The organism is Pseudomonas sp. GW460-LB5 (genome assembly GCF_059423245.1).
Genome location: NZ_JBWKXT010000045.1, coordinates 1 through 54,206 on the forward strand (window position 1 = coordinate 1; position 54,206 = coordinate 54,206).

At 57.6% G+C, this 54,206-nt stretch carries 44 protein-coding genes; 22 read left to right on the top strand and 22 right to left on the bottom strand.

Annotated elements, in window-relative coordinates:
• The first annotated feature begins 326 nt into the window (after positions 1-326).
• Positions 327-596 (top strand): DUF3077 domain-containing protein, encoded by a 270-nt coding sequence (locus AC07XM_RS22905; RefSeq protein ID WP_023048730.1) that lies wholly within the window; start codon positions 327-329, stop codon positions 594-596.
• A gap of 84 nt (positions 597-680) precedes the next feature.
• On the opposite strand, the gene AC07XM_RS22910 is transcribed toward AC07XM_RS22905, so the two are convergent.
• Positions 681-1,322, bottom strand: coding sequence for a YuaM family protein (locus tag AC07XM_RS22910; protein WP_495045527.1), 642 nt, complete (start codon positions 1,320-1,322; stop codon positions 681-683).
• A 191-nt stretch (positions 1,323-1,513) separates the two neighbouring features.
• Positions 1,514-2,656 carry a protein NO VEIN domain-containing protein gene (locus AC07XM_RS22915; protein ID WP_172455945.1) on the bottom strand — a complete coding sequence of 381 codons (1,143 nt, stop codon included), beginning with the start codon at positions 2,654-2,656 and terminating at the stop codon, positions 1,514-1,516.
• Between the two features lie 692 nt (positions 2,657-3,348).
• On the opposite strand from AC07XM_RS22915, the gene AC07XM_RS22920 reads away from it, so the two are divergent.
• The 5 genes from AC07XM_RS22920 to AC07XM_RS22940 all read left to right on the top strand — a co-directional run bounded on the left by AC07XM_RS22920 (position 3,349) and on the right by AC07XM_RS22940 (position 10,107).
• Positions 3,349-4,746 (top strand): tyrosine-type recombinase/integrase, encoded by a 1,398-nt coding sequence (locus tag AC07XM_RS22920; protein ID WP_102689120.1) that lies wholly within the window; start codon positions 3,349-3,351, stop codon positions 4,744-4,746.
• Positions 4,747-5,344: 598 nt separating this feature from the next.
• Positions 5,345-6,751: an NAD(P)/FAD-dependent oxidoreductase gene (locus AC07XM_RS22925; protein ID WP_102689121.1), complete on the top strand. Its 1,407-nt coding sequence runs from the start codon at positions 5,345-5,347 to the stop codon at positions 6,749-6,751.
• Positions 6,752-6,760: 9 nt separating this feature from the next.
• Positions 6,761-7,105: a cupin domain-containing protein gene (locus AC07XM_RS22930; RefSeq protein ID WP_102689122.1), complete on the top strand. Its 345-nt coding sequence runs from the start codon at positions 6,761-6,763 to the stop codon at positions 7,103-7,105.
• Between the two features lie 104 nt (positions 7,106-7,209).
• The gene (locus AC07XM_RS22935) at positions 7,210-8,382 is read left to right on the top strand and encodes an aromatic amino acid transport family protein (RefSeq protein ID WP_219735990.1); all 1,173 of its coding nucleotides are present in this window, start codon (positions 7,210-7,212) and stop codon (positions 8,380-8,382) included.
• A 243-nt stretch (positions 8,383-8,625) separates the two neighbouring features.
• A complete protein-coding gene (locus AC07XM_RS22940; RefSeq protein ID WP_102689124.1) occupies positions 8,626-10,107 on the top strand; it encodes an FAD-dependent oxidoreductase in 1,482 nt (493 codons plus the stop codon).
• A gap of 112 nt (positions 10,108-10,219) precedes the next feature.
• Here AC07XM_RS22940 and AC07XM_RS22945 read toward each other — a convergent pair whose 3' ends face one another.
• From AC07XM_RS22945 to AC07XM_RS22970, 6 genes are all read right to left on the bottom strand, one after another.
• Entirely contained in the window at positions 10,220-10,747 is a 528-nt protein-coding gene (locus AC07XM_RS22945) for a hypothetical protein (RefSeq protein WP_102689125.1), read from the bottom strand.
• Positions 10,748-10,919: 172 nt separating this feature from the next.
• The gene (locus tag AC07XM_RS22950) at positions 10,920-11,651 is read right to left on the bottom strand and encodes an SDR family NAD(P)-dependent oxidoreductase (RefSeq protein ID WP_102689126.1); all 732 of its coding nucleotides are present in this window, start codon (positions 11,649-11,651) and stop codon (positions 10,920-10,922) included.
• 102 nt (positions 11,652-11,753) lie between these two features.
• Positions 11,754-12,965 carry a serine hydrolase domain-containing protein gene (locus AC07XM_RS22955; RefSeq protein WP_102689127.1) on the bottom strand — a complete coding sequence of 404 codons (1,212 nt, stop codon included), beginning with the start codon at positions 12,963-12,965 and terminating at the stop codon, positions 11,754-11,756.
• 67 nt (positions 12,966-13,032) lie between these two features.
• The gene (locus AC07XM_RS22960; RefSeq protein WP_102689128.1) at positions 13,033-14,055 is read right to left on the bottom strand and encodes a CobW family GTP-binding protein; all 1,023 of its coding nucleotides are present in this window, start codon (positions 14,053-14,055) and stop codon (positions 13,033-13,035) included.
• A gap of 310 nt (positions 14,056-14,365) precedes the next feature.
• On the bottom strand, positions 14,366-15,280 hold the full coding sequence (locus AC07XM_RS22965; protein ID WP_102689130.1) for a polysaccharide deacetylase family protein: 915 nt from the start codon (positions 15,278-15,280) through the stop codon (positions 14,366-14,368).
• 327 nt (positions 15,281-15,607) lie between these two features.
• On the bottom strand, positions 15,608-17,377 hold the full coding sequence (locus tag AC07XM_RS22970) for an ABC transporter substrate-binding protein (protein WP_102689131.1): 1,770 nt from the start codon (positions 17,375-17,377) through the stop codon (positions 15,608-15,610).
• 205 nt (positions 17,378-17,582) lie between these two features.
• Here AC07XM_RS22970 and AC07XM_RS22975 point away from each other — a divergent pair, with 205 nt between their 5' ends.
• The 4 genes from AC07XM_RS22975 to AC07XM_RS22990 all read left to right on the top strand — a co-directional run bounded on the left by AC07XM_RS22975 (position 17,583) and on the right by AC07XM_RS22990 (position 24,469).
• Complete coding sequence (locus tag AC07XM_RS22975; RefSeq protein ID WP_102689132.1) at positions 17,583-19,055, top strand: PucR family transcriptional regulator; 1,473 nt, start codon at positions 17,583-17,585, stop codon at positions 19,053-19,055.
• A 251-nt stretch (positions 19,056-19,306) separates the two neighbouring features.
• The gene (locus AC07XM_RS22980) at positions 19,307-21,334 is read left to right on the top strand and encodes a hydantoinase/oxoprolinase family protein (protein ID WP_102689133.1); all 2,028 of its coding nucleotides are present in this window, start codon (positions 19,307-19,309) and stop codon (positions 21,332-21,334) included.
• 16 nt (positions 21,335-21,350) lie between these two features.
• Positions 21,351-23,126: a hydantoinase B/oxoprolinase family protein gene (locus tag AC07XM_RS22985; protein ID WP_102689134.1), complete on the top strand. Its 1,776-nt coding sequence runs from the start codon at positions 21,351-21,353 to the stop codon at positions 23,124-23,126.
• A 173-nt stretch (positions 23,127-23,299) separates the two neighbouring features.
• A complete protein-coding gene (locus AC07XM_RS22990) occupies positions 23,300-24,469 on the top strand; it encodes a putative porin (RefSeq protein WP_102689135.1) in 1,170 nt (389 codons plus the stop codon).
• Between the two features lie 395 nt (positions 24,470-24,864).
• On the opposite strand, the gene AC07XM_RS22995 is transcribed toward AC07XM_RS22990, so the two are convergent.
• Both AC07XM_RS22995 and AC07XM_RS23000 read right to left on the bottom strand, forming a co-directional pair.
• Entirely contained in the window at positions 24,865-26,598 is a 1,734-nt protein-coding gene (locus tag AC07XM_RS22995; RefSeq protein ID WP_102689136.1) for an FUSC family protein, read from the bottom strand.
• Positions 26,595-27,476, bottom strand: coding sequence for an efflux RND transporter periplasmic adaptor subunit (locus AC07XM_RS23000; RefSeq protein WP_078459387.1), 882 nt, complete (start codon positions 27,474-27,476; stop codon positions 26,595-26,597). The genes AC07XM_RS22995 and AC07XM_RS23000 overlap by 4 nt, the downstream gene beginning before the upstream one ends.
• A 301-nt stretch (positions 27,477-27,777) precedes the next feature.
• Between AC07XM_RS23000 and AC07XM_RS23005 the strand changes: the two genes are divergently transcribed.
• A complete protein-coding gene (locus AC07XM_RS23005; protein WP_078459385.1) occupies positions 27,778-28,545 on the top strand; it encodes an IclR family transcriptional regulator in 768 nt (255 codons plus the stop codon).
• 97 nt (positions 28,546-28,642) lie between these two features.
• On the opposite strand, the gene AC07XM_RS23010 is transcribed toward AC07XM_RS23005, so the two are convergent.
• From AC07XM_RS23010 to AC07XM_RS23030, 5 genes are all read right to left on the bottom strand, one after another.
• A complete protein-coding gene (locus AC07XM_RS23010; RefSeq protein ID WP_158248156.1) occupies positions 28,643-29,125 on the bottom strand; it encodes a prolyl-tRNA synthetase associated domain-containing protein in 483 nt (160 codons plus the stop codon).
• Between the two features lie 62 nt (positions 29,126-29,187).
• Complete coding sequence (locus AC07XM_RS23015) at positions 29,188-30,600, bottom strand: aspartate ammonia-lyase (protein ID WP_078459383.1); 1,413 nt, start codon at positions 30,598-30,600, stop codon at positions 29,188-29,190.
• Positions 30,601-30,602: 2 nt separating this feature from the next.
• On the bottom strand, positions 30,603-31,574 hold the full coding sequence (locus tag AC07XM_RS23020) for a LysR family transcriptional regulator (protein WP_102689137.1): 972 nt from the start codon (positions 31,572-31,574) through the stop codon (positions 30,603-30,605).
• 41 nt (positions 31,575-31,615) lie between these two features.
• Positions 31,616-32,986 carry an MFS transporter gene (locus AC07XM_RS23025; RefSeq protein WP_102689138.1) on the bottom strand — a complete coding sequence of 457 codons (1,371 nt, stop codon included), beginning with the start codon at positions 32,984-32,986 and terminating at the stop codon, positions 31,616-31,618.
• Between the two features lie 210 nt (positions 32,987-33,196).
• On the bottom strand, positions 33,197-34,054 hold the full coding sequence (locus tag AC07XM_RS23030; RefSeq protein ID WP_102689139.1) for a LysR family transcriptional regulator: 858 nt from the start codon (positions 34,052-34,054) through the stop codon (positions 33,197-33,199).
• 94 nt (positions 34,055-34,148) lie between these two features.
• Here AC07XM_RS23030 and AC07XM_RS23035 point away from each other — a divergent pair, with 94 nt between their 5' ends.
• Positions 34,149-35,063 (top strand): DMT family transporter, encoded by a 915-nt coding sequence (locus tag AC07XM_RS23035; RefSeq protein ID WP_102689140.1) that lies wholly within the window; start codon positions 34,149-34,151, stop codon positions 35,061-35,063.
• A 35-nt stretch (positions 35,064-35,098) separates the two neighbouring features.
• Here the strand turns inward: AC07XM_RS23035 and AC07XM_RS23040 are convergent, their stop codons facing one another.
• From AC07XM_RS23040 to AC07XM_RS23065, 6 genes are all read right to left on the bottom strand, one after another.
• Positions 35,099-36,016, bottom strand: coding sequence for an ornithine cyclodeaminase family protein (locus AC07XM_RS23040; protein WP_102689141.1), 918 nt, complete (start codon positions 36,014-36,016; stop codon positions 35,099-35,101).
• 162 nt (positions 36,017-36,178) lie between these two features.
• Positions 36,179-37,381, bottom strand: a complete 1,203-nt coding sequence (gene fdhA, locus AC07XM_RS23045) for a formaldehyde dehydrogenase, glutathione-independent (RefSeq protein WP_207268647.1) — start codon at positions 37,379-37,381, stop codon at positions 36,179-36,181.
• Positions 37,382-37,419: 38 nt separating this feature from the next.
• The gene (dddP, locus tag AC07XM_RS23050; protein ID WP_256596923.1) at positions 37,420-38,763 is read right to left on the bottom strand and encodes a dimethylsulfonioproprionate lyase DddP; all 1,344 of its coding nucleotides are present in this window, start codon (positions 38,761-38,763) and stop codon (positions 37,420-37,422) included.
• A gap of 85 nt (positions 38,764-38,848) precedes the next feature.
• Positions 38,849-39,874 carry a glycine betaine/L-proline ABC transporter substrate-binding protein ProX gene (proX, locus tag AC07XM_RS23055; protein WP_102689203.1) on the bottom strand — a complete coding sequence of 342 codons (1,026 nt, stop codon included), beginning with the start codon at positions 39,872-39,874 and terminating at the stop codon, positions 38,849-38,851.
• 55 nt (positions 39,875-39,929) lie between these two features.
• Positions 39,930-40,883, bottom strand: a complete 954-nt coding sequence (proW, locus tag AC07XM_RS23060; protein ID WP_102689144.1) for a glycine betaine/L-proline ABC transporter permease ProW — start codon at positions 40,881-40,883, stop codon at positions 39,930-39,932.
• A gap of 22 nt (positions 40,884-40,905) precedes the next feature.
• Complete coding sequence (locus AC07XM_RS23065; protein WP_102689145.1) at positions 40,906-42,066, bottom strand: quaternary amine ABC transporter ATP-binding protein; 1,161 nt, start codon at positions 42,064-42,066, stop codon at positions 40,906-40,908.
• Positions 42,067-42,549: 483 nt separating this feature from the next.
• On the opposite strand from AC07XM_RS23065, the gene AC07XM_RS23070 reads away from it, so the two are divergent.
• From AC07XM_RS23070 to AC07XM_RS23115, 10 genes are all read left to right on the top strand, one after another.
• Complete coding sequence (locus AC07XM_RS23070) at positions 42,550-43,506, top strand: LysR substrate-binding domain-containing protein (protein ID WP_102689146.1); 957 nt, start codon at positions 42,550-42,552, stop codon at positions 43,504-43,506.
• A gap of 109 nt (positions 43,507-43,615) precedes the next feature.
• Complete coding sequence (locus tag AC07XM_RS23075; protein WP_102689147.1) at positions 43,616-44,872, top strand: aromatic ring-hydroxylating oxygenase subunit alpha; 1,257 nt, start codon at positions 43,616-43,618, stop codon at positions 44,870-44,872.
• A gap of 5 nt (positions 44,873-44,877) precedes the next feature.
• Positions 44,878-46,011, top strand: a complete 1,134-nt coding sequence (locus AC07XM_RS23080; protein ID WP_102689204.1) for an FAD-binding oxidoreductase — start codon at positions 44,878-44,880, stop codon at positions 46,009-46,011.
• 188 nt (positions 46,012-46,199) lie between these two features.
• On the top strand, positions 46,200-47,828 hold the full coding sequence (locus tag AC07XM_RS23085) for a BCCT family transporter (protein WP_102689148.1): 1,629 nt from the start codon (positions 46,200-46,202) through the stop codon (positions 47,826-47,828).
• Between the two features lie 15 nt (positions 47,829-47,843).
• Entirely contained in the window at positions 47,844-48,896 is a 1,053-nt protein-coding gene (locus AC07XM_RS23090; protein ID WP_102689149.1) for a proline racemase family protein, read from the top strand.
• 170 nt (positions 48,897-49,066) lie between these two features.
• A complete protein-coding gene (locus AC07XM_RS23095; RefSeq protein ID WP_102689150.1) occupies positions 49,067-50,386 on the top strand; it encodes an NAD(P)/FAD-dependent oxidoreductase in 1,320 nt (439 codons plus the stop codon).
• A 9-nt stretch (positions 50,387-50,395) separates the two neighbouring features.
• On the top strand, positions 50,396-51,175 hold the full coding sequence (locus AC07XM_RS23100) for an NAD(P)-binding domain-containing protein (RefSeq protein ID WP_102689151.1): 780 nt from the start codon (positions 50,396-50,398) through the stop codon (positions 51,173-51,175).
• A 205-nt stretch (positions 51,176-51,380) separates the two neighbouring features.
• A complete protein-coding gene (locus tag AC07XM_RS23105; RefSeq protein ID WP_102689152.1) occupies positions 51,381-52,730 on the top strand; it encodes an MFS transporter in 1,350 nt (449 codons plus the stop codon).
• Positions 52,731-52,765: 35 nt separating this feature from the next.
• Complete coding sequence (locus tag AC07XM_RS23110; protein WP_102689153.1) at positions 52,766-53,116, top strand: cupin domain-containing protein; 351 nt, start codon at positions 52,766-52,768, stop codon at positions 53,114-53,116.
• Between the two features lie 9 nt (positions 53,117-53,125).
• Complete coding sequence (locus tag AC07XM_RS23115) at positions 53,126-53,470, top strand: RidA family protein (RefSeq protein ID WP_102689154.1); 345 nt, start codon at positions 53,126-53,128, stop codon at positions 53,468-53,470.
• Between the two features lie 120 nt (positions 53,471-53,590).
• On the opposite strand, the gene AC07XM_RS23120 is transcribed toward AC07XM_RS23115, so the two are convergent.
• A partial coding sequence (locus AC07XM_RS23120) for an ammonium transporter (protein ID WP_146026078.1) occupies positions 53,591-54,206 on the bottom strand: 616 nt, incomplete at its 5' end.

Genomic DNA, 54,206 nt, shown 5'->3' on the forward strand with positions numbered 1-54,206 from the left:
CATGGAACTGTTCGCCAGAGATGCCACGGTAACCTTGGCTTCCACCTTGTGGTAGGTGGGGTTCATGGATCGGTTACGATGCATGAACTGGAGACGCTGCGAGCTTTGCTTGAGTCCGCACTGATCCAGGTGCAGATGCCCACCGAGCCTAGGACTTTGCACTGAAGCCTAAATGATGTGTCGCTCAGAAACCAAACGCCTGCAAGCCGAGCCCCGACATTGATGTGTGCAAGGCCGCAGACCGTGAAGCCTATGCAGCACTTGTGGGAGCTGGCTTGCCGGCGAGAGGCCAGCCCAGGCACTAAAGATTTCGGGGAGATTGAACAATGTCCACAGAAGAAACCACATTCACCGTCGGCAAAACCACCTTCTATCAGGGTGAAAACCAGACCCATCCGCTGTTTCGCATTGAAGCCGGTATCCCTTGCCAGAGCGCGCGGGAACAAGCATCAGAGCTGATGGGCTACGCAAGGGATATGACCTTGGATGGCTTGATGGAAGACAAGCCACAGCTGATTTGGGCCTCCCACTACCTTTGCGCTTTGGCCAAAGCGCTGATGGATGATGCGGAGCTGGGGATGATGAAGGACCGCTGACAATTCACAGTAGATTTTCTCTATGTGGAAGCAGCCTTGCGTCGCAAGAGGGCCGCGCTGCGGCCCTGTTATCTATCAGGAATATTACTCACCCACTTTCGAATGTTCCAAACAAACATCCAGTTCTGGGCTTTCTTTACTAGCATCCTTCAAAGCCACATCAAGAATTTCGATTTGGTAGCGATAACGGGCCGCAAGACATCCCAACAAGATCGCCCCTATTGAAAAACCAAACAAAAAAGCCCCAACCCAAAGCAGCAGGGTATTACCAAGATTATCCAGCGCGAAGCCTGCTGAGAGTGTCTGCCCAACCCAGTTCAAACCACCAAATTCGCCGACAAACGAGTATGAGGTCGCCAGCAGACCAACGACTGCTGTTTTCTCACCAAAAAATCTTCCTGAAGTAGCATTTATTCGGCTGACTCGCCTTTCCAACCAAAATCGTGCGTCCTTCAGTACAGGAAGTCCATAAAACTCCAATTGACCAGCCAGCTTATGCTCATGGCGCACATCCTCACACAAGCTGTTAAGGGCTAGCGCTTTCCATTTCCGCAGCAATACTAATGAGGCGATCATTGGAATTATTAAAGCAGCCAGAGCCAGAATCGTAGTGAGTAGAAACATCACAACTACAAATATTTTGGCTGCCACGGATGGAGGCTTAACATTGTAAAAAAATACGAACAATACGTTTGCGAGTAAAAAATAAACGAAAAACCTAGGCACCCATTTGCGATTAACTGAGATCTAGCCTCTACATCGGTGCGACGGACTTTACGTGGTTCACAGCGGCTTAATACTTCTAAAACCTTGAGGGTGTGATCAATCGACACTGACATTGCTCCTCCATGATTTCCAACGCAGGCATGCTCTAAAGCCAACTGACGCTAAGCACATAAATTAAAAAATTTGCTTTACTAGCGGAAGTGCTCGCGGAAGCTCGCCCTGAAGTCCAACGGTTTTAGGTAGAGCTGGTTCGACAAGTCACCGCGCAGAATGAAGAGCTTTGGCTCACCGCTAAGCTGGAAAACCCGATAAAGATAAAACTGGCCCCCTGCTTCCACAGAGAACTCCAGCTCATTGTGGCTAACGATGAATGAGGATGCGATCCCTCCATTCGTCGCCTTCACCTCGATATAGCGATGGAGAGCAGGGCTTTCGAACGAGAGAATGTCGTAGCCGGCGCCATCACCTTGAGTTTCCGAGATCCACTCCAGCCTCTGGAACAACTCTGGATGACCAATTTCAGTCAGGCGATGCTGCTCGTAACCAATTACCCAATCCTCCCCCAATCGGCCCAATTTACGATTCGCTTCATCCCGAGCGGCGTGGTCAAGCTTGCGCGGTAGGCGTTGTCGTGGATGGGTAGGCACAACGAGTTTTTTCCTCTCCTCCATGACCGGAGACTCGATTAGCACAGCGGAGTAAGTTTTCTGTGCCGGAGTTTTTACCTCCTCCAATGCGTCAACGATCTTGCCCACATCTGTGGAATGTCGAAGCACATAATCCTGGACAGCCTTGCGCAACAATAATTGGCTGTTGCCACGCGGTTTGTAGCCCTGAATGAAAGGCAGGCCCATGCCTGCGAGAATGGCGCTAATGTTTTGATGTTTGAGCTCTACAGAAGCTTTGCTTCGCCCCCTGAGCTGCTTGCGCAAGACCTCGTTGTGGCCGGACTTGTTGAAGCCCACGCCATCAGCTTCCAAGCGCAGCATTTCAAAATAGTCCACGACTGTGGCGTGGACTTCATCCTCCGTCCAATCCTGCCCGGTTCGTGTAACCTCAAAACCCAAGCTCCGAAGCAGCGGAACTACGGTCATCTCACCGCCTGAGAAATCATCCGCCCCGAGCACGCCTTGAGTAGGAAACTGCTTTCCAAAGGCAACACCCACAATCGCCTTGGAATCACATGGCTCGCCAGTTCGAGGGTTGCGGACCATGTAGTCCCTAGACTTATCAAAGCCGTATCGCTTGAGAAACGCCACACGCCCCAAACGCGAAAACTCATCCATTGCAGCCTGTACAGCGGCGGGGCTTTTCAGAAGGGAAAGCTGAGTCACTAACTGTGCGTCCTTGCGGCAATTTTCTCCGCCACTCTCAGCTTTTTCCTACGCGAAATCAAGCCAGCAAGGCATCACGGCCTGTGAACTAAGGCTTTTGGGCCCATCGCGGACGCTCAGCCCACACCATCAGAAGGGCCCTGAGCGTGTTCCTACACGCTTTCTAACTTCCCTTGCGAACGTATGGTGCCCGGTGCCTGCAATAAGGCCGAAATGATAGCTCAAATGCAGTACGGCTCCTCCGCGACCACGGGATGCTCCCGGGAAAATCCCTGGTGCTGCGAGCCAGCTCGTCTAGTGCCACCCGCCTGCTAACGGGTCAAGCTAATTATTTGTGGCGATCCATCCAAAAGATCACCTCTGCAGCGTTCATAGATACAATGTTTCACATTCCGCATTAAGCACGGACACGCGAAAAAGCCCAGTCGTCACCGACTGGGCTTTTTCGTTTCAATAATGGTCGGGACGGAGTGATTCGAACACTCGACCCCTTGCACCCCATGCGCTTATACAAAGTATTTCCATGGAATGCTGTAGGCCGTCATGGATAGCCTACAGGCTAGTAAATACAAGGCCTATAGCCTATAGTTTGATCTATTCAGGTCCACCAGCGTCCACCTTTAGCCAAGCGATTCGGTGGGGCAAAAGTGGGGCAAAATTCCAAGGTGATCGACCTTGGCTAGGGGTAGAGATTGGCGAAGATCACATTGAAGCAACTCGAAGCACTTACCCCCGCCGATGATGGCAAAACGCTCCGTGAAGAGGGTGGCCTGACCGCCAAAGTTCGTGCAGGTGTGCGCGGCGTTACAGCGCTTTTCCGCTATGAGTTCAAAATGGGCGGAGCCAAACGCGATCAGCGCCTGGGCAGCTGGCCCAAAAAATCGCTAGCGCAGATTCGTGCTGAGCGAGACGAAGTGAGAGCAAGCGTTGCTAAAGGTATAGAACCCGCAATTGCACGAAAGGCAGCTAAGCTCGAGGCTCGAGCTGCGGTCGCCGCAACCATTGCTGAAGCGGAACGTCAGGCTGCAGAAAACAAAACGGTCACCGACCTTTTTGAAGAGTGGATGCGCGACGGGGTATCTCGCCAGGACGACAACGCAGAACTGCGCCGCAGCTTTTCCAAAGACGTGCTACCAGCTATTGGCGATAAACCACTGCGAACCATCACTGAAAAAGACCTGCTCGCCCTCCTGCGCTCGATCAAAGCCCGCGGTCTAAACCGTACCGTCGTTATTCGCAGCAAAGACATAGGTCAGATGCTGAGATGGGCCGAGAAACGCAAGCCGTGGCGCACCTTGATGGTCGACGGTAATCCCGCCGACCTGATTGACGTCAATAAGCTACTTGATCATGACTATCAGGAGCAGCGCGATCGCCTTCTATCCACTGACGAAATCCAAGAGCTGCAACAAATTTTCACTCGCCTGGTGTGTGAGTATGATGCCTTGCCCGCTGGTAAGAAATACTCCGGTATCCGACCTGTGAATTCCCGCGTGCAATGCGCAGTTTGGATCTGTCTTAGCACGCTCTGTCGCATTGGAGAGCTCCTAAAATCCGAATGGCGACATGTCGATCTAGAGAACGGCACCTGGTTCATTCCAGCAGAAGCCACCAAAGGCCATAAAGGTAAACGGCAGGCTCACCATGTATTCCTATCATCTTTCGCGCTGAACCAATTCAAACGCCTTAGAGAAGAAACAGGCCACACCCCATTCTGCTTTCCCAGCAATGACGAACGCAGTCATGTGGATACCAAAACAGTCAGCAAGCTGATCGGAGACCGGCAATGCCGCTTCAAAAATCGCAGCAAGCCTCTATCTGGCCGACATCACGACGACTCACTGGTACTAAGCCAAGGTAACAAAGGCGAATGGACTCCGCATGATTTGCGTCGCACAGGAGCGACCATGATGCAGGAGCTCGGAGTGACACTAGAAATCATTGATCGTTGCCAGAATCACCTGCTGGGAGGCTCAAAGGTACGCCGGCATTATCTGCATTATGACTATGCCAAGGAGAAGAATGAGGCATGGAACATACTGGGCGACCGTCTTGAAACAATCCTTCGAACTCCAACGGCCGAAATTTAATCAGAAACTGATTGGAGTGGGAAACGAGACTCGTATCGGGCCTGCGAGCCGTTGAAAGCTAAGGGCTTTCAGCAATCCCTGAAGCAGGGATTGCCTTGATTCTGGACTTAATTTTCATAACTAGCAAGCTTACCGCCGGCCAGCTGCTTGCAACCATGGTCTGCGTAGAAAGGTGGCAAAAAAGATGGCGAAGCGTTGTGGAGAGTAAACTCATCAGTCTCCCTAGAGTCACATGGTAGCGCTACTCAAGCTGCGACCATCGGCTAATGTCGGATAGCCTGAGATGACGGCGGGCTCACTGCCACCACTGGCCGGTGCAGCCGCCATCACCGCTTGATAGCCTCAATTTTGCTCCCGATCTTTCAGGTGAGTTGTACAGAAATTTTCAGTCATCCAGCCTATCAAGCTCGCAAGAGCAGTAATTGAGGCCTTCAGCACTCGCAACGTAACGATCCGCTCTTGTAATTATCAATGGGCAACCAGTTTGCTTACTTGTTCGATCGTATGAACAACATGTCTTAAATCCTAAGTGCGACTGATTGTCGCCCTTGGACCTTCCTCAGACACTAGCGTTACTTACTTGCCTGAGGGGACAACAATGAATCTGACACCTACCCCACCCTTGAAGCCCAGTCACTGGATGGCGGCGACGCGCTTGCTCGAGGATGCAACCTCGCCGCTGCAGGGCAGTCATGAAGCCGATGTCGTCATCGTGGGCGGTGGCTTCGTAGGCCTGTGGACCGCCCTCACCCTTAAAGAGCTAGAGCCCGATGTACGGGTGACTGTGTTGGAACAACATGTCTGTGGCGGCGGCGCATCGGGACGCAACGGCGGGTTCGTGATGTCATGGTGGCCGAAGGTGGGTACGCTGCGCGGCTTCTGCAACGATACCCAGGCCCGCTTTTTGGGCGAGCAGGCGGAAGCGGCCATCAGTGAACTGGGGGCATTCTGCGAGCGCCACGGTATCGATGCGCACTTCCATCAAGGCGGTTGGCTCTGGACCGCCACCACACTCCAACACGTGGAAAGCTGGAACACCACATTGCAAGCTTGCCAGCGCTTGGGCGTGCAGCCTTTCGAACGCCTTGATGCCAAGGAGGTTGCCCGCCGAACTGGCTCGGCGGTGCATATTGCCGGCGTTCTCGAGCGCAGCAATGCCACGGTTCAGCCAGCATTGCTGGTGGAGGGCATGCGCAGTGTTGCCTTGGGCAAAGGCATCCGGATCCATGAGCATACGCCGGTAACCGCCATCGAGCCCGGAGATCCCGCTTGCGTTCGCTCCGCCCACGGTAGTGTTCACGCACGTAACGTCGTGCTCGCCGTCAACGCCTGGGGTGCAGCGCTGCCCGCACTGGCCAAACTCATCGTCCCGGTCAACAGCTCCATCGTGGCGACCCAGGCCATGCCTGATCGCCTGGATCGCCTGGGTTGGACGGGTGGCGAGTCGATTACCGACTCGCAACTGATGGTCGACTACTACCGAACCACCCGCGACGGGCGCATTGCATTCGGCAAAGGCACTGGCGCAATCAGCTTCGGCTCGAAGATCAATGAAGTCTTCAGTGTGGACAGCGCCAGCCTCTCCCTGACCGAAGCAGACTTGCGTCGCACCTACCCGATGCTCGACGACGTCAAGGTCGAAGCCTCATGGTCGGGGCCCATCGATCGCACCTACGACAGCCTGCCTGTGTTTGGTCGCCTGAATGGACACAGCAATATTCACTATGGCATTGGCTGGAGTGGCAACGGCGTCGGCCCGAGCCGTCTGGGAGGGCGAATCCTTGCCAGCCTGGCGCTTGGTCGCAAAGACGCGTGGAGCCAATGCCCGCTGGTTGAGCGCAACTGCCGCAGCTTCCCGCCAGAACCCTTCCGTTACCTCGGCGGCTCGTTGGTACGCAACGCCGTCCTGCGTAAAGAGCGTTCAGAACTGGCTGGGCGCAAGCCCTCGCCTGTCGACCGTTATCTGGCCAGCTTCGCGCCGGCCGGCCTTGAAGACAAAGCCTGAGGAGGCACGATGTCTGTCATTCGCATCACGCTGGAAAACAACGACCAGTTCGGTGAGCCAGTCACGCTGGGGAGCGCGACCGATCCAACCCCACAAGCTCGGATCGCGGCAAACTTGGAACTGAACGACGGCCGAGGCAGTACGGGAATATGGGAATGCACGCCGGGGCGTTTTCGACGCCAGGTGGCGCAGGCCGAATACAGCTACATCGTCAGTGGCGCTGGCAGCTTTACACCTGACGGGGCCGAGCCCGTGCACTTCAGCGCCGGCGATGCCCTGTACTTCGAGGCCAACAGCCAAGGTACCTGGGACATCCTTGAAACCGTTCGCAAGACCTATTTGATTCTCAACTGACGGAATTCCGAAGCACCTCCCACAGATAATACGAGGTACAAGAAGTGGGTATACAACAACAAGTGCCCGAGGCGACTGGGCTCAAGGCGCATGCCCTGAGCCGCATGGAGACCATCGGCATCATCATCGGCACCAATATCGGCGCCGGTGTACTGGGTATGGCATTTGCCGCTCGCAAGGTCGGTTACGGGCCGCTTTTGATCTGCCTGATCGCCACCTGCGTATTCTGCATCATCACTATGCTTTACGTCGCCGAAACCTGCCTGAGGACGCGCCAGAACCTGCAGTTGAGCGGCTTGTCCCGCAAGTACCTGGGGCCACTCGGTGGATGGCTGATCTTCATCGCCGTAGCCGCCAACAGCTATGGTGCCCTGATCGCCTACATCAGTGGCAGCGGCAACATCCTCGCGGACTTCTTTGGCCAGTATGGCCTGACGCCCCAGCAAGGCAGCCTGCTGTTCTTCGTCCCTGCTGCACTGGTCCTGTACCTGGGCCTCAAAGCGCTCGGCGTCGCGGAGAAACTGATCAGCGCTGGCATGGTGCTTATCGTCTGCCTGCTGATCGGCGCCACGGCGATTCACCCGGATTCACATTGGGTGCACCTATGGCAAAGCCAGTGGCAGTACGTTGTGCCCATCTTCAACCTTGCCGTGTTCGTGTTCGGCGCTCAGTTCCTGGTGCCCGAACTGGTACGGGGCAACCTGGAGACGCCCCAACGAATTCCGCGGCTGATCATTGGCGGCATGATACTCACACTGGTCCTGGTCGCCGCCATTCCAGCGTCGGTGATCGCCTTGGTGGGCCTGGACAACCTCAGCGAAGTGGCGACCCTGAGCTGGGGCAGGTCACTGGGCCAATGGGCGTACTATGTGGCCAACACCTTTGCCCTGCTGGCCATGCTCACTTCCTACTGGGGCTTGGGGGGTTGCCTGTTCACCAACATCTTCGACCAATTCCGCCTTGGCGACGAAGACAACCGGCGCAATCGCCTGATCGTCCTGGCGGTGGTGACCTTGCCACCGATCGCCTTTGCTTACTCCGGCTTCAGCGGTTTCGTGAATGCACTGTACTTCGCAGGCACGTTCGGTGGCGTACTGATGGGGATCATTCCCATCTTGCTACTCAACGCCGCCCGCAAGTCCGGAGACCAGCAGCCAGCGTTCACCTGCGGCTGGTATGCGCACCCGTTCCTGCAAGCGTTCATTGTCATGGTATTCCTGTCCAGTGGCGTGTACGCGATACTTTCAGCGCTCGGAATGCTCCCTTCCAGTTGGTAATGAACTAGCTGCATAAAGCCCCCGCTTACCACAGGTAATCGGGGGTTTTTTGTCTTTAGGCTGGGTCGTTACAGATGTTGTCCTGAATGTACTAGCCGATGGGGTTCGTGCTTGAAGATTCTAGCGTGAGCTCCACCATCGACACCCATTGCATCAGCACTCACAACAATGACAACTAACGGAGATCTGAAGCATGCTATTTGCCGCGATGTACTGTTTTGCCCTTTCGTATCCGGAGGTCTGATGAAGCGTACCGATCTGGATATGCTCGATGGCCAGGTGTTTGACGTCATCGTGATCGGCGCCGGCGCTGTCGGATGCGCAGCCGCAAGGCAACTCGCCGCTCGAAACTTCCGTACCTTGCTGGTCGACCGCGCAGACATTGGTGCCGGAACCTCCTCGCGGTCCAGCAGGATGCTCTACTCCGGCCTAGGCTACCTGGCTGCGAGATACCCACTGTGGCAGGTGCCCCTGCGCCCCTTCGACATGTGGCAGCGACTACGGTACACCCGCCAAGTCATGCAGTGTCGTGCTGAATTGGTCAAGGAAATGCCTGGCCACCTGACCAAACACCGTTTCCATTACCCATTCCGCAAGCAAGACAGATATCCTGCCTGGCTGGTGGACGCGGGGTTTCGCCTGGTTGAAGCGTTGGGCAGCTGGAAAGTGCCGCTCTCTTACAAGCGCCTGCCGGTTGAACGTGCAAAAGGCCAAAGCGCGATGGCCGCAGCACTTGGCGGGGCAGTACATGATGTGGGGATGTTCGAAGAGTACATGTACGCCTGGCCAGAGCGCATTTGCGTGGACACCGCGCTCGACGCCCAGTGGCGCGGCGCGACAATACGAACCTACACCCGTGTCACCGATCTGGTGAGAACGGATGATGCTTGGCACGTATCACTGCAAGAACAAGCCCCAGAATGCACGGGTACAGCCAAGGTCAGAGCACGGATGGTCGTCAACGCTGCAGGGCCTTGGGTCGATCGTGTGCCTGGCGCGGGAGGTGAAAGCAGCAAGCGCGTGCTTGGCATCAAGGGGGTGAATGTCATGGTCCGCCTGCCCCCGGCTTTCCGCGACCAAGGCCTTGAAGCATTTTCGAGCAAAGGCGAGCCCTTCTATGTTTTCCCTTGGCGCGATCACCACTTCATCGGCCCTACAGAGACCGAGTTCACCGAGGACCCTGACTTGGTTCGGGTCGAGGAAAAGGAGATCGACTACATCCTCAATGAAGCGAACCTCCTCTTCCCTTCATTGCAACTGGGTCGTACAGATGTTCTGCATACCTGGTGCGGGGTGCGACCGACATCGACGCTGGGCGGACAATCTACTTCGTTGCCGGTGCGACTGAGCAGTACGCCTGGCAAACCCGATCTGCTGACCTTGACCGGCTCAACCATCATGCTCCATCGCCATGCAGCACGCATGATCGCCAAAGCCGTGGAGTCACGGCTGGGTAAACGAGGCATTGCACCGCAGGGCATGATCAAGCACAACATGCTCGAAAGTAACAGCGTACGCGATGTCATTCTCCATGAGCATGTGGTGAGGCTGTCCGACCTGATTCGAAGACGCTTGCCACATGGGCTGGATGAGTCGATGGGACGTGACCAGGCAGAGGATTTGTCCAAGGTCATGGCTGAAGTATTGGGCTGGAGTGAGAGCAGACGGTTGGAAGAGTTGAGCTACTTTGAAGCAGACACGCAACGTATCTACGGAACGGTGTAATCATACCAACGTTCAAAGCAGGGGCGATTTCGCCCCTGCCGTTTGCTCAGCACCGGAAAGCACAATCAGACGGTGAGTCCACCCGTAGACGTTCGCTCCATACGCGACTCGGCTATTGTCTACGCGCTTTCAAGCGAGCGAGCGACCAACGCCCTCGCTCATCCATGAGCTTGGCGCTGGCATTGATGACTCCGCCTAGTAATACACCCAGACAGACGGTCAAGAGTATGGCGGGCCATCTTTCGACGCCGATGAAGAACACGCAGGCAACCGCACCGAACATCAGGGGAATATGCGATAACAAGCCTTTCGGTGTCAGCAGTAGATGCGCGCCACACAGGATGCTGGTTAGCAGCGCGACTGAAAGCGCAGTGGCATTCGCGGGTTCGATACCGGTCCGGGTAAGTTGTGCACCGGCATAAACGAATACACCGCCCCACGCGACGCCCACTGCAACACTGGTGAGGGCGTCAGGCAGTCTTTGGGCGCTAGCATTGCTGCTCAGGAATATAGGTAGGACGACGAAAGTGCAAGGTAGGGTACCGAGTGCCGCTAAGGGACTAATCAAATAGAGCAGGACATAAATACCCACCACCGCCCCTGTCCAAAGGCTTGCGTTAATCATGTGTCTTTTCGTCATGGCATTACTCTTATTTTTGTTGGAGACAGCACGTATCTTGAGTAGCGGTGCTTCGTAAAGAGCAACTAGCTGGCAGTAGCATTCCGATGATGCCTGCGCGGGACCTTACAAATTGCTGTGTAGGGGCTCCACCGCCCCTACACGATGTGCCATGAGCTAGGCACAGTCTGACTTAGACGGTGAGTCCGCCATCGATCAGAATCTCCGATCCAGTAATGAAGCTACTTGCGTCGGAAAGCAGGTAGATCATGGCATCAGCACACTCATCCGGTCGCCCCAGACGTCCCAGCGGGGTCTGTTTAGCCCACTGTTGGAGGAGCTCGCTCGGATTTTCCCGAACCATCTGCGTATCGAATGCCCCAGGATGAATCGAGTTCACGCGAATGCCGTACTTACCAAGATCACGCGCAGCAATTTTGCTCATGCCGCGCACAGCCCATTTAGCGGCACCGTAGGCGATGGTTTTTTCGAAACCTTTCATACCAAAGATAGAGGACAGATTCACAATGGAGCCCCCACCCGTTTCTTTCATAGCCAATGCGGCATACTTCATGCCGAGGAAGGTTCCAAGCTGGTTGACTCGATATACCTTATCAAATGCCTCGGTGGAGGTTTCCTCCAAAGGCGAGGGCCAGTAAATGCCAGCATTGTTGACAAGGCCATCCAGGCGCCCGAAAACTTTAACTGCATGCGTGATCGCTTGCTGCCATTGGGCTTCTTGCGTCACATCGAGCACGCAGTAGCTCGCCTTATCACCGAGTTCTTCGGTCAGTTGCTTCAGCGGTTCTTCCTGCAAATCAGTCACAACGACGGAAGCGCCACTGGCCACCAGGCGTCGTGCGAGCGCAGCGCCCAAGCCGCCGGCGCTACCGGTGATCAGTACAACTTTAGAGTTAATGGACATATTGATTTCCTTGTTGTTGTAAAAAATAGTGTCAAGCCAAACTATTTTTGAAGGGTTGTTTCTCAAGCCCTGAACGGCACGTAGTTTCTGGTTCTATAAGATTCAACACTCCGGCCGTTGACTAGCAAAATGGGCTCGGATCGCTTGTACTGCCGCAGTGGTAAACTGAATTTTTTCCGCATCCATAGCGACACCGTGGCAGGACAACTTTGCGATAACGAGATCGTTAGTTTTGTCGATGAACACGTTCTGGCCATGAACCCCAACCGCGAAAACCAGCGGATCTTTACCATTGAGCACGTACCATTGGCTGCGGTAGTGCATAGGCAAATCGGGGAAGTAATCAAGAAAGGCGCCTTTATTCCACGCCTCCCTGTCACTCTGCGTTTCAATGTCCTGCAGCCACTGAGGTGGCACGACTTGGGTCTCACCCACTCGGCCATCATCCAGCATCATTTGACCGACTCGGGCCAGATCCCGAGTGGTCGTGCATATGCCCCCCGCACAACGTGGAGCGCCCAGTCGATCGACCGTTATGTAGGCGTTCGTTTCAGCACCGATCGGACGCCACAGCAACTCCGAGAGAAGATCCGCGTAGCGTCGGCCAGTTGCTCGTTCGATGATCCAGCCGAGCAGATCGGTGTTGGGGGACACGTAGTGAAACTTGTCGCGGTGGTTGCCCTGGCGGCCTGTGAGCAGGGAGAAGAACGAGCGCAAGTCATGTGCCTTGGTCGTCGCATCTACCGGATGCCAGCCCTGGGCTTGACGATAGGCAATCATCAAGCCTTCGCTTGCCTGGTAGTTTTCCTCAAAGTCGACGCCGACTTTCATGTCCAGCAGGTCACGCACAGTAGCATCGTCGAACGCCGTGCCAGCGAGTTCCGGAACGTAGTAAGTAACCAGCAATTCCTCACCAAGCCGCCGCTGATCGATCAGGATACCTGCCAGCAGCCCCAGAAACGATTTGGACACGGACATGATGATGTGAGGTGTTTCAGTAGTCAGACCCGGTCGGTTGTACTCGTTAACCAGCTTGCCTTTGTGCAGCACGACAAACCCATCGGTATTGGTCTCCTCCAAAAACGCCGAGAGGGAATAATCCACCCCTTTGAACGGGATCCGAACTGACTCTACGTCGGATGGCACTTGTTCCAGGGGTTTACTGTTTCGACATGCACCAGGGATATCCGCTGACGGCACAATCTCTCGCACATGCGTGAACGACCACTGGATATAAGGCGCGCTTCGCCAATTGGACAGCGTAACTTGCTCTTCAGTAAGCGGAGGAAACCCATTCATCAACTTTTTCGCCATTATTTCTAACCCCCTATATAGCTGTATTCGTAACAGGCCTTTCCTGTCCCTTGCCAGCCAGATCTAATCACCTGGCCATAAAATGCCTCAGGGACGCCTCTATGCGGCCGGGTTGAATACCGGTAACGATAAATACCAACGTACTGCCGGCGGGCAATTCATCATTTCCGTCCAGATTGTCGGGTGGATGGATGAAGGACCTCACCACGTTAATCAGCACTGGCTGACTCCCCCCCTGAACTCTTATCACACCCTTGATTCTCAGAACGCTATCTGCATAACAATGTACAAATGCAGACAGCCAAACCGAAAAGGCTACCCATTCAAACGTATCGTTCAGTTGAACGCTGACGGATTGGATATCATGCGCGAGGCCTGAACTATTAGTTCCTAAGCGCTTAAGTACCCGCCCCGCTTGCACCACGCCTTGAGCCGAAGCCTTGCGCTGAGTTTCTCCGCACATCAACGAATCAAAGATCGACCGCAACGGATCGACTCGGGCGTTGCGACAAATGACCCTAGCCGTCGCATTCAAGTCTTCGATCAATGCCCGTGCCTTGTTCACTGACTCGGGGCTGGCGAGGTCGATCTTCGTTATCATCGCCACGTCAGCGCTGGCAATCTGTTGCCGACAGAGCGCGAAATCACGCAGCTGCTCGACACATTGCAGAGCATCGACCGCGCACAGCACGCCGGCGAAACGGAGCTGTTGGCAAAGCAGCGGGTCTGTCGCAATGGATTTAGCGATGGGGCCCGGATCGGCGAGCCCGGTTGTCTCGATGATGACCCGATCAATCATTGCTCCGTCAGGTCCCGAGCACCTTTCCAACAGCTCGTGCAACGCATGAGTCAGGTCATCTCGAATCACGCAACAAATGCATCCGTTCTTGAGTACAGTGGTGTCCCCGACCACCGCTTCGACCATCAAATGGTCGATACTGGTTTCGCCGAACTCGTTGACAACCACTGCAACCCGAACGGATTCGTTACCTGTTTCGCTCAATAAACGATTGAGAATCGTCGACTTGCCCGCGCCGAGGAAACCACCCAGCACCACCACAGGAATGCGCTTGTCAGATCGTGTGTGCATTGAGTTGTCTCCTTTGCTACACCTCAAAAACCAGACAGGGGGTCGACGGGTCGAGTGCCCAGTTCTGCTGCGGCAATCCAGATATGTGCCAGATCGTCCACGACGCGGGTTCTGCCAGTGAAGTCATGCAGTACCATTTTGCTTCCAGCGTCATACAAGCGTGTGCCGGAAACGCTGAGCAACCGATTGACTATCGCGATGCGCCTGTGCCGCTGTGCCTGGAGGGGAATATCCAGAGCCAGCGCGTCGGCCCACTCGGTTGCGCCCAGTAAAACGCCACAAGCTCCGCACATAGCGACATCACCTGTTTTCAGCAGCCACTACGACCGCCTATTTCCACTTGCGCATTGAATGGATTGCGTTTGCGGAAGTCGTCCGCAATCTCGGCGTAAGTCACCATGCGAACGCCGGAGTGGGACAGCATGTGTTCGATGAGGCGCTCCAGCATCATGAGCACGTGCGGCTTACCCGCGCTGTCCGGATGAATGGTGATCGGGAAAATTGCGTAATCGTGATTGCGATAAACCCAGTCGAATTGCTCTTGCCAGATTTCGCCTAATTGCCTGCCTGTGACCCATCCGTGACTGTTGGTCATGGCCTTCACGAACATGGTCGGCGGGGCGTCGTCCAGGTGCCAGCTAGCAGGAATTTCCACCAGATCGACGATCTTGCCGGGCTGCCAAGGTTTCATCCATTCCTCGGCAGAACCGCTGTAATCAATTTTCGTCCAGCTATCGCCTTGGCGCAGGTAGTAGGGATGATAGTCATCTTCCATGAGGCTACTGTCGTAGCTGATGCCTCGTGAAAGCAGAAGGTCGATCGTGTTTGAACTCAACTCCCACCATGGCGCCATGTATCCCGTTGGGCTAATGCCACTGCTGGATTTGATCAGTTCAATGGTGCGATCGAGAACGTCCGCTTCCTGCTGGCGGGTCATCGCCAGAGGGTTCTCATGCATGTAACCGTGCACTGCCAGTTCGTGACCAGACGCCACCAGCATTTCAGCCGCCCGAGGGAAGCTTTCCATCGAATGTCCGGTGACACCCCAAGTGGTCCGGATGCCGTAGCGTTTGAACATGTCCAGCAGTCGTGGAACGCCCCGCTTGGCGGCAAACACACCACGGGAAATGTCACAGGGCGAGTCTGCGCCACCGAATGAACCAATCCACAGCGAGACGGCGTCGAAATGGGGGCAAATGCTGACTTGGATATCTTTGGTCGCCATGACCACTCCTCATTGAAAATAACGTTGTCGACTGAAATTCGGGCAAGACCTCACCGTCGGCGGCCGATGGGGCGCCGGTCATTCAGTTAGATGACGTAGCGGTTAGTGTGGGAGTTGCTGCAACGGACGGCTAACTAGGTGGACGCGCAAGGCGGGGATGGACAATTGACTTCTCCTGTTATTGTTTTTTTCACCGGCTTATTGCTTCGAGCAGTAGCGGGTATGGCGCAGATATTGGTGTCGATAGCCACTGAGGACAATACGCAAAAATACGTATTCTCTATGATTCGAAGCCTTTCTCGGCTTCTGATGTTTAGCCGAAAGCCTTCAACACCGGTCGAACCACCAAGGCGTTCGAAAATGCGCAACGGCATAAGGGGATGGCGCGAGGATGTTCTGCTGGCCATTCTGGACCTGGTAAATCAGGTGCGCATGGGACATGGACAAGTCGAGCGTATCGTCCGGGAATGACAGCCCCACCTGACCTGGGTTATCGAGGTAGCAGGCCCCCGTCACGCCACGATGTACCCTATGCCGCAGATCATCGCGTACCTGCGAGAAGCGTCTTGCATTCCCGACCCTGGCCCAACTGTTCGCCAGCATCTGCACGCGGTCATAGCCCAAACCCGCCTGAGACAACCCCGAAGCCTGATTGAACCTTTCGAAGTACTTCTGACGAAAGCGTACTCCCATCTGATCGGGGTAAACGCCTGCACTTGTTGCCCATACCACATCGTTGCCAAGTGCGCCCAGTTCAATGCCGTAGGCCGGTACCGATGGGCTATACAGCATGTACACCAACGCCCGTAATGGCGACTGCGAAAATGCTCGTTGGAACGATATACCATCCTCGATGAAGTAGGACGCCAGCACCACTACGCTGGGCTGCCGGACGTGCAGCTGCGTCACCACAAGGTCCCAATTAACAGGGTGCGCAGCGAGGTCTGACATGACCTCCACATCCCAGCCCTGCTCGCCCAGGCGACTTTCCAGCGCAGAAAGCCCGAGATTCAGCCCAGGCCAGAAAGGTTGAACGATGACAATCTTGCGGTTAGACGGCGCCCACAACTTTTCAGCGATGATCTGCTTGAGGAATCTCGCCAGCCCGACGCCATAGGTAATATCGCTGGCATTGACCTGAAAGAGATTGCCTAGCCTCAAGGGCTCCTGCCTCACAGGTTCCACCGCACACTCCATGGTCAATGAGTGCAACAGCGGCGCGCCGTAATCGCTCAACAGATCACTGAGTAATGCCTGTGGATGTGTATAAGCCGAAGTAATGCCGTCCACCTCACAATTCACCAATTGCTCAAGTGCCTGGCTCATAGATCTTGTATCGCTCGGGTCACAGGAGCTGGTCACTAGCGCCAACTCACGGCCAAGCACACCGCCGCGGCTGTTGATCTCCTCTATCGCCAACTGCGCCCCATTGAGCATTTCCTGTGAGTCCGCCGAGCCTCGGCCTTCTGCACTGTACGGAATGCCGATGTACAACGGCCGTCGTTGCAGCCTGACCGGAGGAATTACCTTCTGCGAATCCAGCTCGTCAATCAATCCTTCAAGCACTGCTGAGCCCAGCGCCAAGCCCTGGCAACCCCCTGGGGTCGGAAACCTCAAAAGCCCTTGATCCACAGCGAAGCTGGCGAGCCCTGCTCGGGTCCAGACCTGCAGCTTTTCAAACAGGTGTTCAACGTGCTTGGCAACGGTTCGCGGGCTCCGACCCAAGCGCTGTGCGACAACCTCGTTGCTCAATCCGGCGGCCAGCAACGTCAGCACATCCAGCTCGCGTAACGAAATGCCAGCCGTCGGTTCCAGCTTTTGCAGGCTCACCTCGGCAGTTGGCACTGTGGTGTAGGCATCGCACCGCTCAATCTTCACGGCCTGCCAGGTGCTGTCCTCTGCCACCCAAATGCATCTGACAGCATCTTTGCCGGACAACAGTAATGCCCTTGCGAGCTGAATCACCCTTTCAAGCGTGCGAAGCTGCCGTGCACCTCGTGCGCTGTCTGTTTCCTCCACGCGCCCGTGAAGGTCGACTGAAGCAGAAACAGACCACTGCGATGGAGAAACCAGTTCTTGCGATGGCAGTATCGGCATGCGTAATTCCTGTCTTTCAGCCTGTAGAGAGAGGCAAAACCTTCGTGCTTGCGCACAGCCATTTCAGCCTAAGCCGACGCTCACGCACATTTCAATACTTGTCCCAACCAAAGCGTTTCGCTACCTGATGCCATAACTTGGCAGTTGTGAGAAACAGTGGCATACCTGTTCTTTCGAACAAATACAAAATGAGTACCCGGTCAAAATGACGTACTGCGTTCAGGACATTCTCGACAACACTTCCTTGCAAACTCGCTTACTGGCAGGTGCTGCCGGTGTCGATCGAGCCGTTCGCTGGGCACATGTCTGTGAACTCATGGATCCCACGGAGTGGCTTGGCGAAGGCGATCTGCTGATGACAACCGGTATCGGCATTCCTGTGGAGCCCGAAGCGCAGAAACTGTATGTCCAGCGCTTGGCCAAGGCACGCCTGGCCGGCGTCATGATCGGTGAGAACATGCAAGCGCCGGCAGACCTGACAGCGTTGCAGGTGGAGGCCGAACGGCTCGGGTTGCCGGTGATGATGACCTTTTACTCGGTGCCGTTCTCGGCTGTTACACGTGCCATCCTGGACGCCAGTAAAGAGGCTGAATACCAACGGCGCCAAGCCGTTAGCAGGATGTACGAAAGCGCTCGTCTGGGGCTGCAAGGATTGGGGCTTGCGGACCTGCTGATACGACTGTCCAAAGACGTTCACGCCCAGTTGTATCTGTTCGATGCCAGGACATTGCAACCTTGGCAAGACGACCTCCCTGCCCTACCAGAAAGCTGGTGTGTGGCACTCGAAAAGCGTGAACTGCCTGCATCGGCATCACGTTGCAGCAATGGAGAGACAGAAGCGCTCACTATCGGCCTCCCATCGATGCAGCACTGCCACCTGTTGGGTATCGGTGGCGAATTCCTGGACTATGGACTTCTGCACCATCTCGTTGGGGTGCTGAGCATGGAACTGGAACGCCTCCAGGCCGAGCACCAACGCTTGTTGCGTCTAGGCTCGGAATTACTCGACGACCTGCTGCAGCAGCGCATTACCGAACGATCAGCGCAGGAGCGCCTGACTCATTTCGATTGCGCGGTTGAGCAGACTTTTATCGCAATCACCAAGGTAGGCGGTGACGAGCAAAGCGCTTGGCTACGGCGCCTGGCTCGGTTGAACACCAGAATCGCGATTCGCCTGCAGGGGGACGAGTTGATCACCCTGTTTTCCCTGGAAGATACAGCTAGGCAGATTCAAGCAGAACTGGGATGCAACCTTGGACAGAGCAATGCTTTGGGTCGCGCATTGAGAGCGCCTGAGGCCTTGCGTGAAGCCCGCTTGGCCCTGGCACACTGCGGGCCCACAAGGCCTTTGGTGGCCTACGCTCAAGCCCGCGACGAACAGTCATGGTTACCCAGCAGCCTTGACGAGGCCGCGCGTGTCCATCGTCTGGTTCTGGGCCACTTGGCCGACTACGACAAGCAACAGGGCGCTCGTTTCGAGCACACCTTGCGTGTTTTCCTGGAAGACAATCGCTCTTGGCAGAAAGCGGCTCAGCGTTTGAATATTCACAAGCAGACGCTGGTTTATCGAATTCGACGTATTGAGGAAATTACAGGACGCTCTCTCGAATCCACCGAAGACGTCACAGCGCTTTGGATAGCACTACGAAGCGCCCAAATTGCGGGAATCGAACAGTAGTTCTTGTATTCGAGCATGAACGCATCACCGGTTTTGCTAATTGAAAACGTTGCAGGAAATCCAGTCGCGCTGTAGTACGCAGGCTGCTTTTCCACCGACTCGCGATAACGTATCCAACTCACCTCATACGAACGTATGGGACGCCCTGCGATTTTATTGTTTCTGACTGATTGAGCCTGCGTTTGCGGAGGAAGAATCTAGGGATGTGGTTCTGAAGCATTCCAAAAACGACAAGCGCGGAGAAACATCGTATGTGGAGAGTAGGCGTAGACGTGGGTGGTACCTTTACCGACCTATTCGCCTGGGAGGAAATCTCGGGTAAACAGGTGACAGCCAAGGTGCTCACCACCAAGCAAGACCGCTCGATCGCGGTACTGGAAGCCATCGACAAGGCCGGCATAGCAATCGCCGACATCTCCCATCTGATGCATGGCACCACCACCGCGACCAATGCCTTGATCGAGCGTAGTTACCCCGATGCGGCCTTCATCACCACCGAAGGGTTCCGCGACACTCTGGAGATCGGTCGACAGCACCGTGAACATCTATACGATCCGTACCAGACCAAGCCCAAACCCATCATCAAGCGGCGCTTCCGCTATACCGTCCCCGAGCGCACCAACGTGCGCGGCGAGACCGAGCGCACACTGGATATCACCATAGCCCACGAGGTCGCGCAGAAGATCAAGGCATCGGGCATCAAGTCGGTCGGCATCGGCTTCATCAATTCCTATGCCAGCACCCGCCACGAAGAGCAGATGCGCGACATCCTGCTCGAGCATTGCCCTGACGTGCATGTGGTGCTTTCCGGGGAAACGCGCCCGGTGTTCCGCGAGCACGGGCGTTTTACCACTACCGCTGTGCGCGCAGCCTGCATGCCGGTGATGGTCAAGTACATGGACGACCTGGAGGCGCGCCTGCGCCAGCACCAGTTCACCGGCAAGCTGCTGATTCTCAAGAGCAGCGGCGGCGTGATGTCCGCCGAGCTGGCGCGGCTGCACCCGGAAGACATGCTCGAGTCCGGCCCGGCAGGCGGTGTCGCCTATGCGGCCTACCTCTGCGAACTCAGCGGCTTCGACAAGATCCTGCACACCGATGTCGGCGGTACCAGCTTCGACGTGTCCATCGTCGAGCATGGCAAGGGCCTAATCACCCGTGACCATGAACTGGAATGGGAAGTGCCGATCGTGGTGCCGATGCTCGACATCCACAGCGTCGGCTCCGGTGGCGGCTCGATCGGCTGGGTGGATCAGGGGGGCTCGCTACGCGTCGGCCCGAAAAGCGCCGGCTCCGAGCCTGGGCCTGTGTGCTACGGCCGTGGCGGCACGCAACCGACCATCACCGATGCCAACCTGCTACTGGGGCGCCTGGAACCAACCCTGGGTGGCAAGTTCGACCTCGACATCGAGGCCGCGGACAAGGCCATGACCCAACTGGCCAAGCAAATCGGTCTGTCGCCGCTGGAGACCGCCGAAGGCATGATCCGCATCGGCTGCGAATATATGGCCCAGGCCGTGAAGAAAATCCTCGTCGCCCGGGGCCGTGACCCACGCGACTTCGTATTCGCCAGCTTCGGTGGAGCGGGTGCGCTGCATGCTTGCATCGTGGCCAAGTCGATGAACATCCCCAAGGTCATAGTGCCACCCTATGCCGGTGTCGCTTCGGCCTTCGGCGCCACGGCAATGAACCTGCGTCAGGACCTCGAGCGGTTCTATTACTCGCCGGTGAAAGAAGCCGACCTCGGCAAGATCAACGAAATGATCGCCGAGCTGGAAACCAAGGCCAAGGCCGTGCTGCGCGAACAGGGCATCGACGACGACAACGATATCGAACTGATCCGCACCGCACAAATGCGCTATGTCGGCCAGTCCTATGAAGTGGACACGCCGATCCCCGCTGGCGAACTGACCGCCGCCTGCCTGCCGGGCATCGAGCAGGCGTTCCATGCCGCACACAAGCAGGAGTTCGGCGTCAGCTCCGACGACTTCGCCCCGGCGTTCGTCTCCTTCGGCGTCACCGCCATCGGCCGCATGGACTCGCCGCCCCCGGTCGACCTGGTCAACGCCACCGACGGCGATGCAGTCAAGACCGTGCGCGACGTGTACTTCGATGGCCAGTGGACGCAGTGCAAGGTCTACGACGGCGAAGCTTTGGGCACCCAGCACCGCATCCAGGGGCCGGCAATCATCGAGTACGAGCACGCCTGCACCGTGATGCCGCCGAACACCCAAGCGCATGTGAATGCGATGGGCGCCTTGGTCATCGACATCGAAAAATAAAAATAAGGAGCCCACTATGAGCAAGCAAATCATCGGTCATGACGTCGACAACGACATCGACCCGATCACCTTCGAGGTGATGCGCAGCATCTTCGAGTACGCAAGCGACCGCATGGCGACCGTGCTGCAACGTTCTTCGTTCTCGCCGATCCTGGCGGACATGCTGGACTTCTCCAACGCCATCTACGACGCCGACCTGCAACTGCTGAGCCAGGCGGCCAACTGCCCAGTGCACCTGGCGGCGATGAAGTTCAGTGCCGAGGAAGCGGTGAAGACCATTGGCCGCGAGAACGTGCATGAAGGCGACGTGATGGTGGTCAACGACCCCTATCGTGGCGGCACCCACATCAACGATATTTCCTTCATCAAGCCGATCTTCTACAAGCAGGAACTCATTGGCTACGGCGTCAGCCGCGGCCACTGGATGGACCTGGGCGGCGGCGGTGCCGGCGGCCAGGCGTTCAGCACCCACATCGCGGCCGAGGGCCTGCGCCTGCCACCGCTGAAGATCTACTCGGGCGGCAAGCTCAACGACGACCTGCTGGCGATCATCCTCAACAACTCACGCACTCCACACTTCATCAAGGGCGACCTGCAGGCGCACCTGGGCGCGCTGCTGGGCGCCGAACAGGAGCTGCAACGGGCCTGCGAGCGCTATGGCGCCGAAACGGTGAAGAAGGCCATGAAGAAGATCCAGGCCTACACCGAGCGCATGATCCGTGAGTCGATCCGCAAGATCCCCAACGGTGTCTACGAGGCCGAGGACTACGCCGACACCGATGGTATCAGCGACCAGCGGGTCAAGCTCAAGGTCACCCTGGAGATCCAGGACACCTCGATCAAGGTCGACTTCGCCGGTACCGACCCCATCTGTCAGGGCGCGATCAACTCGCCGCGAGCCAACACCATTTCTGCCGCGCTGTATTCACTGCAGTTCTTTCTGGCGCCCGATGCGCCGCAGAACCAAGGCATGTTCAACCCGATCGAGGTCGTGCTGCCTGAGGGCTGCTGGCTGAACGCACAATGGCCGGCGCCGACCATCGGCTGCACCACGCTGACCTCGTCGAAGATCACCAGCGCCATCTGGCAGGCCCTGGCCAAGGCCATCCCCGAGAAAATCACCGGTTCCACATGCTCGGAATGCAACTGGTTCGTCGCCAGCTGCACCTCGCCCGACGGTAAGACCGACGTGTTCTCCGACCTGCCGGCCGGTGGCTGGGGCGGCACCCCATATGCCGACGGCATGAGCGTCACCATGGACCCGCTGGGCAATTGCATGAACATGCCGGCCGAGACCGCCGAGCTGTTCTTCCCCATCGCCTACGAGGCCTTCGAGCTGCGAGGCGATTCGTCAGGTGCCGGTCGCCACCGTGGCGGCTTAGGGGCTACCTTCAAGGTACGCTTCCTTGGCGGCGGCGAACTGGGCATGGAAACCTCGCGTACCCTCGAAGGCAGCCCCGGCGCTTCGGGCGGCCTGCCCAGCGCTGTACAGCGTGCCAGTCATATCCATGCCAACGGCGACGTTCGGGTCATTGGTGGCCTGGCCAGCGACGGCTCGTGGTCCAGCCCACTACTGGCCTCGCACAAGTTCAAAGCAGGCGATGTGTTCATGTTCGAAAGCACAGGTGGCGGTGGCTGGGGCAATCCACGCCAGCGCACCGTGACTGAAGTGCTGGAAGACGTACTCGACGAATACATCAGCATCGAAGCCGCCAAGCGTGACTACGGCGTGGTCATCGACCCGCTCACGCTGCAGGTCGACGAGGCAGCCACCTCGGCCTTGAGAGGCTAAGCAGCGCTTGCCCTCACCTGCCCCGGGACGCATGGCCCCGGGGCAGGTCTCCAAATCAGTCCTATGCACAGTGGTAATGGGCTCGCCTGGCGCGTCGCCCGGGCGCCACTGTGTCCAGTCACGTCTGCAATTCTCTCCTCGTCGCCCTTAAAACAATAATTCCGGAGCGATTCATGAAGATTCAACGCTATGCGTTCGCGCTGATGTTGCTCGCCCTCCTAGATCAACCAAAACAGGCCGCGGCCGTGCCGGTGACCGAGCACCTGGACATCGGCGGTGCAATCCGCGGCCGGCTCGATATCGACCCGGACCGGGATATTTCCAGGTTCGATTTCGACACGCTTATCCTGCGTGCCGATTACGACTCGGAGCACTGGATCGGCTCGGTACAATATCGCTTCTACGGCAATGCCTACCCTTTTCAGTACACCAATGACATCGGTGATATCGCCTTCTTCGAGCATGCCTGGGTGGGCTACAGGTTTTCCCCTGCGCATCAGGTCCAGCTTGGCCTGACCGACATCCCCTTCGGCCTGGGCCGGTACTTTGGCAATACCTTCTTCGAGACCCTCGGCAACGTGGTCGGCCTGGAGGATACCCAGGACATCGGCATCAAGTACCTCGGCCAGTTCGATGATTGGGATCTGAGCGCGGCCTACTACCCGGTCACCGCGCAACAGGGTCACGGCACCAGCCGCGGCGGCCGCACCTACGGCACCAGCGTGGCCTCGGCCGACAGCTATGTGGCGCAAGGCAGCGACAACGAAGAGCGCGACATCCTCGTCGGGCGTATTGCCCGTCGCTACAGCGTTGGCGACTGGCAGGGTGAGCTCGGCGTGTCGATGCTGTCCTCGAACTTGCACAACAACGACACCAACCGCGACGGCCAGCGCCTGGCCACGGCACTGCACCTCAAAGCCCAAAGGGGCCCGCTCGGTTTCCAGGCAATGGCTGCGCGCCAGCGAATGACTCCGAAGAACATGGGGACCGACACATTGGTGAGTTTTGGCGGCTTCGATGCCACGTTCAATGTCGCCGCCAAGGGCAACCTGTACTTGGCGGACGTCAGCTATGAACTAGCCTCACGCTTCGGCTGGCTGTCGAAGGTCAAGGTATATGCCAACTACAGCCTGTTCGACAAGGACGAGGGGCAATTCAGCAATTCACAGCGAGCCATTCTCGGCAGTTCGTTCAACCTGGGGCGGCTCTTTGTGGCGCTGGAATGGCTGCATGGTCGCAATGACCCGTACATCGGCGGGAGTGATTTTACCCAGAGCCTGGGTAGCGGCGGCAGCAATCGGTGGGAAAATCAGGTCTACAGCAACGTGGGTTATTACTTCTGAAGAGTAATGCGACTGAAGCAGCGTATCGACGAGGTGATCTGCTGGAAAAACGAAAACAACTGATGGAGGAATGAGCTCGCTATGCACTGTCAGGTTGCAAAACAACCTGACAAAGGCAAGGTGCTGGCTGAACTGAGTTAAAGGATGGAAACGAGACTCGCATCCGCCTTCCGAGCCGTTGAAAACTAAGGCTTTTCAGCTATCCCTGAAACGGGGATAGCCTCAATTCTGGACTCATTTTGCAGGCCAAGGAAGTGACCGGATCTACGATTGGTATGCTGGGGCAAATACCCGGTCCGCCCCGATTGATCGCACAGCCCGTCCAATATGCCTGCGCATCTGGGTTAGGGCCACAGAAGGCGGGCTTGTCAGCCAGGGACTTATCCCGGCTGGCTTCAGCCACTAGCTGAACGATTCCTTGTCAAGCGATGCCCTTTCTCAAGCAGAGCCAAGCCGTGCACGGTGAGCTCTCGCCCCTCGACGGTATCGGGTGCATAACCGTGTAGGTAAGCGAGTCGTTCAACCACACGCCGGTTGAACCACGCTACCGGCTTTCCTGTCGCCTTCATGAAGGTCAAGTCGGCAGCCAACGCCTGGATTACCCGCCTCTGTAACGCAACGCCTTTGGGGGGTCCTGTGAGGGCGAACGCAATGAAGAGGACGCCGAGACCCGCTATGACACCGATGCCGGTCGTAACAGCTTGATCAACTGCAAACGTCATGTAGTTGCTAGGCTGGGTCGACACCGCCAGCGTCAGGCAAAAGCCCAGTCCATACGGCGTTAAGGCAGGCGACGTCATCGCCATCAGGCCAAGAAACAGGGGGCAAGCCAGAATCATGATTAAAGCTGCAAAATGATCAGGGCCTTGGGCAACCGTTCCCAGCACCAAAAAGGTTGCCACCGGTACCGCGAGGGCTACCCCTACTATCAGTTTACGAACCATCATCGCCGGTGCCGGTGCAGCGCCGAACATTTGCGAGAAAAGAGTGGGCAGTACCATCATCATGATCAACGCTGGGGCGCCATCGGACAGGATCCATACGTAAGCTACGGCAAGAAACACCACTGCATTGCGCAGCGCTGATGTTCCGGCGGTCCGCCAGTCCCTGTGCCTTTTCAGGCGTGGACCAGGCTCATGGAAATGTTCATTCTTCTCCAAGGTTTCATCTGCTGCAGACATCAACGCACTGGCCCTAGCCAACTCCTGAAACGCGGCGTCGAGGTCATCCACCTGGATCTTAGAGGATCTTTGGCTTAGCTCAGCCAGAAGCTGCAGCGGGGAATGCTGTACACCTTGATCTGTGTTGTGCGCAGCCAGCAAGCCTACCCAGCTCGCTTTGTTCTGCCTGAACCATCCCTCAACTGTCTGGCCACAGGCGATCACTGTCAGGGCAGCGTTCGCCATATACAGAGCAGCGCGAATGGTGTTGGCCCGCTCGTAGCGACCGGCGTTCGATTCATCGTTGATCGTGGTGACCAGGGCGATCATGCCCAGACGCTGCTGGTGAAGCGCTGCACGATCTGGCTCTGGCTGCAGCAGCAGTTCGATGTAACCCATGCTCAAAGCCTGCAGCCGTTTTGCATGACCTTTGACCAGCATCTCAACCCGCCAAGGAAACAGGAACAGGCTCGAAAGCGTTGCGCAACTTGCGCCTACGATCACCTCGGTCAGCCTCGCTCTGACCACCAGGAATATTGACCCGCTGCTAGTGGTCGCGGGATCGGCTATCGCGAACATGACGATCAGGATGGCCGTCACCGAAACAAGTGCGAGCCCAAAGATGAAATTGACATGACGCTCGGTTGAAGCCAGCGCTGAAGTGAAGGCAACGCAGACAGCCAACGCACCAATGGCCAGCGTCGGATAAGGCATGAAGTTATCCAGGATAAATATGGCCACAGCTGCGCCCAGTGTCGAGCCAAGGATCAAGCACAACGCCTTTTCGATCACGAGGCCGGTTTCGGGGCGCGCCTGTAGCATCATCGAGGCGACCATCGCCCAGAACGGCTTGTCCAGATCCAGGCCCATGGAGACAGCGAGCGCCAATGCGACCGCAGACACCCCTTTCAGCGCAAAGAGAACGCTGCGCAAGTTCGGCTGCAGGTAATGTATGAGCACGGTTCTCATCGGCCAGCGACCGCGCCATGAGCAGGTACGAGTCTCACTGAGACGTTCATGCCCGCACTCAAGCGTATTTCACGCGGCACGGTCTCGAGCCGGATATCCACGGGTATACGTTGCGCCAGCCGAACCCAGTTGAATGCCTGCTGCACTTGCGGCAGCAACATGGGGTCGGATTGGGTGTTCGTGTTGGCGACGCCCTTGGCGATGCTCGTGACCCGCCCTGACAAGATCGGCCCACCGCTCATCAGCGCGATATCAGCCATGTCCCCTTCGCTGATGCTGGGCAACTTGGTCTCTTCAAAGTACGCGGTCACGTAGAACGAGCCATCTTTGATCAAGGAGAATGCCGGGCCACCCTGCGTCACGTAATTGCCCTCCTGCAGCCGGATATTGGTGATGGTGCCATCTGCCGGGGCGGTGACTCGGGTGCGCGCGAGATTGATCCGAGCTTTGTCCCACTGCGCCTTGGTCATTTCATATTCGGATTTGGCGAGCAGTACCTGGGAGCGGGCATTGTCCAAATCCTCGGCGCTGATAGCGTTGATTCTGGCGAGCGGAACTCGCCTACGCTCCTGGCCGGCGGCTAGTTGCCAGGCATGTTTCGCATGCTCCATCTTCGCTTTTGCTTCGTTCAAGGCTGCCAGATACCGGGCAGGATCAATCACGAACAAGAGGTCGCCCTTCCTGACCGCCTGGTTATCCCGAACACTTAACCGGGTTACCCAGCCGGCAACGTCAGGGGCGACCACCACGATGTCTGCACGCACGCGCCCATCCCGAGTCCACGGCGAATATCGATAGTGGTTCCATACCCAGGAGCCAGCAACAATCGTAGCGGCGGCGATCAGCAAGGTCATCGAAACGCGTACCACACCGCTCATTTCAAACCCCCATCCAGAATGGATAAAGCCGCGGCGGTATAGCCTGTGAAAATCGCGAGCCCTAACCAGGCAGGTCTGACCTGGAACAGCATTTCCAGCCGCCCTGGGATCAGCCGAAGCGTCATGGCCGTGAGCAACGCCGCGATAAGCACACATACCACCATCGGGCTTACCAACAGCCCTGCAAATGAAAACTCCCGGAGCACACCCCACCTCATGATCTGTATCACAATGTGGTCACTGTATCGCGAAAAAATGCGTACCACAATGTGGTACAGTGACCGGAAACTGGGAGGTGAGCATGGAACCATCGAATCAGGCAGGCACCAGCGACGAACGTGGCGGCGGTATCCAAGTGATTGCGCGTGCAGCCAAGATATTAAATTTGCTAGGCAAAAGGCCCGACGGGCTGAGTCTTGGAGAAATCGCTCAGCAGGTTGGTTTCCCGCGCTCCACGGTGCAGCGGATTGTGGGCGCGCTGGAAGAGGAAGGCATGATCCGAAGCGAGGGCGCAGGCGGTATCCGCCTGGGTGCTGGCCTGCTGAGGCTCGTAACCCACGCGCATGCCGACCGCATCACGATTGTCCACCCGTGGCTTCAAAAGCTCAGCGGCAGCGTCCAGGAGACTGCTGTACTGTCTTGTGCGGACGGGCTTCGGCTGCTGGTGGAACATCGCGTGGTGGCTGATCGTGAACTGCAGGTCATGCCCAGGCTGGGGCTGCTCGATTTGCCACTGCATGGAACATCAGCGGGACGTGCGCTATTGGCACTTGAAGATGACGAGAAGATCCGGAGCATGATGGTCAGTGCAGATGCGGCAAGTGACCCGCTCGATGACCAGATATTTCAACAGCTGGATGGCATCCGCCAGCTGGGCTTTTCCTGTGATCATGGCGAATTGATGGAAGGCATCACCACCACTGCGGTCGCTCTGGATACGGTGCTTGGCTGCTTCGCCATCTCTATGCCGATCCCGACGTTCCGCTTTGAACGAGAGCCGAACCGGTACACCGATGCACTTTTGGCGTGCAAGGCAGGGCTGGCCAGCGAGATTGGACATGAGCGCTAGCCATGACGCTTGTGACTGAAGCACTCAGCTCATATCTGTAGGCACAAAAAAGCGAAGCCAACCCATGGCTTCGCTTTTTGCATTCACAGCGCTATGCCTACAGCGGCGTCCAAGCGGGGGCATACCCCAGCTCAGACAAAAAATTGCCCAGGGCGTGGGTAGAAAGCTGGACACTCATGGAGTTATCGAGCGGATGCAGCAAAAGCCCAGGGCTTAGCTGGAGCTCACTGTCGATAACCAGCTTGACTGCGCGCTGGGTGTCGTTGACCAATGCCAGAGGGCTCAACGCACCGGTCTTGACGCCGAGCGTCTCGAACATCTGATCGTGGCTCGCCATGGAAAGCCGAGCAGAGCCGAGTGACGCCCGAAGCGTCTTGAGATCTATGGCCTTGTCAGCAAGGGTCATGACCAGAAAAAGCTGCCCGGTTTTATCGCGCAACAGCAGATTCTTGCAGCGCTCCCCCTGAAGCATTAGCTCCAGTTCGCCTGATTCAGCCATGGTCAGGACGGCAGCATGTCTTTGGACAGCAAACGCCAACCCCATGGACTTCATTTCTGCCAGCAATTCAGCCGCATTCACCACATTTACTCTCATTAAAACCTGCAAGACACGTAGCACGTATCTTGCAAGTTGTCGTACCGTCAGACGTCGAAGACTGGTCGCGATGCTTTTTCAATGGCCGCGATTGCTTCCGCCTCGCTCATTACACCTGTCTCTTCCATGATTGCGAGCAACGACCGCCCTTCGCTCACCGATTGGCGGGCCAGTTTACTCACCTTCGCATACCCAAGTTTGGGCACCAAAGCAGTGGCGACAGCCATGGACTGGGTGAGGTGCGCTTTATTTCGCTCCGCATCCGCAGTCAAGCCAACAATGCACTTTTCCCGGAATTGCCGGATGCCCTTGGTCAGCAGCGTAATGCTGTCAAACACCCGAGAAGACACGACCGGCTCGAAGTGGTTGATCTCGAGCTCACCGTACTGAACTGCTTGAGCGACGGCGGTATCGTTGCCAATCACAGCAAAGCTCAGTTGGATCATGGACATCGGCAAGACCGGGTTGACCTTGCCAGGCATGATCGACGAGCCAGCCTGGGCTTCCGGCAACTTAACCTCACCCAATCCGGCAACCGGTCCCGAGGAGAGCACGGTGAGATCAGCCGCGATCTTGGCGATGGAAGCGGAACAAGTACGCAACTCACCCGATACCCGCGAGAAGACATCCATGTTCTGCATGGCATCAAAGGAGTTCGATGGCGCCTTGTAGGCCACACCAGTGATGGCGGCCAAATGTTGATACACCGAAGCTCGATAAGCGGCCGGCGCGCCGAAGCCCGTACCGATCGCGGTACCGCCCAGGGGCAGCGTATGCAGTTTGCTCCGAACCCCGGCCAGTTCGTCGGCCAGGCGGTGGGTCAGCGAAGCGTAGCCGGAAAACAGTTGACCCAGCCGCATCGGCTGGGCGTCCTGCAGACAGGTGCGACCCAGGTGCAGGATGTCAGCAAACTGCAGCGCCTTGCGATCGAACTCGGCAGCCAGCAGCCCGACTTCTGCGATCAGCCCACCCAGCATGGCGTGGGTGGCGATCTTCAAGGCCGCCGGGTACACGTCGTTGGTGGACTGCGAGCAGTTCACATGATCGTTGGGGTGCACGACTTCGTACGAGCCCGCTTCGTGTCCAAGCAACTGCTGGGCGCGGTTGGCGATTACTTCGTTGAAGTTCATGTTGGTGGACGTGCCGCCTGACCCTTCCAGCAAGTCAACGATAAGAGAGCTGTCACAATTGCCCGCAATCACATCCTGGCACGCCTGGGCGATCGCATCACATTGAGCGTTGGTCAATACTCCACAGTCCAGGTTGGCCAGGGCAGCTGCCCATTTGACTTGGGCAAACGCATTGCGGAACTCCGGGTAGTGGGCAACCGTCAGTGGCGAAACGGTCAAGTTCTCGTAGCCACGCAGCGAATTGACGCCATACAATTTGTCCCCAGGAATCTGGACTTCACCCACATAGTCACGTTCCAGACGTTCTTTCACGCTATCAAAGGTGTTCACGGCTATTTAACCTCGGCAATATTTATCAGTGTTTCAACACCACACCCCAGTGCGGTTAGGCGGGGCAAAAAGGTGTTGAGCACAACGTCATGAGCAATTTCACATGCATCAGCAAAAAAAGAGCTGTATTCATCGCGGCGGGCTACGAGGTACAGCGAGCGCTGCAGTCCCAGATCGGGTGTGAGATGAACTGCAACATCGTTCACCCAATGGGCGGCCTGCAAAAAACAGATCGGGCTGGTCACCGCCCAACCTATGCCTTCAGCGACCATCGAGGTCAGCGCATCGGCATTGTCGAGTTCCAGACGATTGGGCACGCGGATATCCAGGCCACGCAAATGCCGCTCAATCTGAAGACCCACCTGAGAGGCTCTGTTGAAACGTACTACGGGTAGAACATTGGCCAGCGCCCGGAGCTCTTCCATGGAGGTCATCGCTGGCCGGTTATCTTTAGGCGTGATCACGAAGTATCGCTCCGACAGGATTCGATACCGCTCCACGTTCGCATCCATGAGCGGGTCGCTGGTCACGATCAGATCCAGATCCCTGCGCAGTAGCGATTCACCCTGCTGAGGGCTCAAGCCGGTTCGAATCGACAGTTGAGACACCTTGCCCAAAAGCTGCTTGGTGAAAACCGAGCCGCAGGTGGCGGCGAAGGAATCCACCAAACCGATCCGAAGGTCCGGTTTCACACCGCGACCGGCATCCAGCACCTGTGCCTTGAGGTGAGAGAGCTCTTCGCTGAGCAAGGATCCTCTGTTCTTCAGCGCCATGCCAAAGGGGGTAAGCGTCATTGGCCGCGTCGTGCGGTTGATCAAGATGACGCCCAGCTCCTCTTCCAACTGCCTGACCATTTGCGAAACACCAGACTGGGAGATCCCGAGACGCACCGCCGCGCCCGACATGCTTCCCGTCTCTGCAACCGCAATGAAAACTTGCACGGCGTACATGTCGATAAGCTTGTCGGTCGGCATAGGCTCTACTCGTTCAGGATCGTGAGTCGGTCAAGCTGGTGTCAGCCGATCTTGCGCCCGGCAGGAGGCACTGCGCAGGCCTCAGGCGGCAACGCCCCATGGGTATCGGTCGTGACGGCAGACAACTGCTCTTTACTGGTCTCCGGCGCAAACAGATGGCACACCACACCACCGATCAGCAAGACAGCGACACACACACCCAGTGCGACGTGGATACCGAGGTCCTGTACGGCGATAGGCAACAGGAAGGTAGCAAAAGCAGAACCGAATCGGCTTGCCGCTACGGCCATGCCGATACCCGAGGCGCGCAGGTGAGTGGGGAACAGTTCCGGCGGGTAAACGAATTCCAGGTTGACGGCTGCAGCCAGTACACAGGCGAAGAAGCCGAAGGCGATAATGGTGCCAACCGGACCGAACCCGGCAAAGGCCAGGACGGCAAGGCCTATTGCACTCAGGTAGAAGGTACCAACCAGGAATGCGCGGCGGGAAATTCGGTCGATGATCATCAGGCCAAGCAATGCACCGATCATCAGCAACACGTTGTAGACCAGCCCACCGACGAACTTGTCCTGGACGTTGAGGGCCTCGAGAACACGCGGCGCGAAGGTCCCCAGCGCAAAGAACGGAATGACCTGGCAGGTGTAGAAGACGCAGCCGACAATGGTGTTTTTCCGCCACCGCTTGCTGAACAGCTCGGCCCAGGCACCCTCGGTTTTCTTGGGAGTCGCGCTCGGGACCGGCAGGTAAACGTTGGGGCCGAATTTATCGCGGATTATCGCCAGGGCTTCTTCTTTGCGACCACGGGCCATCAGCCAGATGGGAGATTCAGGCACGCCCATTCGCAGTGGCAGGATCAGCAATGCAGGGATGCCGCTGACAGCGAGCATGATGCGCCAGGCGTCTGGCCCAAGATCACGCAGGACGAAACCGATAAGATATGCGGCGACGTAACCTGCCGCCCATGCTGCGGCAAGAACGCTCAGCAGTCGTCCGCGGTAGCGCCGTGGAGCGAACTCCGTGACCAAGGACTTGCTGACCACGTAATCGAAACCGAGCACCAGCCCAAGCAACAGGCGTAGAACCAGCAATTGTTCGGGAGAGGTGACGAAAAATTGTGAGGCGGAGATGGCAGCGAACAGCAACATATCCCAGGCGAAGATTTTTCGGCGTCCGAATTTATCTGCCAGGGGGCCTGCAACCAGGCTACCAATAAAGAGACCTGCTAGGGAGGCTGCACCTAGCAAGCCCATCCAAAGCGCATTCAATTGGAGGGGGCCAGCTGCCATGCTGACGGCAATGCCGATAATCCCTAATACGAACCCGTCACTGAACTGTCCACCTGTCCCACTTAATACCGTTCTTACATGGAAGCGGCTAAGGGGCAGGTCTTCGACCGAAACTTGAGTGTTCATGCGTGACTCCAGATGACATTTTTGTACTTGTCTTTTGTGCCGGTTGTAATCCGGCGTGGCTCCGAGTCTACGCCTGTGAAATTACAGAAACAGCATATGCGTTCGCTCTATCAGGATTCCTGATACTGACTACCGGAATCTGTAATTGTGATGAAAGCGAAAACCGCGACAGGTTCTTTGGCGCACGTTGGAACTGCCGGGCGGTCCGCTTCACAGTTTGAATTTTTGCCGGATCGAGGCGATAAGCAGTTCGATCGCAGCCCGGTCAGCCATACGCGCTCTGGGGTTGTTGATCAGGCAAATATGATGGATGGGAAGTGCCGGAAGCTCATGCATGATGAACATGCCTGGCGTGAGCCGAGCGCGGTCGATTACGCTGACGCCAATCCCGCTCTCGACACACGCCTTGACTGCTGCACCTGACGGCGTATCCAGGACGGGCCGCCAGGACAAGCTGGCGCCATCCAGCGCATCTATCATGGCCTCTCGATAAGGACATGGGGAGGCATACAAAGCGACAGGTATCGGTTGCGCATAGAATTCCAGGCCTTCAAAGGCCCCCACCCAAACGGGACTGGTTGCCTGAAGCAGGTGGCCACCTGGAAGGCGTCCTGACGGGTGAGCAATGATCGCTACGTCCAGGCGGTCTTCGTTTACCGCTTGCAGAAGCGTGAAGCTGGGCGCCGTGCTGATCTCCAGCGTCACTTGAGGCCAGGCCGCGATAAAAGCCGGGAGTATGTCCTGCATGACATGCACGACGTACTCGTCGGGCACCCCAAGCTGAATTCTTCCAGCCGCTGGCGCCACCTTCAGCTCATTGACAGTCCGGTCATGCACAGAGAGCAATTCGCGAGTATTGGCCAGCAAGCGACGTCCCAACGGCGTCAATGCCACCCCTTGATTATCACGGTCAAGCAGCCGGCCTCCGACCGCCTGCTCAAGTCTCTGGATCTGCACGCTTATCGCGGCCGGGCTTTTGTGAAGCTGTTGGGCAGTGGACTTGAATTGCCTGAGGTGCGCAACGGTATGGAATGTTCTGAGTAGCGCGATATCCAGTGTCGAGCTCATGGTTGATCACCTTTAAACTACTGCATCACAAGAATTCGTTTTATTAAATGACCAGCACTGCGTAGGGTCAAGTTTTCATTCTGGAGATTCCCGCATGCTGGCCCGTGTCGCTTCACCCATGCTTCTCCCGCTTCCCCTGTTAGAAGCAGCCATGGTCGTCACCTGGAGCTCGGGATTCATCGGAGCGAGGTATTCCATCGATCACGCGCCGGCGTTTCTGGTCGTGTTCTGGCGCTGCCTGGTAGTGGCAGCCGTGCTGACGCCTTGGGTCTGGCGCGAATTACGGCGCACACCCCTGCCCCTCCTGGGAAAACAGGCCTCGATCGGTTTTCTGGCCATGACCGGCTATCTGGGCGGCGTGATTCAAGGGATCGCACTGGGTGTGCCTGCTGGGCTAGCCGCCCTGATAGCAGATCTGTTACCCATCGGGACGGCGGTCATAGCTATCGGTTTAGGGCAACAGCAACTCTCGGCCAGAGCCTGGGCCGGCTTGGGCATTGGTCTGGTGGGCGTGATCATTGTCACGCAAGAAGTGCTTGGGATCGGAAACGCGCCGCTATGGGCCTATGGGCTCCCGCTCCTGGGGATGCTTTCGTTAGCCGTGGCCAGCGTCTGGCAAAAAACCGCCCCGAAAGCAAAGCGGGTGAGCATGCTTGCGACCTTGTGGATACAGTGCTTCGTGGCCACGCTGTGCTTCGGGGTGGCATGTAGCTTTGATACAGGCGTTGCGCCCGTGGCCTCAACGGGTTTTGCGGCAAGTGTGATATGGACCGCACTGTTGTCGACCCTTGGCGGTTATGGGCTTTACTGGATATGCCTCCAGCGATCATCGCCGACCCGGGTCGCCAGCGTACTGTATTTCAGTCCTGCGGTGACGATCATCTGGGCATGGATCAGCTTTGGAGAGCCCTTTTCCTGGTCAATCATCCTCGGATTGTGTGTGTCGGCGGTAGGCGTGTCCATGGTGATTCGCAGTGAGCCCGAACGCAGGGGCCTGGGGCGGTCTTGAAGGCCGCTGCAGCTCCCGCATCAGGGCGTGAGGGCTCAACGGTGCAAGCTACGCACCGTCTGTGCGACAACAAGGTCCAGATGCGCACCGCCGGCGTTCTTGTAGACCGTGATCTCTTCTGCCGCTCGGAGCAAAGGTTCCGGGCGGCAAAGATCGTACAGATCACCCTCTATTCTTCGCAAAATGCCCGTTTTCCTCGGCCCGCAAATATCGCCGCTAACCTGCGCGGTCGTAAAATCGTCTACGTACACACGAGCATTGATGAACAGGTCATCATCGGCTTCCCGCATCTCCTCGCGAAAGCCTCCAACCAGGTCCACATGCGTGCCGGGACGAACCAAGGCGCCAGGAATTACCGGCTCCGAGGCGCTTGTGGCACAAGTAATGATGTCCGCCTTTGCGATCGCTGCCGGCAGGTCAGTCACTACCTCCACCAACACGTCATCGCCAAATGTGGGAACCGCCGCCCGCCACTTTTCGGGGGATCGATTCCAAAGCAGAACCTGTCTGATCGAGGGCCGCACATGCAAGTAGGCCTCGCACAGTGCCCGGGCGATAGGGCCAGCCCCGACCACAAGCAGCGTGCGGCTATCCACTCTGCTCAGGAAAGAAGCCGCAAGGGCGGAATCGCCGGCGGTCTTCCACCGGGTGATTTCAGGGCCATCCATTAACGCAACGATTGCTTTACTCTGCTCATCTATGACCAGAAAACGGGCTTGTTCCACCGGCAATGGCGGCTGCAGCTGGCTATTGGAAGGGGTGATGGAGCACACCTTCAACCCTGCACCGTAACCGGGAAGAACCACACCTCGACTCAACAGTCCGTAGCCGCTATTTCCGATGAAAAAACTTTCTCCCTGTGGACGCGGGCCCAGATGTGCATCGTGAAGTGCTTGTATCACCCTCCCCCAGTCCAAAAAGGAGGCGATGGTTTCAGCATCATAAATTCGCATCGTTCAAAATCTCATTGTCGGTACTAAACGGCTGCACAAATGTAAACGCCGCGGCCCAGTGGCCACGGCGTTCATTCGCTGCAATGCACCAACCTGTACAACGAACGCTGTGGCCTCGCTCTGCCACCGCGCTTCGATGCAGCGGTTAGCTCGCCTGCCTGATCAAGCCGCGCTGAACATCTTGTGGGGGTCGATTACAAATTTCTTGGGCACGCCCGCATCGAACTCACCGTAGCCTTCAGGTGCTTGATCCAGGCTGATCACCTGTACACCGACTACTTCGGCAATGTTGATGCGGTCCCACATGATCGCCTGCATCAGCTGGCGGTTGTACTTCATCGTAGGCGTCTGGCCGGTGTGGAAGCTGTGCGATTTTGCCCAGCCCAGGCCGAAGCGGATGCTCAAGGCACCCAACTTTGCAGCCGCATCGTGCGCGCCCGGGTCCTCTGTCACGTAGAGGCCCGGAATACCAATCTTGCCTGCTACACGGGTCACCTGCATGAGCGAGTTGAGCACGGTAGCTGGCGCTTCCTGTTTAGCGCCTTCGTGACCATGGCCGCGCGCTTCGAAACCTACCGCGTCGATCGCGCAGTCTACTTCTGGTTCGCCCAGAATGTCGGCGATCTGTTCGTGCAATGGGGTGTCCTTGGTCAGGTCGACCACTTCGAATCCTTGTGCCTTGGCATGCGCCAGGCGCAGCGGATTCAGGTCGCCAACGATCACACAGGCAGCGCCCAGCAGGCGCGCCGAAGCAGCTGCAGCCAGGCCGACCGGGCCGGCACCGGCAACGTAGACAGTGCTGCCTGGGCCGACGCCCGCTGTGACGGCGCCGTGGTAACCGGTCGGCAGAATGTCGGACAGACAGGTCAGGTCACGGATCTTTTCCATGGCCTTGTCGCGCTCTGGCAATTTGAGCAGGTTGAAGTCGGCGTACGGCACCAGCACATACTCAGCCTGGCCGCCCGTCCAGTCGCCCATGTCGACGTACCCATAAGCACCACCCGGGCGATCCGGGTTAACGGTGAGGCAGACACCGGTGTGCATTTCCTTGCAGGAGCGGCAACGGCCGCAGGCTACGTTGAACGGCACCGACACCAGGTCGCCGATCTGCATGCGCTCGACATCGCTGCCCTTTTCGACGATCTCACCGGTAATCTCGTGCCCCAGCACCAGGCCGATCTGGGCAGTGGTGCGGCCGCGGACCATGTGCTGGTCCGAGCCGCAGATGTTGGTCGACACCACTTTCAGAATGACGCCGTGTTCGATCTTCTTGCCGCGCGGGTCCTGCATTTTCGGATAGTCGATGTGCTGGACTTCAACTTTGCCTGCGCCCAGGTACACGACGCCTCTATTGTTTGCACTCATTACTGCTTCTCCTTTGTAAAACTACCAGCCCAACGAACTCAGTCTCTGAGGAAGCTGTCTTCGAAGGGGTATCGAGTCAGCACCTCACAGCCAGTCTCGGTGACCAGCAGCTGATTCTCGAGCTTGATGCCATCACGCCCGCCCACCTCACCGATGTAGGCCTCGACGCAGAGTGCCATCCCCGGCTCGAGCACGCCGGCGTAACCATGCGACTCAAAGTCCTCCGGGTAGCGTATGCACGGGTATTCGTCGCAAAGCCCAACCCCATGAAACATCACGCCGTAGCGCTGCTGGCGGCATGATTCAGGCAAACGATGCCCCTTGGCGGTAAGCTCCGCGAAGCTCATGCCTGGCCGGACCATCTGCGTGTTCGAGGTGATGTGCTCATGGGCAATGCGGTAAAGGCGCTTTTGTTCTGCCGTGGGCTCACTGTCTCCGCAGATCCAACTGCGGGACATGTCCACGCAGTAACCGTAGACACCAATCAGATCGGTATCGAATGAGAGCAGATCACCCTCACTCAGAACCCGGGGACCGGACTCTTGATACCAAGGGTTGGTACGTGGCCCTGAACTGAGGATGCGCGTTTCGATCCACTCCCCTCCTCGCCGGATATTCCCCGCGTGCAGCGCGGCCCAGACATCATTCTCGGTGACACCTGCGCGCATGACCTGACGCATTTCAGCAATAGAAGCTTCGCAAGAAGCCACTGCACAGCGCATGGCCAGAATCTCGTCGGGGCCCTTGATGACACGAGCGAATTCGGTCACCTCTTGCCCGCTCTGAACCTCGACGCCAAGTGCATCCAGAGCGCGCAGACCGGCGACCTCGATACGATCCACCGCAAGCCGACGATTCCCGCCCGCATGCTGGCGCAGCAGCTCGTCAATCTGGGCAGCGAAACGGCGAGCGTGATGTTCGGTATGCTCCCCGGTTTCAAAATAGAAAAATGACGCACCACTACGCAGCTCGCTCACCAGTGGCAGGTGGGCAGAGAGATGCGCACACCCGTGAAAATCCCATAGAACAACGTGGCCACTGGCTGCGACAAAGCAGGCACGCGCTGGGTTGTGCGTCGTCCATAACTGCATGTTCGTGGTGTCGGTGGCATAGCGGATATTGAGCGGGTCGAACAGAAGGACACCCGCAAGGTCGCGGGCCACCAACTGTGCCTGCAATCGACGCAAGCGATATTCACGCATGGCGGGCAGGTTCGGCGGTACAAGCCCGAGGGTTTCCCATTCTGAGAAAGCCAGCGGGGTGGGGCCGATTTCGACGCGATCGTTGTTATCTTCAGACCCATCGCGTTTCAACGCTGCTGCGCGCTGTCTTGCAGGATCGATCTTTCTGGCTGCCGAGGGGATTGAGAACGGCGAATTCATCATGAGTATCCAGCCTTAGCCGTGTTGCGCCGCGCTCTTCAGAGCGCAGCGCTGGGCGAATAAGTGGGATTGAATGATTGCGTAATCAGCGATCGGTTACGGTCGCAGCCTTGCGAGCATTCTCAAGCCAGCCATCGAACTCTTGTCGATGCGCAGCGATCCATTCCTTCGCATGGCGCTGGATGTCGGGAATCTTGTCTTCACCTTCGTGAAGCTTGAAATTCTCTGCCGAGATATCTTCCGAACTCACCCGCAACTGGGACAGAAACTTGACAAGTGCCGGGTTCTCCTCAGCAAACTCTTTGTTGATCGCGGCCTCCACTTTGTCTTTGGCAAAGCCAAGATTTTTGCCTTGGTAGGTGGTGTCGGCCTGGTTGTCGCCGTCTGGCAAATCAGTTTTGGGTACCTCCAGCCACACTACGTCACGGCCCTCTACGAGAATGCCGCCTACCCATTGCGGTAGCCAGGCGTAGTAGAAGACCGGCTGGCCTTCGTTGAAACGGGCAATGGTGTCGGCGATGAGCGCAGTGTAGGAACCGCGCACATGTGTGATCGACTTGTTGAGATCGTAAGCTTTGAGGTGATGTTCGATCACCAACTCGCATCCCCATCCAGGGTTGCAACCGGTGAGATCGGCCTTGCCGTCATTGTCGGTATCGAAAAGCTTGGCAATCTCAGGTTTCTTCATGTCCGTTATGTAACGGATGTTGTGAGCTTCTGCGGTTTTTTTGTCGATCATGTAGCCCTGAACGAGCCCGGGCACCATGTCACCGACACGGACCATGGTGTCGTCGCCGCCAGCCCGTTTGTAGAAGCTGGCATGCAGCTTCTCCCACAGGTTCACGGTGTAATCAGCGTCTCCGTAGCTGACGGCCAGCAACATCGTCGGGATTTCCGTTTCACTGGGCGTCTTGACGTCGTATCCCAGTTCCTTCAACCCGGCGATTGCAATCTCACCCAACACTCGCTCTTCCATCGCGATGGGATAGGAAGGGCGAACCTTGACCCCCTCGCCGGGCTTTTCATACGAAGCACTCGCGCAAAGTGAAGTAAGAGAAAGCACGCACGCTGCTGCGTAGCCGAACATCCTGCGAGGTGCGAAATGAGTCATGTCGTTTACCTTTTTATGGTTGTTGTTGCGGTTCAACACTACAAATCAATCAGCGTTACACGGCAGCGCGGCGACGCGAGGAGTGGCGCAAGCCGAACACTTTCAGCAAAAGCCCCAGCGGCCCAGTCTGATACCAGCGCAGGCTCGGGTCCGCACTGCTGCGGGCGCCCATGGCCTGGGTGAGGCGGTCGAGGAAAATCGCCAACAACACAAGCCCTACTCCACCAACGGTAGCCACACCCATGTCCAGTCGGCCAATACCGCGCAGCACCATTTGACCCAGCCCCCCCACCGAAATCATCGAGGCGATCACTACCATCGACAACGACAGCATCAGCGTCTGGTTGAGGCCCGCCATGATGGTCGAGGTGGCCAGCGGGAGCTGAACGCGGGTCAGCATCTGCCATGGGGTACAGCCGAAGGCACGGGCGGCTTCGATTTTGTCTTCCGGCACCTGGCGGATCCCCAGGTTGGTCAGACGTACCAGCGGCGGTAGAGCAAATACGATGGTCACCAGCACTCCAGGCACGTTGCCGATGCCGAAGAGCATCACCACAGGTACCAGGTAAACGAACGCCGGTAGGGTCTGCATGGCGTCGAGCAACGGTCGAATGACGCTCTCCAGGCGGTTGCTGCGAGCGCTGAGGATGCCTAGCGGAATACCAATGACCGCGCAGAAGAACACCGACGTCAGCACCAATGCCAGGGTGGTCATCGATTCGCTCCAGACTCCGATCAGCCCAAGCAAGGTCAGGGTGACGAAGCACAGGACAGCCATGCGTTTGCCAGCCAGCTGCCAGCCGAGCAACGACGACAGGATGATGCCGATGGTGGGTGGAATGCTTTGCAGGGTAAATTCGATGCCGTTCAGCACCTGGTCAATCGGCCAGCGTATGGCGCGGAAAACCTCGCGGAAGTTGTGCACAAGGAAGTTCAAGGCTGCGGTGACCCAGTCGCCCAACGGGATGGTAGCGGCCTGGAACGGGTCGAGAAGGCTGAATTCGGACATGAGGGCTTACCTCTTGTTGTGATTAGTGGCGGCTCAAGGTCTGCAACAGCTCGTTCTTCGATACCGTCCCCCGGAAGGCGCCCTGGCGGTCGAACACCGGAACCGGATACGGCAGGTCAGCCGCAATGCCCAGCACTTCATGCAATGGTGTGTCGATGAAGACAGGACGCTGCTCGTGAAGGCTGTAGCGATCACCCGCTGACGCACCGCTAGCATCGGTGTCGACCACACCCAGCAAATGCCCTTGGTCGTCGATCAAGTAACCAAACGGCACGCCGGCCTTGAAACTTGGCGCCTTGCCATTGACCTTGCACACCACCGCCGGATCCAGCTTGGCCAAATCACCAGCCTTGAGCACCCGCGAGCTGTCGAAGCTCTTGAAGAACGTGCGAACATAGTCGTTTGCCGGCTGGTTGATCAGTTCCTGCGGGGTGCCAATCTGCACCACGCGCCCACCCTCCATGATCGCGATGCGGTGACCGATGCGGATGGCTTCCTCGATGTCGTGGGAAATGAAGATGATGGTGCGCTGCTGCTCGGCTTGCAGGCGAATCAGTTCGCCCTGCATCTCGCTGCGAATCAGCGGGTCGAGGGCCGAAAATGCTTCATCCATCAACAGAATCGCCGGGTCGTTGGCCAGCGCCCGGGCCAGGCCTACACGCTGCTGCATGCCGCCCGATAGCTGATGCGGATAGCTATGCTCGTGGCCGGCCAGGCCGACCTGGCTCAGCGCTTCGCGTGCGCGATTGTGACGCTCGGTTTCGGGCACGCCGGCGATCTCCAGACCGAAGGCGGTGTTTTCCAGCACACTCATGTGCGGCATCAAGGCAAAGGATTGAAACACCATCCCCATTTCCTTGCGGCGCACATCGAGCAGGGCCTTGTCGGAAAGCCCGGTGATTTCCTTTCCGTTGAGATGGATGCTGCCGGAAGTGGGCTCGATCAGGCGGTTGAACAGCCGTACCATGGTCGACTTGCCTGAGCCGGACAGGCCCATGATGACGAAAATCTCACCTCGCTTGACGGAGAAACTGGCGTCAAATACGCCAACCACGTGCCCCGTGCTTTTGAAAATCTCATCTTTGTGCGCGCCCTTTCGCAGCATGTCCATGGCCAATTCAGGACGGGGCCCAAACACCTTGAAGATGTTCTTCACCGAAAGGATTTCGTTGCCTTCACTCATACGACCCTCTTTATTATATTTGTGACCAATTAGCCGACTCGTTAAAGGAGTCGCCATACAACTGGCAGGTCGCTCTGCAGGTGCGAGCGATAAGTTAGACGAGGCGCCCTGGGCGATAAGCACGGGCACTGATGTACATGACCTCCATGTACAAATTGCTTAGCTTGCGATCCATTTTTTATCTCGACTTAAACACACTGTAGGCCAGACTGCGCCGACCTCATTGTATGCCTCAGTCAAAAAATGTAATTTCCAGGCAGACGCGATAGAACATGCCAGCAAAGCGCCTTGCATAACTTCATCTCACGCCGCCATAACCTGAAATTGAAATGGTTTTTGCTATAGCCATGCACCGCACGCCGCCTTACCCTGTCCGGCGCACATGACCAAGCCCAAGCCTGTTTTGGCGGGACGTGCTGCCAAGCTGTTCTCGATCAGCTTTACTTTTTGACGCCCCCTTTCAGCACATCGCGCGGACCCCGTATGAAAAACCACGAGACGGATAACAAACATAAAGGCTACCGGCGCATCATCCCGTCCATGACCGCCTTACTCCAGTTCGAAGCCGTCGCGCGTCACAACAGCTTCACGCTCGCCGGGGCAGAGCTGGGTGTTTCCCAAGCCGCTGTCAGTAAGCAGATCAAGCTTCTGGAAGAAAATGTTGGCGCTCAGTTGTTTCAGCGCATGCACCGCAATATCTACCTGACCGAGGCAGGCCAGACCCTGTTCGCCATCATTTCAGAGGCGTTGCAGAAAATTGCCAGCGGGTTCGACCAGATACTGGAAGGTAATGAAAAGGAGGAAATCGTCCTGTCGTCCACCGCGCCCGTGTCCCAGTTCCGGATAATGCCGCGCCTGAATACGCTGGTAGATGCCCTACCCCACGTCAGGCTCAGGCTGTCGACCCAGATGTTTCTGGGAGACCTCAAGGCGCCGGATTTCGACATGGACATTCGTTTCGGCAACGGTCATTGGGATGACGGTGAGGCCATTCTTTTGTTCGAAGAAGAAGTTTTTCCGGTGTGCTCTCCGGCCTGGCTGGCTCGCAACCCCATGCCATCAACCCTTGAAGATCTGACTACCGCTGGGCTGTTGGACGCAGAAGCCACCTCGGAAGGCTGGATCACTTGGCCGGCCTGGTTCAAGGAGCTAGGCGCCAATTACTCGAAGCTGACCATCAACCTGCGTTGCAGCCTTTACACCGATGCCATTCATGCCGCAGTCAACGGTTACGGCATCGCACTGGGGTGGGGAAGGATGGTCGATCACCTGATTGACAGCGGTGAGCTGGTCAAACTTGAACCTTTCGTCGTCAGGCCCAAGAAGTCGTATTACCTCATCGTGCCAAAAGGTCGTCCCGTAACAGCGAACGTGACCGCCGTGGTCCAATGGCTGCAGAGTAAAGCGGTGCCACCCACCAAGAAAATCGTCACTGAATAACTTGGAGTTATGCAAGCGTAAGAATTGGTGCGTTGACGAGATATGGGCGTGCTCAAATAATCCACTGGCGTTCATGGCGAACTAAAAATAAGAGCCCGTGAGGATTACAATGAGCACTTCCCCTATCAAAACGCATCGCGAGTTGCTGGATTCTCGCAAGCCTGGTTTCGGTATGCCTGGCGAACTCTACAGTCGCCAAGACGTATTCGAAAACGATCTTGATGTGTTCTTCCACAAACATTGGATTCTGGTTGCCGTTACCGCTGACGTCGCTGAGCCTGGCGATGTGTACACGGTCGATATCGGCAAAGCGTCGATCATTGTCGTGCGTGACGACGACGAGCAGGTCCGCGCATTCCGCAACGTTTGCCGCCACCGCGGTGCACGCCTGAAAGAGGCTGGCAAATCCACAGTCGGCATGCTGGTCTGCCCTTACCACCAGTGGACCTATGACCTGGACGGCAGCCTCAAGCACGCCAAGCACATGGGTACCGATTTCGATCCTTCATGCCGCAGCCTGATCCCGGTCAACTGCGAAGTGATTGGCACCCACGTATTCGTTTGCCTGAGCGATACGCCGCCAGAGGACATCAAGGTCCTGGCGGACACCATGCGCCCGCGCTTCGAACCGTTTGACCTGACCAAGACCAAGATTGCCTACGAGCTCGACTATGTCGAGAACGGCAACTGGAAACTGGTCATGGAGAACAACCGCGAATGCTATCACTGCGAAGGGACTCACCCTGAGCTGATCGTTTCCTACCAGTCGGAAGACCTGGGTGTAAGCCTGGAGGAAATGACCGACGAGCAGCGGGCTTCCTACGATGCCTATCAGATTCGTAAAGCCGGCATCGAAGCCAACTGGGAAAGCGACGGCCTGCTCTATGCCACGGTGGAACACCTGGCAGACGATGCCCCGACCCAATTCCGCACCCAGCGCATGATCATCGCCGGTTCCGGCGAATCGCAAACCTTGGACACCAAGGTGGCATGCACCAAGCTGCTCGGCAACCTCACCCGCAAAGATCTCGGCGATACTCACATGTGGGGCAACAACGCCTGGACCCATGTAATGAGCGACCACGCCATGATCAGCTGGATCTTCCCGCTGTCGCCGGACAAAACCCTGGTCCGTACCAAGTGGCTGGTTCACCAGGATGCGGTGGAAGGCGTCGACTACGACCTGCAGCGTCTGACCGAAGTCTGGGTCGCCACGACTCAACAGGACGCAAGCCTCGTCGCGATCACCCATAGCGGCACCCAGGATCCGGCATTCGTACCCGGACCGTACTCTCAATTCACCGAGCCGTATGTTGATCAGTTTGCACGCTGGTACTCCACTCGCCTCGCAGCACACGGGATTTAATGGTGATGGGCATGATCGAGAATATTGCCAGCCTGCGGGCTGATCAGCGCTTCGCCGACACCGACCACTGGGCGACCTTTGGCGTGCAGTGGGCGAGCGGCGAAACCAAGCGAATCGAATGCCTGACCGTCGTGGACGAAACCCACGACGTCAAGACATTCGTGTTCCATTGCCCTGATTATCACGCGCTGGCATACGAACCAGGGCAGTTCCTCACCGTGTCGCCGGTGGTGAACGGCGAGAGCATCTCCCGCTGCTATACCCTGTCGTCGACGCCGACGCGCCCCTTCACCTTCAGCATTACGGTCAAGCGGGTGCCGGGCGGCGTCGTCTCCAACTGGCTGCACGACAACCTGCGTGCCGGTGATGCGCTCGTGGCTTCCGGCCCGGCCGGCATCTTCACCCCCGTAGCCGCACCGGCCAGAAAGTTGCTCTACCTCTCGGCGGGCTCGGGGGTAACGCCGGTGATGGCCATGACTCGCGCCGCTGCGGATCTGCATGCCGACCTGGACATCGTGTTCGTGCACAGCGCCCGCACCCCGAAAGACATCATTTTCCGCGATGAGTTGTCGCGCCTCGAACGCTCCATGCCACGCCTGAAGACCTTCTTCTTCTGCGAGAGCAACGGGGACGAACCGGACTGGCAGGGGCCAACCGGCCGGTTGTCCGTCGAGCAGCTTCAACAGCTGGTCCCTGACTTCCTCGAGCGGGAGGTGTTCACCTGCGGCCCGAAAGGCTACATGGACGCGGTGAAAGCCCTGCTGCAAAGCGGCGGCTTCGACATGCGCCACTACCATCAGGAAAGCTTCGATATCAACGCCGAAGCCGCAGTGGAAGTTGAAACGCCCGCCTCGGCCGACGCAGCACCCGCCGCCGACACCTTTACGGTGCGCCTGGCACGGTCAGGCAAGGAATTCACCATGAGCGGCGACCAGACCGTGCTCGCTGCTGCGAAAAAAGCGGGTGCAGTAGTGCCGTCGTCATGCAGTCAGGGCGTATGCGGCACGTGCAAGACCGCCGTACTGGAAGGCACTGTGGAAATGCACCACAACGGCGGTATCCGCCAGCGCGAAATTGACAAAGGCCTGCGCTTGCTCTGCTGCAGCCGACCGACATCCAACCTGGTTGTCGACCTCTGACATCGACCTGGTGCCCTACTCCCATGGAGCGGGCCCCTCTCTGGAGAACCTGAACATCACCCTTCCAGGTGGATACCTGGGTTGGCTGGTGCGCGGCTAGCGCCGCGCATCAGCTTTTTTTCGTTACGTTTCGATCATCGATATGCCGAGCTGATTTACAGCTTTCAAGAATAAAAAGGATATAGCCGATGCGTGCAAAACAAGGCCTTCTAAAGGGCCTGAACCCCACCGTGACCGTCTGGTCACTTGCCCTGGTCATGGCCTTCGTCATTTTCTGCGGCATCTATGGAGAATCAGCCACGGGCGTTTTCAAACTCGCCTCGGACGCCATTCTCGACAACTTCAAATGGTTCTATATCTCCCTGGTCAGCGGCGTGCTGCTGGTGCTGGCGGTGTTGGCCATGAGCCGCTACGGCACCCTGCGTCTCGGGCGGCCTGACGAAAAGCCCGAATACAGTTTCGCGGCATGGATCTCCATGTTGTTCAGCGCCGGCATGGGCGTGGGCCTGATCTTCTGGTCGGTTGCCGAACCTGTGCTGCATTATGCAAGCAACCCGTTCACTCCGGGGTTCACGGATGAATCCGCCAGCATGGCGATGCGCATCACCATGCTGCACTGGGGCCTGCACCCGTGGTCGATCTTCACCATCATCGGCTTGGGCCTGGCCTATTTTGCCTATCGCGAAGGCCTGCCCCTGGCGCTGCGCTCGATTCTCTATCCCCTAATTGGAAACCGGATCTACGGCCCGATTGGTCACACGGTCGATATCGTCGGCGCGGTCGTCACAGCTTTCGGCGTTTCCCAGGCACTCGGCCTCGGTGTCGAGCAAATCAACATGGGGCTGCACCACGTCTTCGGCTTTCCCGTCAGCCTGACTTTCAAGCTGTCGATTATCGTCGTGGTCACGATTATCGCCTCCATATCTCTGCTCGCCGGTGTGTCCAAAGGGATGAAACGTCTCTGCACATTGAACATGTGGATCTCTCTGGGACTGGTAGCCGTGGTGCTGGCGCTGGGGCCAACCAACTTCATCATGAACCTGTTGTTCGAAACGACCGGTGATTATATGCAGAACATCGTGGGCATGAGCTTCTGGACGGACGCCCAAGCGGGTAGCGAATGGCAGAAAACCTGGACCGCGTTCTATTGGCCATGGTGGATGACCTGGGGGCCGTTCGTAGGGCTGTTCATCGCCAAGATTTCGCGAGGCCGCACCGTCAGGGAACTGGTTTTCGGCGCGCTGCTGGTGCCCACCATCGTCACCTTGATCTGGATGTCGGTATTCGGTGGCACCGCCCTGAAAGATGAACAACAGGTGCGCCATGCCTACGCCAACCTGCCCGTGGCGGAGCAGTCCGCAGCCGGTGCGTTCAAAGGCGGTCCGATTCTTGAAGAAACCCGTCGCGAAACCACCACTGCCATGTTCACCTTCCTCGGCAGGCTGGACGGCCCGACCGTCGGCGGCATCCTGAGCCTGGTCGTATGCCTGCTGCTTGCCGTGCACTTCGTTACCGCTGCCGATGCCGGGACACAGGTGATATCGACGCTGAACTCCTCTGGGTCGCTACACCCGCCCAAGTGGATACGAATCATGTGGTGCGTACTCGAAGGTGCTATCGCGGGCAGCCTGATCATTGCGGGCGGGCTTCTGGCCATTCAAATGGCCAGCATCGTGGTCGGCCTGCCTATCGCTGTGTACATGCTGCTGACCGCCTACACCCTCTGCCGCAGCCTGCTCTCGAACAAGGACGTGATCGACGCCCCCACAGTTGTCGAGACCCACCGTCACCCTTCCCCGAAACGCGTTAGCCAATAACAAGGAATACTCATCATGTCTTTCAAGCGCACGATCCACGCAGTAGACACCCACGCCGGCACTCCGATGCGGGTGATCACCGGCGGCGTACCTCATGTGCCCGGCGACACCGTGTATGCAAAGATGAAGTGGCTGGAGGAAAATGACGACCAGCTGCGCAAACTGATGTTGCGTGAGCCTCGTGGCTACCCTGCGCACTGCTGCAACATCATCGTTCCACCTTGCCACCCGGAAGCCGACGCCGGCTATGTGATCATGGAGCAGATCGAGTACCCGGTGATGTCTGGCGGCAACACCATTTCTGTCGTTACCGTATTGCTGGAAATGGGCTTGCTGCCCATGAAAGAACCGTTGACCGAACTGGTGCTCGAAGCCCCAGCTGGGCTGATCCGTATCAAGGCAGAGTGCAAGGATGGCAAGGTCAAAGGCGTTACTTTCCAGAATGTGCCGGCCTTCGCTGCGCACCTGGACGCCGTCATCGACGTGCCGCACCTGGGCAAAGTCAAAGTCGATGTCGGCTGGGGTGGCATGTTCTACGTGATCGCGGATGTACGTCAGTTCAAGGGTCTTGAGCTGATTCCCCAGCACGGCGGCGAGATCGCGCGTATTTCTTCGATGATCCGGGAAGCGGCCATCGAGCAATTGCCGGTGGCGCATCCCGACTATCCAGGTGTCGGCATCACGATCTCGCAGCTGTCGGGGCCTACCGATGACCCTAAAGCCGATTGGAAGAATGTCGTGACCATGGCTTCGGGCGATTTCTCCTGGGATGACCCGGCCACCTGGACAGGCGCCCTCGATCGCTGCCCATGCGGAACCGGCACGAGCGCGAAGATGGCGACACTGCACGCCAAAGGCGAGCTGCCGCTGAACAAAGAATTCCGGCACCAGGGCATTGTCGGCAACATCTATACCGGCCGCCTGATCGACGAAACCACCATCGGCAGCCATAAGGCGGTGGTACCGACCATTACCGGCAAAAGCTGGATTTATGGTTTGAACACGTTCGTGCTGGATCATGACGATCCATTCACCGAAGGTTTCACCATCGGCGACATCTGGGCCTGATACCAGCCTTCAGTCCCATTGAAAAAAACCGCACGCCGCGGCTCCGATCGGACCGCGGCGTATGTCTTTCAAGGCGCAGCCAGAACCTTCCATGAGTCGTCCCGGCCGTTATATTTTCACGCGGCGATGGGTGCGATAGTGACTCAAACAACATTTAAAAGTAGATTCGCATGTACAGAAGCACTTCCACCCCTGCGGATGACAACGGCTGTGGCTGGTTCCACCTGAGCCCGGCCCGCACTCCAAAACCTGGTCACAAGGGCCGCAGCTCGGCACGCTGGGTTGTATTGGGTGCAGGCTTCACCGGCCTCGCTGCGGCACGCCAGCTCGCCTTCCATTTTCCAGCAGACGAAATCATTCTGATCGAGGCCCAAGTCGTGGGGTTTGGCGCATCCGGGCGCAACTCAGGCTTCGCCATCGACCTGCCTCATGACATTGGTGCTGCGGACTATATTGGCCCGCTGCCGACTGCCCGGATGAATCTGAAGCTCAATCTGCGGGCGCAGGGCATCCTTGAGCAATTGATCAAAGAGCACGGCATCGACTGCCAGATAAGGCCAGATGGCAAATATCAAGCTGCCGTGGAAGCCAAGGGGCTTGCGGTGTTGGAGGCATATCGCAGTGGCCTCGAAAAGCTTGACCAACCCTATGAAATGATTGATGCACAAGATCTTCCCGATCATCTGGGTACATCGTTCTACAAAAAGGCGTTGTATACCCCCGGTACCAAACTGCTACAGCCAGCGGCACTGGCCAAAGGGCTCGCAGAGACGCTGCCGGCCAACGTTACCCTCTACGAGGGCACGGTCATCACCTCTATCGAACAGGGCGACCGCGTCACGCTGAGGCACGACGCTGGCGAGATCATCGCCGACCAATTGCTGCTCACCAATAACGCCTTTGCTTCGCACTTCGGCTTCCTGCCGGGCCGTCTGCTGCCTATCTTCACCTACGCGAGCATGACTCGCCCCCTGACGGCAGAGGAACAGCAGCGACTCGGCGGCAAGGAAACCTGGGGCGTGATCCCCGCAGATCCGTTCGGTAGCACATTACGTCGTACCCCCGATCAACGCCTGCTCGTGCGCAACAGTTTCAGCTTCAATGCCGATGGTCGTGCCCACCAGCATTATCTGGATCGTGCCGGGCGCCAGCACAGGGACTCGTTCGAACGACGCTTCCCGATGCTTTCAGGCTTGCCGTTCGAGTACACCTGGGGTGGTTCCATGTGCTTGTCGCGCAACCACATGTCGCACTTCGGCTCACTCGCGCGCAATGTACATGGCGCGCTGTGTTGCAATGGCCTGGGCATCACCCGCGGCACCGTGACCGGCACTTTGCTGGCCAACTGGCTCGCCGGCGAACGCGATGAGCTGACTGATTTCCTGTTGAGTGCCGAAGGGCCGAATCGCAACCCTCCCGAACCGTTTCTGAGCGTTGGCGTGAACTTGAATCTGCGCTGGGGTCAGCACCGCGCCGGAATGGAAAGCTAAGGGGACGACATGCAGAGCCTGGGCATTATCGGTGTAGGTGAACTGACTGAAAGCATCGTTCGCGGATTGCGCAGCGGCGGGTTTACCGGCGTGATCATGCTGTCTCCGCGAAACACGGAACGCGCCCAGACCCTGGCTGAAGAATGCGCATGCCAGGTTCTGCAAGACAATCAGGCGGTCGTTGATTGCAGCGAAACCGTGCTGCTCGGCGTCCGGCCAGAACATATCACAAGCGTGGCAAATGAAGTTCACCTGAAGCCCGGCCAAAAGCTGATCTCGCTTGCGGCAGGCATAAGCCTGAAGCAACTGCGCACCGCATTCCCGCAAGCCGACTGCGTGCGGGCAATGCTCTCATGCGCAGCCAAGCTCAACCGCTCGACGGTTGTCGTCTGCCCGCCTGATGCGGCGACGGCGAACCTGCTCGAAACGTTGGGCCAGCTGGTGACCTTGAAAGACGAAGATTCGTTCGAGCTTGCAACCGTCGCAGCGTGCATGAACAGCTGGTTTTACTTCTTGCTGCACGATCTTGAGCAATGGTTGAGTGAAAAAGGATTGCCCGCTGACCAGGCCCGCGCCTTGGTGCTTGGCAATATCAAGGACTGTGTAGGCTCTGCGGAATCCAACCCCGACAAAAGTCTCCAGTCACTGGGCTGGGCAATTGCAACTCCGGGGACTTTCTCTGCCGAAGGGCTGTCCGTGTTGATGCACCAACCGGTAAGCGCCAACTGGGGAGCTGCCTGTGAAGTTGTACTGGACGCACTTCTTACCCGAACTCGACCACCGCAGTAAAGAATCGAAAAGCCCGATTACTGTTATGACTTGTCCTGTGCGTTATATGGCCTGTTAACAATCGATGCCATAGTGACGCAAGGCAGGATGCCAAGGTGCGCAAGTCACCCATTGGACAAGGCGCCTCCCCCGCTAGTTATAACCCGCATAGTTGACCCGCCATCGGGCCGATGACTGTGCGCGCAATAAAAACAAGAGGTCGTAAATGTCAGTTTCAAAACGTTCCGTCGAGGATGCTCCACTCAATGCGTTTCACCGCAAACTAGCGGTCTATTCGTCGGGGGGGCCGTTTCTTGACGGCTATGTATTAAGCATTATCGGCGTTGCCATGGTTCAGATTTCAGGCGCCCTTTCCCTTAGTGCTTTTTGGGAAGGCCTGATTGCAGCGTCCGCCTTGATTGGGGTCTTTCTAGGTGGATTTTTAGGCGGGTGGTTCACTGACAAGTACGGCCGAAAAATCCTGTACCTGGTTGATTTGATCGCCATCGTAGGCTTTTCGGTCGCGCAGTTCTGGGTGGAGTCAGCGTGGGCCCTGTTTGCCTGGCGCTTGCTGATCGGTATCGCTGTCGGCGCTGACTACCCGATCGCCACATCCCTGCTGGCCGAATTCTTGCCCCGCAAGCACAGAGGCCCCTTGCTGGCTGCAATGGTACTCATGTGGTTCGCAGGCGCCGCAGTCGCCTACCTGGTAGGTGAACTCTTGCTCCGCGCCATGGGTGATGACGGCTGGCGGTGGGTCTTGGCCAGTGCGGTGGTACCTGGCGCACTGTTCCTGATCGCCCGCTCTGGCACCCCGGAGTCGCCACGCTGGCTGCTGAACAAAGGGCGCGTGGCTGAAGCAGATGCGGTGATCAAGAAGGTATACGGGCCCTCGTATTCCATCAGTGATCTGCCAGAAGCGGTAAGCGAAAAGCCAACTTCCGTGTGGTCGCTGTTCCACTCCGGCTATGGCAAGCGCATGGCATTCATCACGCTGTTCTGGACTTGTGCCATTGTTCCACTGTTCGCCATCTATGCGTTTGCCCCCAAAGTCCTGCAAGCATTGAAACTGACCGGTGACTGGGCCAGCTACGGCTCCATCGCCATTACGTTCCTGTTTACCTTGGGCTGCCTCCTGGCGACCAAACTGATCAACCGCATGGGCCGGCGCAAGATGCTGATCCACAGCTTCCTGTGGTCAGGATTGTCCTTGCTGCTGCTGGGGATGTTCCCGGACGCGTCCCCTACCCTGGTGCTCATCCTGTTCGGCGGGTACGCGGTGATGATCGGCGGGGCCCAGGTACTGGAATATGTATACCCCAATGAACTCTTCCCGACCGAGATCCGCGCGTCCGCGGTGGGGCTTGCAACATCGCTCTCGCGCATTGGCGCTGCGGTCGGAACTTATCTGGTGCCTATTTCACTCGCGTCGCTGGGCATCGCCAACACCATGTTCGCAGCGGCTGTCATTTCGCTGTTTGGCGCACTCATCTCTTGGTGGCTGGCCCCAGAGACGAGCAAGCTTGACCTGCAGCAGGCTTCTTCACTGACTCCCGCTAAAGCAGGCAGTTACTAACCAACCTGAACGACCGAGACACCAAGGAGTACCTGATGACCCAAGTTCTTACCGTTGTACGAAACGCTGCCGAGTCGGCACTGGGTGAAACCTCCCCAGCCAAACTGCCAATCGGCGACATCGTCGCCGTGGCCGCCACCGGCCAGGCACAGACCGATGAAGCGGTCGGCGCCAGCATCGGCGTCTGGGAGAGCAGCGTCGGCGTTTTCCGTCGCCATTTGAAGAACCGCGAATTCAGCCACATCGTTAGCGGCTGGTGCACGTTTACCCCAGACGGTGGCGAGCCTGTCGAGCTGCGCGCTGGTGATGCCGTGCTGTTCCCGGAGAACTGTGAAGGCGTCTGGGACATTCGCGAGCCACTGCGCAAAACCTACGTGCTGTTCTAAGGAGGGTCTATGATCGAAAGGATCAAGCCTGGCGCCCGTGCGAGCCAGATGGTGCTGATAAACGGCCGTATCGAAACCTCTGGCATCGTCGCCGAAGCGCCCCAGGGCAGCATCGGCGAGCAGACCCAATGCGTGCTGACCCAGCTCGAGCGTTGGCTTTCAGAAGTGGGCGCGAGTAAGAAAAACATCTCGCGTATTCAGATCTGGCTGGCCAACATGGACGACTTCGCCGCCATGAACGCCGTCTACGACGCCTGGGTCGGAGACGAGCCGCCTGTACGCGCATGCGTGGGCGCACAACTGGCCGCGCCTGAGTACCTCATCGAGATCCAGGCCTTTGGTGAGTTGCCGTAGCCTTTGATCGCTGCCCCGCAAACGCCACAGGTCCGACCTGCGGCGTTTTTTTTTCGCCTGGCGGGCGACTGTCGGTTGAGGAATGCACAGTGCAGCTTTCGCTCATGTACACCCGCCGCCTCAGAGGTTGTACGCCCGCTCGTTATGCTCGGCCAAGTCCAGCCCCTGCTCCTCGTTCTCCTGCGAAGCGCGCAAGCCAATTGTCAATTTGATCGCGCCAAGGATCGCCCAGCTGACCACGAAGCAATAGACGAAGGTAAACGCCACCCCCTTCAGCTGAACCAGCGCCTGCCCGAACGGCGTCACGCCCTCCACGTAACCACCCAGCGCCGGCGCGGCGAAAACCCCGGTCAGCAGCGCCCCGACGATGCCCCCCACCCCATGCAGGCCGAACACATCCAGGCTGTCATCGTAGCCCAGGGCCTGCTTGAACTTGGTCACCGCGAAGAAACACACGCCGCCGGTCAGCAAGCCGATCACCAACGCACCCAGCGGTCCGACGAAGGCGCACGCCGGGGTAATGCCCACCAGCCCCGCCAATGCTCCGGATGCCGCACCCAGCGCGGTAGGCCGGCCATGGGTGACGGTTTCGGTGAGCAACCAGCCGACGATGCCGGCACAGGCGGCGACCATCGTCGCCAGCATTACCACTCCGGCACCTTGGTTGGCGGCAAGCCCGGAGCCCACGTTGAAACCGAACCAGCCCACCCCCAAAAGGCCCCCCCCCCCAAAGGTG

Excerpts from the sequence above, each read along its gene's own strand:
- AC07XM_RS23105 (WP_102689152.1), top strand. The coding sequence starts at position 51,381 with ATGTCAGTTTCAAAACGTTCCGTCGAGGATGCTCCACTCAATGCGTTT.
- AC07XM_RS23115 (WP_102689154.1), top strand. The coding sequence starts at position 53,126 with ATGATCGAAAGGATCAAGCCTGGCGCCCGTGCGAGCCAGATGGTGCTG.
- AC07XM_RS22965 (WP_102689130.1), bottom strand. The coding sequence starts at position 15,280 with ATGGCGACCAAAGATATCCAAGTCAGCATTTGCCCCCATTTCGACGCC.
- AC07XM_RS23070 (WP_102689146.1), top strand. The coding sequence starts at position 42,550 with ATGAAAAACCACGAGACGGATAACAAACATAAAGGCTACCGGCGCATC.
- dddP (WP_256596923.1), bottom strand. The coding sequence starts at position 38,763 with ATGAATTCGCCGTTCTCAATCCCCTCGGCAGCCAGAAAGATCGATCCT.
- AC07XM_RS22950 (WP_102689126.1), bottom strand. The coding sequence starts at position 11,651 with ATGTCCATTAACTCTAAAGTTGTACTGATCACCGGTAGCGCCGGCGGC.
- AC07XM_RS23040 (WP_102689141.1), bottom strand. The coding sequence starts at position 36,016 with ATGCGAATTTATGATGCTGAAACCATCGCCTCCTTTTTGGACTGGGGG.
- AC07XM_RS22905 (WP_023048730.1), top strand. The coding sequence starts at position 327 with ATGTCCACAGAAGAAACCACATTCACCGTCGGCAAAACCACCTTCTAT.
- proW (WP_102689144.1), bottom strand. The coding sequence starts at position 40,883 with ATGTCCGAATTCAGCCTTCTCGACCCGTTCCAGGCCGCTACCATCCCG.
- AC07XM_RS23090 (WP_102689149.1), top strand. The coding sequence starts at position 47,844 with ATGTCTTTCAAGCGCACGATCCACGCAGTAGACACCCACGCCGGCACT.
- AC07XM_RS22990 (WP_102689135.1), top strand. The coding sequence starts at position 23,300 with ATGAAGATTCAACGCTATGCGTTCGCGCTGATGTTGCTCGCCCTCCTA.
- AC07XM_RS22995 (WP_102689136.1), bottom strand. The coding sequence starts at position 26,598 with ATGAGAACCGTGCTCATACATTACCTGCAGCCGAACTTGCGCAGCGTT.
- AC07XM_RS23100 (WP_102689151.1), top strand. The coding sequence starts at position 50,396 with ATGCAGAGCCTGGGCATTATCGGTGTAGGTGAACTGACTGAAAGCATC.
- AC07XM_RS23035 (WP_102689140.1), top strand. The coding sequence starts at position 34,149 with ATGCTGGCCCGTGTCGCTTCACCCATGCTTCTCCCGCTTCCCCTGTTA.
- AC07XM_RS23025 (WP_102689138.1), bottom strand. The coding sequence starts at position 32,986 with ATGAACACTCAAGTTTCGGTCGAAGACCTGCCCCTTAGCCGCTTCCAT.
- AC07XM_RS22985 (WP_102689134.1), top strand. The coding sequence starts at position 21,351 with ATGAGCAAGCAAATCATCGGTCATGACGTCGACAACGACATCGACCCG.
- AC07XM_RS23065 (WP_102689145.1), bottom strand. The coding sequence starts at position 42,066 with ATGAGTGAAGGCAACGAAATCCTTTCGGTGAAGAACATCTTCAAGGTG.
- AC07XM_RS22940 (WP_102689124.1), top strand. The coding sequence starts at position 8,626 with ATGAAGCGTACCGATCTGGATATGCTCGATGGCCAGGTGTTTGACGTC.
- AC07XM_RS22975 (WP_102689132.1), top strand. The coding sequence starts at position 17,583 with ATGACGTACTGCGTTCAGGACATTCTCGACAACACTTCCTTGCAAACT.
- AC07XM_RS23000 (WP_078459387.1), bottom strand. The coding sequence starts at position 27,476 with ATGAGCGGTGTGGTACGCGTTTCGATGACCTTGCTGATCGCCGCCGCT.
- AC07XM_RS23080 (WP_102689204.1), top strand. The coding sequence starts at position 44,878 with ATGGGCATGATCGAGAATATTGCCAGCCTGCGGGCTGATCAGCGCTTC.
- AC07XM_RS23095 (WP_102689150.1), top strand. The coding sequence starts at position 49,067 with ATGTACAGAAGCACTTCCACCCCTGCGGATGACAACGGCTGTGGCTGG.
- AC07XM_RS22970 (WP_102689131.1), bottom strand. The coding sequence starts at position 17,377 with ATGCCGATACTGCCATCGCAAGAACTGGTTTCTCCATCGCAGTGGTCT.
- AC07XM_RS23110 (WP_102689153.1), top strand. The coding sequence starts at position 52,766 with ATGACCCAAGTTCTTACCGTTGTACGAAACGCTGCCGAGTCGGCACTG.
- AC07XM_RS23020 (WP_102689137.1), bottom strand. The coding sequence starts at position 31,574 with ATGCCGACCGACAAGCTTATCGACATGTACGCCGTGCAAGTTTTCATT.
- proX (WP_102689203.1), bottom strand. The coding sequence starts at position 39,874 with ATGACTCATTTCGCACCTCGCAGGATGTTCGGCTACGCAGCAGCGTGC.
- fdhA (WP_207268647.1), bottom strand. The coding sequence starts at position 37,381 with ATGAGTGCAAACAATAGAGGCGTCGTGTACCTGGGCGCAGGCAAAGTT.
- AC07XM_RS23075 (WP_102689147.1), top strand. The coding sequence starts at position 43,616 with ATGAGCACTTCCCCTATCAAAACGCATCGCGAGTTGCTGGATTCTCGC.
- AC07XM_RS22935 (WP_219735990.1), top strand. The coding sequence starts at position 7,210 with ATGGAGACCATCGGCATCATCATCGGCACCAATATCGGCGCCGGTGTA.
- AC07XM_RS22945 (WP_102689125.1), bottom strand. The coding sequence starts at position 10,747 with ATGACGAAAAGACACATGATTAACGCAAGCCTTTGGACAGGGGCGGTG.
- AC07XM_RS22955 (WP_102689127.1), bottom strand. The coding sequence starts at position 12,965 with ATGGCGAAAAAGTTGATGAATGGGTTTCCTCCGCTTACTGAAGAGCAA.
- AC07XM_RS22930 (WP_102689122.1), top strand. The coding sequence starts at position 6,761 with ATGTCTGTCATTCGCATCACGCTGGAAAACAACGACCAGTTCGGTGAG.
- AC07XM_RS22980 (WP_102689133.1), top strand. The coding sequence starts at position 19,307 with ATGTGGAGAGTAGGCGTAGACGTGGGTGGTACCTTTACCGACCTATTC.
- AC07XM_RS23005 (WP_078459385.1), top strand. The coding sequence starts at position 27,778 with ATGGAACCATCGAATCAGGCAGGCACCAGCGACGAACGTGGCGGCGGT.
- AC07XM_RS23085 (WP_102689148.1), top strand. The coding sequence starts at position 46,200 with ATGCGTGCAAAACAAGGCCTTCTAAAGGGCCTGAACCCCACCGTGACC.
- AC07XM_RS23030 (WP_102689139.1), bottom strand. The coding sequence starts at position 34,054 with ATGAGCTCGACACTGGATATCGCGCTACTCAGAACATTCCATACCGTT.
- AC07XM_RS22960 (WP_102689128.1), bottom strand. The coding sequence starts at position 14,055 with ATGCACACACGATCTGACAAGCGCATTCCTGTGGTGGTGCTGGGTGGT.
- AC07XM_RS22925 (WP_102689121.1), top strand. The coding sequence starts at position 5,345 with ATGAATCTGACACCTACCCCACCCTTGAAGCCCAGTCACTGGATGGCG.